The 56,159-nt window shown below is 54.9% G+C and carries 58 protein-coding genes and 1 pseudogene (2 of these 59 only partly in view); 15 read left to right on the top strand and 44 right to left on the bottom strand.

Features of this window, described 5'->3' with window-relative positions:
- From typA to fabY, 5 genes are all read left to right on the top strand, one after another.
- Window positions 1–651, top strand: partial view of a ribosome-dependent GTPase TypA gene (typA, locus tag EKL29_RS16980; RefSeq protein WP_120458137.1) — the 3' end only. It extends 1,170 nt beyond the left edge of the window; the window shows 651 of its 1,821 coding nt (coding positions 1,171–1,821); its start codon lies off the left edge, out of view; it ends in the stop codon at window positions 649–651.
- A 219-nt stretch (window positions 652–870) separates the two neighbouring features.
- Window positions 871–1,467: a glucose-1-phosphatase gene (gene yihX, locus EKL29_RS16975; protein WP_120458136.1), complete on the top strand. Its 597-nt coding sequence runs from the start codon at window positions 871–873 to the stop codon at window positions 1,465–1,467.
- A gap of 3 nt (window positions 1,468–1,470) precedes the next feature.
- Entirely contained in the window at window positions 1,471–2,340 is an 870-nt protein-coding gene (locus EKL29_RS16970; protein WP_120458157.1) for a virulence factor BrkB family protein, read from the top strand.
- On the top strand, window positions 2,337–2,774 hold the full coding sequence (dtd, locus tag EKL29_RS16965) for a D-aminoacyl-tRNA deacylase (RefSeq protein WP_120458135.1): 438 nt from the start codon (window positions 2,337–2,339) through the stop codon (window positions 2,772–2,774). Before EKL29_RS16970 ends, dtd begins: the two co-directional genes overlap by 4 nt.
- 59 nt (window positions 2,775–2,833) lie before the next feature.
- Window positions 2,834–3,781, top strand: coding sequence for a fatty acid biosynthesis protein FabY (fabY, locus tag EKL29_RS16960; protein ID WP_120458134.1), 948 nt, complete (start codon window positions 2,834–2,836; stop codon window positions 3,779–3,781).
- A 70-nt stretch (window positions 3,782–3,851) separates the two neighbouring features.
- On the opposite strand, the gene EKL29_RS16955 is transcribed toward fabY, so the two are convergent.
- The 7 genes from EKL29_RS16955 to gmk all read right to left on the bottom strand — a co-directional run bounded on the left by EKL29_RS16955 (window position 3,852) and on the right by gmk (window position 13,021).
- Complete coding sequence (locus tag EKL29_RS16955) at window positions 3,852–5,531, bottom strand: AsmA family protein (protein WP_126690274.1); 1,680 nt, start codon at window positions 5,529–5,531, stop codon at window positions 3,852–3,854.
- A gap of 120 nt (window positions 5,532–5,651) precedes the next feature.
- Window positions 5,652–7,037, bottom strand: coding sequence for an NCS2 family protein (locus tag EKL29_RS16950; RefSeq protein ID WP_120458133.1), 1,386 nt, complete (start codon window positions 7,035–7,037; stop codon window positions 5,652–5,654).
- A 124-nt stretch (window positions 7,038–7,161) separates the two neighbouring features.
- Window positions 7,162–9,240, bottom strand: a complete 2,079-nt coding sequence (gene recG / locus EKL29_RS16945; RefSeq protein ID WP_126690273.1) for an ATP-dependent DNA helicase RecG — start codon at window positions 9,238–9,240, stop codon at window positions 7,162–7,164.
- The gene (trmH, locus tag EKL29_RS16940) at window positions 9,237–9,935 is read right to left on the bottom strand and encodes a tRNA (guanosine(18)-2'-O)-methyltransferase TrmH (protein WP_126690272.1); all 699 of its coding nucleotides are present in this window, start codon (window positions 9,933–9,935) and stop codon (window positions 9,237–9,239) included. The genes recG and trmH overlap by 4 nt, the downstream gene beginning before the upstream one ends.
- A gap of 3 nt (window positions 9,936–9,938) precedes the next feature.
- The gene (gene spoT / locus EKL29_RS16935) at window positions 9,939–12,047 is read right to left on the bottom strand and encodes a bifunctional GTP diphosphokinase/guanosine-3',5'-bis pyrophosphate 3'-pyrophosphohydrolase (protein ID WP_120458130.1); all 2,109 of its coding nucleotides are present in this window, start codon (window positions 12,045–12,047) and stop codon (window positions 9,939–9,941) included.
- Between the two features lie 20 nt (window positions 12,048–12,067).
- Window positions 12,068–12,343 carry a DNA-directed RNA polymerase subunit omega gene (gene rpoZ, locus EKL29_RS16930; protein ID WP_013511051.1) on the bottom strand — a complete coding sequence of 92 codons (276 nt, stop codon included), beginning with the start codon at window positions 12,341–12,343 and terminating at the stop codon, window positions 12,068–12,070.
- Window positions 12,344–12,397: 54 nt separating this feature from the next.
- Window positions 12,398–13,021 carry a guanylate kinase gene (gene gmk, locus EKL29_RS16925; RefSeq protein WP_120458129.1) on the bottom strand — a complete coding sequence of 208 codons (624 nt, stop codon included), beginning with the start codon at window positions 13,019–13,021 and terminating at the stop codon, window positions 12,398–12,400.
- Window positions 13,022–13,263: 242 nt separating this feature from the next.
- On the opposite strand from gmk, the pseudogene ligB reads away from it, so the two are divergent.
- Window positions 13,264–15,007: pseudogene (gene ligB, locus EKL29_RS16920) on the top strand (NAD-dependent DNA ligase LigB); the annotation flags it as partial.
- Here ligB and EKL29_RS23370 read toward each other — a convergent pair.
- The 16 genes from EKL29_RS23370 to EKL29_RS23570 form a co-directional block, all read right to left on the bottom strand.
- A complete protein-coding gene (locus tag EKL29_RS23370) occupies window positions 14,948–15,565 on the bottom strand; it encodes a trimeric intracellular cation channel family protein (protein ID WP_033754272.1) in 618 nt (205 codons plus the stop codon). The pseudogene ligB and the gene EKL29_RS23370 overlap by 60 nt on opposite strands.
- Window positions 15,566–15,940: 375 nt before the next feature.
- On the bottom strand, window positions 15,941–16,585 hold the full coding sequence (locus EKL29_RS16910) for an oligosaccharide flippase family protein (protein ID WP_126690271.1): 645 nt from the start codon (window positions 16,583–16,585) through the stop codon (window positions 15,941–15,943).
- 71 nt (window positions 16,586–16,656) lie between these two features.
- On the bottom strand, window positions 16,657–16,923 hold the full coding sequence (locus EKL29_RS16905; RefSeq protein ID WP_120458127.1) for a hypothetical protein: 267 nt from the start codon (window positions 16,921–16,923) through the stop codon (window positions 16,657–16,659).
- 434 nt (window positions 16,924–17,357) lie between these two features.
- Window positions 17,358–17,753 (bottom strand): polyketide cyclase, encoded by a 396-nt coding sequence (locus EKL29_RS16900; RefSeq protein WP_126690270.1) that lies wholly within the window; start codon window positions 17,751–17,753, stop codon window positions 17,358–17,360.
- A 131-nt stretch (window positions 17,754–17,884) separates the two neighbouring features.
- On the bottom strand, window positions 17,885–19,021 hold the full coding sequence (locus EKL29_RS16895; protein ID WP_126690269.1) for an alanine racemase: 1,137 nt from the start codon (window positions 19,019–19,021) through the stop codon (window positions 17,885–17,887).
- 110 nt (window positions 19,022–19,131) lie between these two features.
- Window positions 19,132–20,055, bottom strand: a complete 924-nt coding sequence (gene lpxP / locus EKL29_RS16890) for a kdo(2)-lipid IV(A) palmitoleoyltransferase (protein WP_120458123.1) — start codon at window positions 20,053–20,055, stop codon at window positions 19,132–19,134.
- A 733-nt stretch (window positions 20,056–20,788) separates the two neighbouring features.
- Window positions 20,789–22,441, bottom strand: a complete 1,653-nt coding sequence (locus EKL29_RS16885) for an AAA family ATPase (protein WP_126690268.1) — start codon at window positions 22,439–22,441, stop codon at window positions 20,789–20,791.
- Window positions 22,438–23,511 carry a dsDNA nuclease domain-containing protein gene (locus EKL29_RS16880; RefSeq protein WP_126690267.1) on the bottom strand — a complete coding sequence of 358 codons (1,074 nt, stop codon included), beginning with the start codon at window positions 23,509–23,511 and terminating at the stop codon, window positions 22,438–22,440. Before EKL29_RS16880 ends, EKL29_RS16885 begins: the two co-directional genes overlap by 4 nt.
- Before the next feature lie 629 nt (window positions 23,512–24,140).
- Window positions 24,141–24,419, bottom strand: coding sequence for an ogr/Delta-like zinc finger family protein (locus EKL29_RS16875; RefSeq protein ID WP_126690266.1), 279 nt, complete (start codon window positions 24,417–24,419; stop codon window positions 24,141–24,143).
- A complete protein-coding gene (locus EKL29_RS16870; RefSeq protein ID WP_126690265.1) occupies window positions 24,419–24,970 on the bottom strand; it encodes a phage polarity suppression protein in 552 nt (183 codons plus the stop codon). Before EKL29_RS16870 ends, EKL29_RS16875 begins: the two co-directional genes overlap by 1 nt.
- Window positions 24,967–25,695: a septation initiation protein gene (locus EKL29_RS16865; RefSeq protein ID WP_126690264.1), complete on the bottom strand. Its 729-nt coding sequence runs from the start codon at window positions 25,693–25,695 to the stop codon at window positions 24,967–24,969. Before EKL29_RS16865 ends, EKL29_RS16870 begins: the two co-directional genes overlap by 4 nt.
- A 366-nt stretch (window positions 25,696–26,061) precedes the next feature.
- Entirely contained in the window at window positions 26,062–28,734 is a 2,673-nt protein-coding gene (locus EKL29_RS16860; RefSeq protein ID WP_126690263.1) for a TOPRIM and DUF927 domain-containing protein, read from the bottom strand.
- Window positions 28,735–28,743: 9 nt separating this feature from the next.
- Entirely contained in the window at window positions 28,744–29,121 is a 378-nt protein-coding gene (locus EKL29_RS16855; protein ID WP_126690262.1) for a DUF5375 family protein, read from the bottom strand.
- A complete protein-coding gene (locus tag EKL29_RS16850; RefSeq protein ID WP_126690261.1) occupies window positions 29,118–29,399 on the bottom strand; it encodes a hypothetical protein in 282 nt (93 codons plus the stop codon). Before EKL29_RS16850 ends, EKL29_RS16855 begins: the two co-directional genes overlap by 4 nt.
- A gap of 28 nt (window positions 29,400–29,427) precedes the next feature.
- Window positions 29,428–29,784, bottom strand: coding sequence for a hypothetical protein (locus EKL29_RS16845; protein ID WP_126690260.1), 357 nt, complete (start codon window positions 29,782–29,784; stop codon window positions 29,428–29,430).
- Window positions 29,777–29,887: a host cell division inhibitor Icd-like protein gene (locus EKL29_RS23570; protein ID WP_409339862.1), complete on the bottom strand. Its 111-nt coding sequence runs from the start codon at window positions 29,885–29,887 to the stop codon at window positions 29,777–29,779. Before EKL29_RS23570 ends, EKL29_RS16845 begins: the two co-directional genes overlap by 8 nt.
- A gap of 204 nt (window positions 29,888–30,091) precedes the next feature.
- Between EKL29_RS23570 and EKL29_RS16835 the strand changes: the two genes are divergently transcribed.
- Window positions 30,092–30,280: a toxin-antitoxin system HicB family antitoxin gene (locus EKL29_RS16835; protein ID WP_126690258.1), complete on the top strand. Its 189-nt coding sequence runs from the start codon at window positions 30,092–30,094 to the stop codon at window positions 30,278–30,280.
- 30 nt (window positions 30,281–30,310) lie between these two features.
- Here the strand turns inward: EKL29_RS16835 and EKL29_RS16830 are convergent, their stop codons facing one another.
- The 4 genes from EKL29_RS16830 to EKL29_RS16815 all read right to left on the bottom strand — a co-directional run bounded on the left by EKL29_RS16830 (window position 30,311) and on the right by EKL29_RS16815 (window position 33,855).
- Window positions 30,311–30,517 carry an AlpA family transcriptional regulator gene (locus tag EKL29_RS16830; protein ID WP_096072318.1) on the bottom strand — a complete coding sequence of 69 codons (207 nt, stop codon included), beginning with the start codon at window positions 30,515–30,517 and terminating at the stop codon, window positions 30,311–30,313.
- A gap of 372 nt (window positions 30,518–30,889) precedes the next feature.
- Window positions 30,890–31,603: a hypothetical protein gene (locus tag EKL29_RS16825; RefSeq protein WP_060681332.1), complete on the bottom strand. Its 714-nt coding sequence runs from the start codon at window positions 31,601–31,603 to the stop codon at window positions 30,890–30,892.
- Complete coding sequence (locus EKL29_RS16820) at window positions 31,603–32,823, bottom strand: site-specific integrase (protein WP_126690257.1); 1,221 nt, start codon at window positions 32,821–32,823, stop codon at window positions 31,603–31,605. Before EKL29_RS16820 ends, EKL29_RS16825 begins: the two co-directional genes overlap by 1 nt.
- A gap of 168 nt (window positions 32,824–32,991) precedes the next feature.
- Window positions 32,992–33,855: a YicC/YloC family endoribonuclease gene (locus EKL29_RS16815; protein WP_120458121.1), complete on the bottom strand. Its 864-nt coding sequence runs from the start codon at window positions 33,853–33,855 to the stop codon at window positions 32,992–32,994.
- A 159-nt stretch (window positions 33,856–34,014) separates the two neighbouring features.
- Between EKL29_RS16815 and EKL29_RS16810 the strand changes: the two genes are divergently transcribed.
- Window positions 34,015–34,446: a DUF3574 domain-containing protein gene (locus tag EKL29_RS16810; RefSeq protein WP_120458119.1), complete on the top strand. Its 432-nt coding sequence runs from the start codon at window positions 34,015–34,017 to the stop codon at window positions 34,444–34,446.
- A 33-nt stretch (window positions 34,447–34,479) separates the two neighbouring features.
- Here the strand turns inward: EKL29_RS16810 and EKL29_RS16805 are convergent, their stop codons facing one another.
- Window positions 34,480–35,664 carry a NupC/NupG family nucleoside CNT transporter gene (locus EKL29_RS16805; protein WP_126690256.1) on the bottom strand — a complete coding sequence of 395 codons (1,185 nt, stop codon included), beginning with the start codon at window positions 35,662–35,664 and terminating at the stop codon, window positions 34,480–34,482.
- A 145-nt stretch (window positions 35,665–35,809) separates the two neighbouring features.
- Here EKL29_RS16805 and rph point away from each other — a divergent pair, with 145 nt between their 5' ends.
- Together rph and pyrE are read left to right on the top strand one after the other, a co-directional pair.
- Entirely contained in the window at window positions 35,810–36,526 is a 717-nt protein-coding gene (gene rph, locus EKL29_RS16800; protein WP_033754298.1) for a ribonuclease PH, read from the top strand.
- 49 nt (window positions 36,527–36,575) lie between these two features.
- Entirely contained in the window at window positions 36,576–37,217 is a 642-nt protein-coding gene (gene pyrE / locus EKL29_RS16795) for an orotate phosphoribosyltransferase (protein WP_120458115.1), read from the top strand.
- A gap of 69 nt (window positions 37,218–37,286) precedes the next feature.
- On the opposite strand, the gene slmA is transcribed toward pyrE, so the two are convergent.
- The 3 genes from slmA to coaBC all read right to left on the bottom strand — a co-directional run bounded on the left by slmA (window position 37,287) and on the right by coaBC (window position 39,651).
- Window positions 37,287–37,883, bottom strand: a complete 597-nt coding sequence (gene slmA / locus EKL29_RS16790) for a nucleoid occlusion factor SlmA (protein WP_120458113.1) — start codon at window positions 37,881–37,883, stop codon at window positions 37,287–37,289.
- A 111-nt stretch (window positions 37,884–37,994) separates the two neighbouring features.
- Window positions 37,995–38,453 carry a dUTP diphosphatase gene (gene dut, locus EKL29_RS16785; RefSeq protein WP_126690255.1) on the bottom strand — a complete coding sequence of 153 codons (459 nt, stop codon included), beginning with the start codon at window positions 38,451–38,453 and terminating at the stop codon, window positions 37,995–37,997.
- Window positions 38,422–39,651 (bottom strand): bifunctional phosphopantothenoylcysteine decarboxylase/phosphopantothenate--cysteine ligase CoaBC, encoded by a 1,230-nt coding sequence (coaBC, locus tag EKL29_RS16780; protein ID WP_179256443.1) that lies wholly within the window; start codon window positions 39,649–39,651, stop codon window positions 38,422–38,424. Before coaBC ends, dut begins: the two co-directional genes overlap by 32 nt.
- A 184-nt stretch (window positions 39,652–39,835) precedes the next feature.
- Here coaBC and radC point away from each other — a divergent pair, with 184 nt between their 5' ends.
- From radC to mutM, 4 genes are all read left to right on the top strand, one after another.
- Complete coding sequence (gene radC / locus EKL29_RS16775) at window positions 39,836–40,492, top strand: RadC family protein (RefSeq protein WP_120458109.1); 657 nt, start codon at window positions 39,836–39,838, stop codon at window positions 40,490–40,492.
- 243 nt (window positions 40,493–40,735) lie between these two features.
- Complete coding sequence (gene rpmB / locus EKL29_RS16770) at window positions 40,736–40,972, top strand: 50S ribosomal protein L28 (protein ID WP_010616494.1); 237 nt, start codon at window positions 40,736–40,738, stop codon at window positions 40,970–40,972.
- A gap of 11 nt (window positions 40,973–40,983) precedes the next feature.
- The gene (rpmG, locus tag EKL29_RS16765; protein WP_001051798.1) at window positions 40,984–41,151 is read left to right on the top strand and encodes a 50S ribosomal protein L33; all 168 of its coding nucleotides are present in this window, start codon (window positions 40,984–40,986) and stop codon (window positions 41,149–41,151) included.
- Window positions 41,152–41,220: 69 nt separating this feature from the next.
- Window positions 41,221–42,030, top strand: a complete 810-nt coding sequence (gene mutM, locus EKL29_RS16760; protein ID WP_120458107.1) for a bifunctional DNA-formamidopyrimidine glycosylase/DNA-(apurinic or apyrimidinic site) lyase — start codon at window positions 41,221–41,223, stop codon at window positions 42,028–42,030.
- Here the strand turns inward: mutM and coaD are convergent, their stop codons facing one another.
- From coaD to EKL29_RS16720, 8 genes are all read right to left on the bottom strand, one after another.
- The gene (gene coaD, locus EKL29_RS16755) at window positions 42,031–42,510 is read right to left on the bottom strand and encodes a pantetheine-phosphate adenylyltransferase (RefSeq protein ID WP_120458105.1); all 480 of its coding nucleotides are present in this window, start codon (window positions 42,508–42,510) and stop codon (window positions 42,031–42,033) included. It abuts the gene before it with no gap.
- A complete protein-coding gene (locus EKL29_RS16750; RefSeq protein WP_120458104.1) occupies window positions 42,507–43,283 on the bottom strand; it encodes a glycosyltransferase family 2 protein in 777 nt (258 codons plus the stop codon). Before EKL29_RS16750 ends, coaD begins: the two co-directional genes overlap by 4 nt.
- Window positions 43,283–44,557: a lipid IV(A) 3-deoxy-D-manno-octulosonic acid transferase gene (gene waaA / locus EKL29_RS16745; protein ID WP_120458102.1), complete on the bottom strand. Its 1,275-nt coding sequence runs from the start codon at window positions 44,555–44,557 to the stop codon at window positions 43,283–43,285. The genes EKL29_RS16750 and waaA overlap by 1 nt, the downstream gene beginning before the upstream one ends.
- An 85-nt stretch (window positions 44,558–44,642) precedes the next feature.
- Window positions 44,643–45,776, bottom strand: a complete 1,134-nt coding sequence (locus tag EKL29_RS16740) for a glycosyltransferase family 4 protein (RefSeq protein WP_120458100.1) — start codon at window positions 45,774–45,776, stop codon at window positions 44,643–44,645.
- Entirely contained in the window at window positions 45,769–46,845 is a 1,077-nt protein-coding gene (gene rfaQ, locus EKL29_RS16735; protein WP_120458098.1) for a putative lipopolysaccharide heptosyltransferase III, read from the bottom strand. Before rfaQ ends, EKL29_RS16740 begins: the two co-directional genes overlap by 8 nt.
- A gap of 72 nt (window positions 46,846–46,917) precedes the next feature.
- Entirely contained in the window at window positions 46,918–47,916 is a 999-nt protein-coding gene (locus EKL29_RS16730; protein ID WP_126690254.1) for a glycosyltransferase, read from the bottom strand.
- Window positions 47,913–49,022, bottom strand: a complete 1,110-nt coding sequence (locus EKL29_RS16725; protein WP_126690253.1) for a glycosyltransferase family 9 protein — start codon at window positions 49,020–49,022, stop codon at window positions 47,913–47,915. Before EKL29_RS16725 ends, EKL29_RS16730 begins: the two co-directional genes overlap by 4 nt.
- A 42-nt stretch (window positions 49,023–49,064) precedes the next feature.
- On the bottom strand, window positions 49,065–50,189 hold the full coding sequence (locus tag EKL29_RS16720; protein ID WP_126690252.1) for a glycosyltransferase: 1,125 nt from the start codon (window positions 50,187–50,189) through the stop codon (window positions 49,065–49,067).
- A 330-nt stretch (window positions 50,190–50,519) separates the two neighbouring features.
- Between EKL29_RS16720 and EKL29_RS16715 the strand changes: the two genes are divergently transcribed.
- The gene (locus tag EKL29_RS16715; RefSeq protein ID WP_126690251.1) at window positions 50,520–51,497 is read left to right on the top strand and encodes a polysaccharide deacetylase family protein; all 978 of its coding nucleotides are present in this window, start codon (window positions 50,520–50,522) and stop codon (window positions 51,495–51,497) included.
- Here EKL29_RS16715 and EKL29_RS16710 read toward each other — a convergent pair.
- The 5 genes in view from EKL29_RS16710 to rfaF are tightly spaced (at most 1 nt apart) and all read right to left on the bottom strand, a layout consistent with a single transcriptional unit that may run on beyond the window.
- Complete coding sequence (locus EKL29_RS16710) at window positions 51,480–52,487, bottom strand: glycosyltransferase (protein ID WP_126690250.1); 1,008 nt, start codon at window positions 52,485–52,487, stop codon at window positions 51,480–51,482. The genes EKL29_RS16715 and EKL29_RS16710 overlap by 18 nt on opposite strands.
- Complete coding sequence (locus EKL29_RS16705; protein WP_120458086.1) at window positions 52,487–53,743, bottom strand: O-antigen ligase; 1,257 nt, start codon at window positions 53,741–53,743, stop codon at window positions 52,487–52,489. The genes EKL29_RS16710 and EKL29_RS16705 overlap by 1 nt, the downstream gene beginning before the upstream one ends.
- A 1-nt stretch (window position 53,744) precedes the next feature.
- The gene (locus EKL29_RS16700) at window positions 53,745–54,911 is read right to left on the bottom strand and encodes a glycosyltransferase family 4 protein (RefSeq protein ID WP_126690249.1); all 1,167 of its coding nucleotides are present in this window, start codon (window positions 54,909–54,911) and stop codon (window positions 53,745–53,747) included.
- Window positions 54,908–55,876, bottom strand: coding sequence for a lipopolysaccharide heptosyltransferase RfaC (rfaC, locus tag EKL29_RS16695; protein WP_126690248.1), 969 nt, complete (start codon window positions 55,874–55,876; stop codon window positions 54,908–54,910). The genes EKL29_RS16700 and rfaC overlap by 4 nt, the downstream gene beginning before the upstream one ends.
- Window positions 55,864–56,159: the 3' end of an ADP-heptose--LPS heptosyltransferase RfaF gene (gene rfaF, locus EKL29_RS16690; protein ID WP_126690247.1), read on the bottom strand. The gene runs 763 nt beyond the window's last position; only the last 296 of its 1,059 coding nucleotides appear in the window; its start codon lies beyond the right edge, outside the window; the stop codon is at window positions 55,864–55,866. Before rfaF ends, rfaC begins: the two co-directional genes overlap by 13 nt.

The following is a 56,159-nucleotide window of genomic DNA, read 5'->3' as shown; positions in this document are numbered from 1 at the left end:
GAAATCGACGGCCGTAAACAAGAGCCGTTCGAGAACGTTACGCTGGATATCGAAGAGAACAATCAGGGCGCGGTTATGCAAGCCATGGGCGAGCGTAAAGGCGATCTGAAAAACATGGATCCGGATGGTAAAGGTCGCGTGCGTCTTGACTACGTTATCCCGAGCCGTGGTCTCATCGGCTTCCGTAACGAATTCATGACCATGACTTCAGGTACCGGTCTGCTTTACTCCACCTTCAGCCACTACGACGACATTCGTCCGGGCGAAGTGGGCCAGCGTCAGAACGGCGTGCTGATCTCTAACGGTCAGGGTAAAGCGGTAGCCTTCGCCCTGTTCGGTCTGCAGGATCGCGGCAAGCTGTTCCTGGGTCACGGCGCAGAAGTCTATGAAGGCCAGATCATCGGTATTCACAGCCGTTCTAACGACCTGACCGTTAACTGCCTGACCGGTAAGAAGCTGACCAACATGCGTGCTTCCGGTACGGATGAAGCGACTACGCTGGTGCCGCCGGTGAAGATGACCCTTGAGCAGGCCATCGAATTCATCGATGACGACGAGCTGGTAGAAGTGACGCCGCAGTCGGTCCGTATCCGTAAACGTCATCTGACCGAGAACGACCGCAAACGCGCGTCTCGCGGTCCGAAAGAGTAAGACGTTTCGCCTTGATAAAAAGCCCCGTTTACCGGGGCTTTTTTATTCCTGCCCCCATTCTGATACTGTTTACCCTGTTGCATAGCCCAGCCCGTACCCTGCGCGCGTTAAGCCCGCATGCGCCAGCTTCCATAACGGACTTTTCTCCTGCCTGTTACCTGTTCAGTCCCTGTTTTTGCCGCTAGAGTGAATGATCCAGGGAATCAGAGGAGTAACGACATGTTGTACATTTTTGATTTAGGCAATGTGATTGTTGATATCGATTTTAACCGTGTGCTGGGCGTCTGGAGTGACCTTGGCCGCGTACCGCTGGCGCTGTTGCAAAGCCGCTTCCATATGGATGAGGCATTTGAGCAGCACGAGCGCGGTGAAATTAGCGACGAGCATTTCGCCGCAAAGCTCTGTGAACAGCTTGATATCGCGCTGAGCTACGAACAGTTCGTGGCGGGCTGGCAGGCGGTATTTATGGAGGCGCGCGCCGAGACGCTGGCGCTGATGAATCAGCTGCGCGCCGATGGCCACCGCGTGGTGATCCTCTCTAACACCAACAGGCTGCATACGGAGTTCTGGCCGACGCAATATCCTGAGGTGCGAGCGGCGGCGGACGTGGTCTACCTGTCGCAGGAGTTAGGGATGCGCAAGCCTGAAGCGCGCATCTTTGAGCATGTGCTGCAGCAAGAAGGCTACCATGCCGATCAGGCGATCTTCTTTGACGACAATGCGGATAACATTGCGGCTGCCGAGGCGCTGGGCATCAGGAGCGTGCTGGTCACCGATAGCAAAACCGTGCCGACCTGGCTGGCAAGCCATCGCTGAATGATGACGTCACGCCCCTTTATTTCGAACTGCCACGCCCTCTGGCTGTGGCTCAGGCTGCTGTGGAAACGCATCGACGAGGACAATATGACGACGCAGGCCGGGAACCTGGCCTTTGTCTCTTTGCTGGCGCTGGTGCCGCTGATCGCTGTGGTATTTGCGCTTTTCTCCGCGTTTCCGGTCTTTTCTGAAGTCAGCGTTCAGCTGAAAAATTTTATCTTTACCAATTTCGTTCCGGCGGCGGGCAATGTGGTGCAGCGCTATCTGGATCAGTTCGTCGCTAACGTGCATCGCATGACGGCGCTGGGCGCGGTAGGGCTGATTATCACCGCGCTGCTGTTGATGCATTCGGTCGATACGTCGCTCAACACAATCTGGCGCAGCCATAAGAAGCGTCCGTTGGTGTACTCCTTCGCCGTCTACTGGATGATCCTGACGCTGGGGCCGCTGCTGGCTGGCGCCAGCCTGGCGATCAGCTCCTATCTGCTGTCGCTGCGCTGGGTCAGCGCCAGCGGCGTTTATGGCATCATCGATCAGGTGCTGCGGGTTTTCCCGCTGTTGCTCTCCTGGTTCGCGTTCTGGCTGCTTTACAGCATTGTGCCGACGCGCAGCGTGCCGTCGCGCGATGCCCTTATCGGCGCGCTGGTGGCGGGCGCGCTGTTTGAGCTGGGTAAAAAGGGCTTTGCCCTCTATGTTACGATGTTTCCTTCATACCAGTTGATTTATGGCGTGCTGGCGGTTATTCCAATCCTGTTTCTCTGGGTCTACTGGACCTGGTGTATTGTGTTGCTGGGCGCGGAAATCACCGTGACGCTGGGCGATTATCGCCAGTTGAAACAGCAGGAAGGCGAAAAAGAACGAGAGGTTGCATGATTGCGTTGATACAACGAGTACTCAGCGCCAGCGTAAGCGTAGATCGCACGGTGGTCGGCGAAATCGGTCCCGGCCTGCTGGTGCTGTTGGGTGTGGAAAAAGAGGACGATGAGAAGCGCGCCGAAAGGCTGGCGGAAAAGGTGCTGGGCTACCGTATTTTCAGCGACGAGCAGGGGAAAATGAACCTTAACGTCCAGCAGGCGGGCGGCAGCGTACTGGTGGTGTCGCAGTTTACGCTGGCGGCGGATACGCAGAAAGGGATGCGTCCCTCTTTTTCACGCGGCGCGGCGCCCGATGAGGCGAACCGCCTGTATGAATATTTCAGCGACTGCTGTCGTCGCCAGGGCGTGACCACCGCCAACGGACGCTTTGCTGCCGATATGCAGGTCGCGCTGGTCAATGATGGTCCTGTCACCTTCTGGTTACAGGTGTGAGGCTGGCAGCCGAGCAGCACGGGATCGGCCATGCAGGCTCTGAACGAGAGAACCACTTTATGTATCATCTTCGGGTACCGCAAACTGCGGAAGAGCTGGATATGTACTACCAGTTCCGCTGGGAAATGTTACGCAAGCCGCTGCGCCAGCCTCAGGGTTCGGAGCGGGACGGCTGGGACGCGCTGGCGCACCATCAGATGGTGGTGGACGAACATGGCCAGCCGGTGGCCGCCGGGCGGCTCTATATCAATGCCGACAACGAAGCGTCGATTCGCTTCCTCGCCGTACATCCTTCTGTCCAGGGCAAAGGGCTGGGCACGCTGGTGGCGATGACGCTGGAGTCGGTTGCCCGTCAGGAAGGCGTCAAGCGCGTCACCTGCGCCGCGCGTGAAGATGCGGTCGAATTCTTTGCCAAGCTGGGCTACATCAATCAGGGCGAGATCACCGCGCCGCAAACCACGCCGTTGCGCCACTTTCTGATGATCAAACCGGTGGTGACGCTGGACGATATCCTGCATCGCGCCGACTGGTGCGGGCAATTACAGCAGGCCTGGTATGACAATATTCCGCTCAGCGAAAAGATGGGCGTGCGGATTTTGCAGTTTACCGGCCAGAAATTCATTACCACCATGCCGGAAACCGGCAACCAGAATCCGCACCATACGCTTTTTGCAGGCAGTCTCTTCTCGCTGGCGACCCTGACCGGCTGGGGGCTGATCTGGCTGCTGCTGCGCGAACGCCATCTTGGCGGCACCATTATCCTGGCCGATGCCCATATTCGCTACAGCAAACCGATCACCGGACGTCCGGGCGCGACTGCCGATATTGGCTCCATGAGCGGCGATCTCGATCGACTGGCGCGCGGCCGCAAAGCGCGCGTACGCCTTGAAGTCGAGCTGTTCGGCAATGAGGAGCTGGGCGCAGTGTTTGAAGGCGTCTATATCGTGCTGCCCGCCGATCCCGACGAGCCGCTGGAAGAGGGTGGTTCCGGCGCGCGCATCAACTAAATAAAAAGGGCCGAATCATCGGCCCTTTTGACTGGCGGCGCGGCGTCAGCCTGGCCGCTGGCATGATCGTTTATCTTACCTCGCCCGCCTGCATCTGCTGCTGGATCTGCTGGGTATCGGTGCGCAGCGACAGCGAGCCGTTCGCTGAGGATTTCAGCGGCGCGCCCGCCTTTAGCGAGGCGTTCAGCTGAAGCTGGAAATTGCTGGGGCCGCTTGCCGGCAAAGCGGGCCAGCCCCAGTTTTGCAACACGCTGGCGGGAACCGCCTGGCCCTTCAGCGTCAGCGCGACCGGGCGATCCGGCTGCTGACCGACGCTGGCCGAGCCTTCCAGTAATCCGTTGCCGCTAAAGGCGCTCAGCTCCGTCACCTGAATCTGCCGGTCGTCGGCGTTCAGCGACAGCGACGGATGACGCAGGTCGGCGCGGTTAAAGGTCGCTTCCGCCGCGTTGAGGCTCAGCTTGCCTGACCAGATCCCCCACTGATGCTGACGCGCCAGCAGCAGGTTTTCACCGCTGCCGTCCAGCGAGGTCATCTGGAACGGAAACGCCGGATTGATATCGATAATCAGGTTGCGATTGGAGGTGAGGCGTTTGATCTCCAGCGTATCGAGCCATCCTGGCAGCGTCGCCTGCCAGCGATCGCGCCACGTCTCCGGCAGGGTGTACTCCAGCCCGGCGACCGCCAGATTATTCAGCGTCAGACGTTTATCGCTGCGGCTCCAGCTACCGTCGGCGCGGATGACGCCGTTAGCCCAGCGCGAGCTGAACTGGGTAAGCGCGATGCCCTGCGGCGACAGGTTGAGATTAAGAATCGGATCGTTCAGCTCAAAGCGGCCATTAATAAAGTTGCTGGCATTCAGCGACAGCGAACCGTCGTCGCTGCGCCAGTCGTCGCCTTGCCAGGTGACATTTTTCAGTGTCAGGTCAAGGTCAGTGACCGCCCAGTCCGGGCCCTGAAGCCGGGCATCGGTCATATCCAGACGGTTAATGGTGACGGAAGGCAGCGCCTGAATCGGGCGCAGAAAATCGGTCAGGCTTTGGGTAGTTTGCAGACGAATATCGTTAAGGCGGAGCTGGCGGATCAGCCAGTTGCCCTGTGCGTCGCGCTCGGCGCTGCCGGTCATCGAACCGCGCGCCAGATCGGCGCCGACGTTGCTGAACAGCATACGGCCCTGCGTTACGCTGCCCTGAATCAAGATGTTAGCGCCTGAAACGTTATTGAGCGTCATATCGGCAGCGCTCATTTGAAACTGCGCGTCGCTGCCCAGCATACTCTTCGCGGTGGGTTTCCAGGGCATAATGCCGCCGTTCACCTGAAGAGCCGAAAGCGGCAGCGGGGTATCCGGACTGTCAATGCGCATATTATTCAACTGCAGACGTCCGGCCTGGAAGGGCAGATTGTCGCCTGGCGTCAGGTTCGCCAGATTCACAATGCCGTCGCGCAGTTCGATGCTGCCGAAATTCAGCGGGTCGCTGAACTGCAGCAGGGCGAGGCCGAGATCAACGCGTTTTGCCACGACCGCGGCCGGCTGGCCGTCATGGCCGAAGCTGAAGTTGTCGAGAATGATGTGCGAAGGCGAGGAGAAATTATGCTCGATCTTGCTGAGGGAGAGATGCCATGCGGTTTTATCGCTCACGTAACGACTGAACCAGCCCGCGCCCCATTGCGTTTGCAACAGAACGTAGATCACCACCAGGCTTAGCACCAGCAGCAACAGTACCGTAAGAAAAAACTTTCCAAGAAATTTCATTGCATCCATCCCGCCATCTTTCCGGTCAGTGCTTGTTATGCCTGAATTACCGTTGTAGCTCAACAGCCTGGATGTAAATACGAATAAATAGCAAAGGCGGGCCACGACCCGCCGGAGAGATTACTTTTCCTGCGGGAAGATCAGGTTCAGCACGATGGCGGTGATCCCGCCTGCGGCGATGCCAGAAGAGAGCAGCGTCTTCAGCCAGTCTGGTGCAAACTGCAGGATCAGCGGCTGTTGCGATACGCCCAGACCGACCGCCAGCGACAGCGCGATAATCATAATCGCGCGGCGGTTCAGCGGCTCGCGCGATACGATGCGCACGCCAGAGGCGGCGATGGTACCGAACATCACGATGGTCGCGCCGCCCAGTACCGGTTCCGGAATATGCTGCACAAAACCGCTAACCGCCGGGAACAGGCCAAGCAGGATCAGCATCAGCGCCACCACAAAGCCCACGTAGCGACTGGCGACGCCGGTAAGCTGGATAACGCCGTTGTTCTGGCCGAAGCAGGAGTTCGGGAACGTATTGAACAGGGCGGAAACAAAGGAGTTCAGCCCGTTCGCCAGCACGCCGCCTTTCAGACGTTGCATATAGAGGGGGCCGCTTACCGGCTGCTCTGAGACGTCCGAAGTGGCGGTGATATCCCCGATGGTCTCCAGCGACGTCACCATAAATACCAGCATCAGCGGGATCAGCAGGTTCCAGTCAAAGCCCAGGCCGTAGTAGAGCGGCGACGGTACCGAGAGCAGCGGCTGGCTGACCGGCGCGGCGGCCTGCGGCAGCATATCCATCAGCCAGGCGGCGAAATAGCCGACGGCCATGGCGATAACCAGCGACGCGACGCGCAAATAGGGGTTGCGCTGCCGGTTGAGTACGATGATCACCGCCAGCACTACGCCCGCCAGCAGCAGGTTTTTCGGCGCGCCGAAGCTGTGATCGTTCATGGCGGCGAAGCCGCCGCCAATCGAGGTCAGCCCGACCTGAATCAGCGACAGGCCGATAATCATCACAACAATGCCGGAGACCAGCGGAGTAATGATGCGGCGCGCCAGATGCAGCACGCGCGACAGCACCATTTCGGTACAGGACGCGACCATCAGCGTACCGAACAGCGCGGCCATCATGGTCGGCACGTCAGCGCCGCCGTTTTTCAGCGTCATGCCGCCCATAATTAAAGGCGTAACAAAGTTGAAGCTGGTGCCCTGGATCGACAGCAGGCCTGAACCGACCGGACCCCAGGTTTTAATCTGCAGCACGGAAGCCACGCCGGAGGCGAAAAGTGACATGCTGATAATATGTTGCGTATCCTGCGCAGGCAGGCCCAGCGCCTGACAAATAAGCAGAGCGGGGGTGATGACCGCCACGAACATCGCCAGCAGATGCTGACCAGCGGCAAACAGCGTTTGCGGCAGCGGCGGACGATCTTCAAGACGATAAATCAGCTCGCTCTGGCGCGGCGCGGTTGATTTATTCAGGGTGGCGTCTGGTTGCTTAACGGACATAAAGTGGCTTCCCAATCTGTGAAGAGGGGGATTTTAAACCGCTTATGGCTGAAAGCAATCGTTTGCCACTCTTTATCTTAAGCGCGCAGAAAGGAGCGGTTTAGCCGGTGAAAAAGGAGGCGGGTCAGACGTTGGTGTAGCGGGCGGTTTCCGGCAGCCAGCGCTCAATCAGCGCCCTGGCCTGTTCTGGGTAATGCTGGTGGATATGGCGCGCCACGCGCTGCACTTCTGGCACCATCGCCTGATCGCGCAGCAGGTCCGCGACTTTGAACTCGGCGTTGCCGGTCTGGCGTGTACCCAGCAGTTCGCCCGGGCCGCGGATCTCCAGATCGTGCTGGGCAATAACAAAGCCGTCGTTGCTGTCGCGCAGCACCTGCAAACGCCGCTGCGCGGTTTTGCTCAGCGGCGCCTTGTAGAGCAGGACGCAGTGCGAGGCAACCGCGCCGCGCCCGACGCGTCCGCGCAGCTGATGCAGCTGCGCCAGACCCAGGCGTTCCGGGTTTTCGATAATCATCAGGCTGGCGTTGGGGACGTCGACGCCGACCTCAATCACCGTCGTGGCTACCAGCAGCTGCATCTCATTGGCTTTAAAGGCCGCCATTACCGCCTGCTTCTCCGCAGGCTTCATGCGGCCATGCACCAGGCCGATATTCAGATCGGGCAGCGCAGCTTTTAAGGCTTCCCAGCTCGCTTCCGCCGCCTGCGCTTCCAGCAACTCAGACTCTTCGATCAGCGTGCAGACCCAGTAAGCCTGGCGGCCCTCCTGGCAGGCATGCCGCACGCGGGCGATAATGTCGTCGCGGCGGCTGTCAGGGATCGCCACGGTGGTGACCGGCGTACGGCCTGGCGGCAGTTCGTCAATGGTCGACGTATCGAGATCGGCGTAAGCGGTCATCGCCAGGGTACGCGGGATCGGCGTAGCGGTCATAATCAGCTGATGCGGATGGAAGCCCTGCTCTTCGCCCTTCTCCCACAGCGCCAGCCGCTGGTGCACGCCGAAGCGGTGCTGCTCGTCGATTATTACCAGCGCCAGGCCTTTGAACTGCACCTGCTCCTGGAACAGCGCGTGCGTGCCGACCACCATTGCCACCTGGCCGCTGGCGATCGCCTCCTGCTGCGCCTGACGCGCTTTGCCTTTCTGCTTGCCGGCCAGCCAGCCAACTTCAATCCCGAGCGGCGCGAACCAGCTGCGGAAGTTGTTCGCGTGCTGTTCTGCCAGCAGCTCGGTAGGCGCCATCAGTGCCACCTGTTTGCCGTGCGCAATAACATCCAGCGCCGCCAGTGCTGCGACCAGGGTTTTACCGGATCCGACGTCGCCCTGTACCAGGCGCATCATCGGAAAATCATTCTCCAGGTCGCGCTCTATTTCCTGCACCACGCGTTTTTGCGCGTTGGTTGGGGAGAAGGGCAGCGCCGCCAGCAGTTTGTCGCTCAGCGTATGGCGCGGCGTCATCGGCAGCGCGTAATAGCGCTGCGCCCCAGCGCGCACCGCCAGCATACTGAGATTGTGCGCCAGCAGCTCTTCCAGAATCAGACGACGCTGCGCCGGATGACGGCCGTGCTCCAGTTCGCTCAGACGCAGATCGGGCGGTGGGCGATGCAGCGTGCGCAGCGCCTCCGGCAGGCTAATCAATCCCTGCGCCAGCTCCTGCGGCAGCAGCTCGGCGATCGGCACGCTCTCCAGCAGCGTTAACGCCTGATCGGTAAGGCTGCGCAGCGTGGCCTGACGAATGCCTTCGGTGGTGGGATAGACCGGCGTTAAGGTCTCTTCGAGGGTTACCGGGCTCTGTTCGCCCTGTACGCGATATTCGGGGTGAATAATCTCTGGGCCGCGCTGGCCGCGCTTGATTTCGCCATAGGCGGTAACGCGGCGACCCGGCGCAAGGCTGTTCTTCATACCTGCGTTGAAGTTGAAGAAACGCATGGTCAGGACGCCGCTGCCATCGCTGATCTGACATACCAGCATACGGCGTCGGCCAAAAGTGACCTCAGACTGCAATACCTCGCCCTCTACCGTGGCCCAGATGCCGGGCAGCAGATCGTTAATAGCGTAGAGCTGAGTGCGGTCTTCGTAGCGTAGCGGGAGATGAAGCAGCAGATCCTGAATGGTATGCAGGCCGAGCTTAGCCAGTTTCGCCGCCTGGCTGGCGCCGACGCCGGTCAGGGTACTGAGCGGAATGGCATCCAGCAGGCGGCCTTTCATTTCTTTTTCCCCGTAGCCTGCATTCTGGCCCACCACTCAGCGTCAGCTTCTACTTCGCCGCTGGCGTTGATATGGGGATAAGGCAGACCTTTCTGTTTCGCCACGCGCGCCAGCACCGGATAGCCACCTTCGAACAGCAGGCGCTGCTGCTCATCTTCATCCAGCAGGCTGTGCTGACGCTGATAGAGCCCGGCATTCTGCCGCTGGCGTTGCGCTTCATAGAGGATCAGCGCGGACGCCACGGAAACGTTCAGCGACTGCACCATGCCGACCATCGGAATAATGATGTCGCAATCGGCCAGCGCCAGCGCTTCGGCGGTTATGCCGGTTTTCTCCTGACCCATCAAAATGCAGGTCGGGCGGGTATAATCTATTTCGCGAAAATCGACCGCTCTGGCCGACAGGTTGGTCGCCAGCACCTGCATACCGCGATCTTTCAGATGCGTGACCGCCTCAGCAATATGACGGTGGGTTTTTACCTTCACCCAGCTGTTGCTGCCGGCAGAAGCGGAGACCATGGTGCGCATTCGTTCGCTGGGCCAGACGGCGTGCACTTCATGAATGCCCACCGCATCCGCGGTGCGGATCACCGCCGAGACGTTGTGCGGCTTGTGCACCTGTTCCATGCAGACGGTAAGGTCGTGCTGGCGAAGCGCCAGCATCTCCTGAATACGAGCAAAGCGTTGGGCATTCATGCGCTAATTACGGTTACGGTGGACTTTGATCACGTCCGGCATTACACGGATTTTACGCATAATGTTCGCCAGATGGACGCGATCGCGCGCGGTCAGGCGGATAAAGGCGCTATAAACGCGGCCGTCGCGCTCTTCGGTATTGAGGCTCTGGATATTAGAGCCTGCGGTATTGATCGCCGCCGTCAGGTTCGCCAGCGCGCCCTGATGGTTGAACATATCGACCTTGATTTCAGCCACGAATTCCTGATCGGTGACCTTATCCCACTCCACCGGCATAAATTTTTCCGGCTCTTTCTGGTAGCCACGAATATTACGACAGGATTCGTGATGCACCACCAGCCCTTTGCCGGGACTGACGTGCGCCACAATGGGATCGCCAGGAATCGGACGACAGCATTTAGCGAAGGTGATCAAAACGCCGTCAGCGCCTTTGATAGGCAGCTTGCCGCGCTTGCTGCTGCTCGGCGGCGTCGCGCTGGTCGACTGCAGCAGGTTCTTCGCCACCACAACGCTCATGGCGTTGCCGAGGCCGATCTCCGCCAGCAGGTCGTCCAGCGACGTCAGCTTCATACGATCCAGCTCCTGCTTGATGTTCTCAGGCGGGATCTCGGCCAGCTTTCGGCTGCCGCCGAGCGCGTGGCTCAGCAGACGGCGTCCAAGGTTGACGGAGTCTTCGCGCTTGAGATTTTTCAGCAGCTGACGAATTTTGGCGCGTGCTTTGGAGCTGACGACGAAGTTAAGCCAGGCGGCGTTAGGGCGTGCGCCCGGCGCCGTGATAATTTCTACCGTCTGGCCGCTGGTGAGCGGCTGCGACAGCGGATAGGGTTGCCGATCGACGCGCGCGCCGACGCAGGCGTGGCCGATATCGGTATGCACTGCATAGGCGAAATCGACCGGCGTCGCGCCAGCCGGCAGCTCGACGATGCGCCCTTCCGGCGTAAAGACGTAGATCTCGTCAGGAAAGAGATCGGATTTCACGCTCTCAATGAATTCAAACGAACTGCCCGCGCTCTGCTGCAGCTCCAGCAGGCTTTGCAGCCAGCGCTGGGCGCGAATCTGCGCGGTAGTGCCGCTTTCGCCCGCCTGTTTGTATGCCCAGTGCGCGGCGACCCCCATCTCGGCCATCTGATCCATATCTTCGGTACGGATCTGCACCTCGACCGGCACGCCGTGCGGCCCGATCATGGAGGTGTGCAGCGACTGATAGCCGTTGGCCTTGGGGATAGCGATATAATCTTTCATCCTGCCTGGACGCGGTTTGTACAGGCTGTGCATCTGACCGAGCACGCGATAGCAGGTATCCACATCCTTCACGATCACGCGGAAAGCGTAAATATCCATGATGGAGTGAAAACGCTGCTCTTTTAGCGTCATTTTACGGTAGATAGAGTAGAGATGCTTTTCACGACCGCTGACGCGACAGGGGATGCCCGCTTCCTGCAGTCGCCCGTCGATCTCCGCCAGGATCTTCTGAATCATCTCTTTGCGGTTGCCGCGCGCCGCTTTTACTACCTCTTTAATCACGCGATAGCGATTAGGGTAGAGCGCCTCGAAACCCAGCTCTTCCAGCTCGGTTTTCAGGTGATGGATACCCAGGCGATGCGCCAGCGGACTGTAGATCTCCAGGGTTTCCAGCGCGATGCGGCGACGCTTGTCCGGACGCAGCGCGCCCAGCGTGCGCATATTGTGCGTGCGGTCGGCCAGCTTGATGAGAATGACGCGGATATCCTGCACCATCGCCATAATCATCTTGCGGAAGTTCTCTGCCTGCGCCTCTTTCTTGTCGCGGAAGGTCAGCTTATCCAGCTTGGATACGCCTTCTACCAGCTCCGCCACGCTTTTGCCGAACAGTTGCTCCATATCCTGATAGGTGGCCGGCGTGTCTTCGATCACGTCGTGCAGCAGCGCGGCCATCAGCGTTTCATGGTCGAGCTTCATCTCCGCCAGGATACAGGCGACGGCAACAGGATGGGTAATGTAGGGCTCGCCGCTGGAGCGTGTCTGTCCCTCGTGAGCATCACGTGCGACAAGGTACGCTTGCTGGAGGCGCTTGATTTGCTCCTCCGGCAGGTATTTTTCAATCAGCTGATTGAGGCTTTCAAACAGATACAAGGTTGGCCTGCAGGTTGCTGTTAACGACGACCTTCAGCGATAGCGGTAACGGCCTGTAATTCAGCGGCTTCCTGCTCTTGCTGCTCCTGACGATCGCGAACGTCCAGGATCTGGTTAGTGATCAGGCCTTCTTCGATTTCGCGCAGGGCGATAACGGTGGCTTTATCGTTCTCTTCCGGAACCAGCGGATCTTTGCCGCCTACCTGCATCTGACGTGCACGACGTGCAGCGACCAACACCAGGTCAAAACGGTTACCAATTTTTTCTACTGCGTCCTGAACGGTTACGCGTGCCATAGGTGTGCTACTCCACAGATGAAGAAATGACTGGGCATAATACTGAAACTGACTTCAGACTGCCAATAGTTTGCTGATTAAAGCATCATGGCGCGCCTTCTGGCGACCCATGCGCAGGCGTTCAGCGCGGATAATGGTCTTCAGATCCGACAGGGCCAGATCGAAATCATCATTGATAATTAAATAGTCGTATTCAGCGTAGTGGCTCATCTCAGAGACCGCCTGTGCCATGCGGCGGGCAATCACCTCTTCGCTGTCCTGACCGCGGCCGCGCAGGCGGCGGTCCAGCTCGTCCTGCGAGGGCGGCAGAACGAAAATGCTGCGTGCGGCGGGCATTTTTGCGCGGATCTGCTGCGCGCCCTGCCAGTCGATATCCAGGAACACATCGACGCCGGTAGAGAGAACCTGCTCAATCGCTTTACGCGACGTGCCGTAATAGTTGTCGAAGACTTTCGCATGCTCGAGGAAGGCATCTTCCGCGATCATCGCTTCAAATTCTTCTTTCGAGACGAAGTAATAGTGCTCGCCATGGGCTTCGCCGGGACGCATGCCGCGGGTGGTATGAGAAACAGACACCTGCGTATCGTACAGCGGTTGTGTCTTCAGTAGTGCCTGAATCAGGCTGGATTTACCCGCGCCGCTGGGGGCGGAAACAATAAAAAGCGTGCCTTGAGCCATGGTCTTCTTGAATTGAGTAAAGAGCGGAGTCGATTTCCTGCTCAGTATACACGGCTTAGCGCCGTAACGCAGCGTTTGCGCATAACGCTGCGCTAAAACTTTTGCGTCGCAGCGCGCAGAAGTGGCTTTGCCAGGCCGCAAGCGCATTCTTTTCCTGCGCAGCCAGTTCCGTTCTCTCGCTTTGCCTGTCGCCTTGTCGTTTCCTCGCCGCTTCAATAGGCGAAACGTTGAGGAGGCTCGCTATGAAAGAGAAGTTACGCCTGCTGCTGAGTCTGTTACTGCTGGCTGTTGGTTCGGCTAACGCGCTTTGCCCGGTATGGACGCCCGCGCGCGCCGGAGATGAAATTGCCCGCCTGCAGCAGCAGTTGCAACGCTGGGATGATGCCTACTATCGCGACGGAAAGAGTCTGATCAGCGATGCGGATTACGACACGCTGTTGCAGCGCCTGAAAAGCTGGCAGCGCTGCTTCAGACCCGCGCAATCAATTTACACTTCCCGACTGCCAGCCAGCGGCAGAGTCGCGCATCCGGTGGCGCATACCGGCGTAAAAAAGCTGCGCGATAAGCTGGCGCTGGCGTACTGGATGCAGAATCGTCGGGATTTATGGGTACAACCGAAAATCGACGGCGTAGCGGTCACACTGGTCTATGAGGCGGGAAAGCTGACGGCATTAATTAGTCGCGGCGATGGCCTGCGCGGCGAGTCATGGCTGGCAAAAGCGGCTTATATTCCTGCCATCCCGTTACGAATTGAGAGCGATGCGCCGCGAGTGGTACTCCAGGGCGAGCTGTTTCTGAAGATGACCGATCATCGCCAGGCGCGCGACGGCGGTAAAAACGCGCGGGCACAGGTCGCTGGCGCGTTAATGAGCCAGACACCTGGTCCGCTGCTGGCCGATATCGGCTTGTTTATCTGGGGCTGGCCGGATGGTCCCGCTGAGATGGCGGATCGTCTGCAACAGCTTGCTGCCTGGGGACTGGGGCTGGCGCAAACGTGGAGCAAACCTGTTCATGATGAGGAAGAGGTCGCAAGCTGGCGGGATCGCTGGTTCAGCGCACCGCTTCCCTTTGCCACAGACGGCGTGGTGGTACATCAGGCGATGCGGCCAGCCGGAAAAAGCTGGATGCCTGGCGAAGGTGACTGGGCGGTGGCGTGGAAATTCCAGCCGCCGGACGTGAACAGTGAAGTACGGTCGGTTGATTTCAACACTGGCCGTACCGGAAATATCTCTGTAGTGCTTAATCTTCAGCCGGTCGCGCTCGACGACAAAATCGTACGGCGGGTGAACATCGGTTCGCTACGTCGCTGGCGGGAATGGGATGTTATCGCAGGCGATCAGGTCGTTATCAGCCTGGCGGGACAGGGTATTCCACGTCTGGAAAGAGTCATCTGGCGGGTAGGGGAGCGTGACTACCCAGAACCACCCGATCCTGAACAATTCACGCCGCTCAGTTGCCTGAGCATCACGCCTTCCTGCCGCCAGCAGTTGCTGGCGCGGTTAAGCTGGCTGAGTCAGAAATCGGTGCTGGATATCGCTGGCGTGCAGCGCAGCACCTGGCTACGGCTGCTGGAGAGCAGCGCCATGGAGCATCTTTTTTCCTGGCTGACGCTGACGCCGGAACAGATCGCGCAGACGTCAGGCATTAGCCCGACGCGCGCAAAGCAGCTCTGGCACCGGTTCAACCTTACGCGACAGCAGCCTCTGCGTCGCTGGATCGGCGCGCTGGGCATACCGCTGCCGCGGCGAGCGCTTCACGCTTTACCGGACGCGACCTGGGATGAGGTGCAGCAGCGCGACGTGCAACGGTGGCAGGCGTTGCCTGGCGTCGGCGCAACCCTGGCGCAGCGCATTTACGCCATGTTGCAGGATACACGCATGCAAAAACTGATCGCTTTTCTGCGAGAGCACGGCATCCCGAACGGCGTCAGTGCTCCGGATGCGGGTAGTTGAAAACAGGCAGACCGAGCCGGAAGCGCAGCGCCAGCAGGCGCGCCAGAAAGCCGAACAGCAGAGTAATGATCACGACGGCCTCATGCGCCAGCGAGGTTTTCAGCAACAGGATATAGATCCAGCCGGAAGCGAAGGCGATACCGGCATAGAGCTCCTTCTGAAAGACCAGCGGGATACGATTACAGAACATATCGCGCAGCACGCCGCCAAATACGCCGGTAATCACGGCGGCGATGGCGGCGATAATCATCGCATGGCCGCTGTCCAGCGCCACTTGGGCGCCGATAATCGAGAAGACCACCAGGCCCAGCGCATCCAGTACCAGGAAAACTTTGCGCAGGTGCGTCATCAGCGGCGCAAGCCAGGTGGTAAGTACTGCCGCAGCGGCAACGATCATGATGTATTCCGGGTGCTTAACCCAGCCCAGCGGATAGTGACCCAGCAAAATATCTCGCACGGAGCCGCCGCCTATCGCCGTCACTGAGGCGATGATAATGACGCCAAACAGATCCATCTTGCGTCGTCCGGCGGCAAGCGCGCCTGTCATGGCTTCTGCGGTAATACCGATAATATAGAGGACGGTTAATAACATAGCTGGCTCCAGAGGGTGGGCGGCAAGGCTACGGGGTTAGAGGAATATCAGCTACTGAAAAATTCTCAGGCGATCGCTTGGTATCAGTTTAACTTATGCTGGCCTGAGGAAAAACGCTGGCGTTGAGGGAAAACGGCAAGCGCCGCTGCGACAATAAAATAAGAAAAGCGAATCGTAATTTCAGCGACTATTCCAGCGACGCGCTTTTTCAGGGAATTAACAGGAAGAGGTGCGACAGGTACGGCTTTTGCAGGCAGAGCGGTCTTTTTGCGGCAATAAAAATGCAGGGCGGATAAAAAGAAAAGAGCGTGCTGTCGCCAGCACGCGAATGCATCTCTTCAGATGCCCAGAGCCCACCATACAGACTTGTTTTTATTATCCGATTCTTGCACGAATGCGACTGTATTCTTTCAGGTTAAAGCGATATTCCGGCTGAAAACTTTCCCGGCCATAATAGCAGTAGATCAGCATACGTACGGAAGCAATGGCCAGATAACCCCAGATGGCGCACAGTACCGATGGCGTCAGCCAGACGGTGAATAAGGTGACGCCAAGACCAAAAAGCACCGATATAGTTTCAGTAAAGGCAATGCGGGTATATTGCTTTTCACGCTGCATAATAGCGCGGTAATGCTGTCCCTGAGGGATAATAATAAAAACCACGGAGACCATTTCCAGCATAATAGCCAGTTCGGGCTGCTGAAGATAGCTGCTGACAAGATCGCTGCCGATAAACAGTACAGCAAAAATAACCAGGCTCAGCAGCATATTGCCCCAGTAAAGCATTGACTGATCGCGAACCGACAAGCTGCCGCTGCGGATCAGGGCGTTGGAAAAGCCACGATCGGCAAGGGTATCGATGATCAGCAGTCCGACAATAGCAACAGCCAGCAGATTCAGCTCGTTAGCCTGCAGAATTTGCGCCAGTAAAGAGAGCTGGAGCACACCGATGCCGATAACTTTAATTGAAGAGAGAATCGACCACTTTGCACCAGTAAAGCTTCGTTCACGTATCGCCATGATATACTCGTTAGGTACAGGTACCGAATAAAGTGTTATGCGCGAAATAGCTGACTATTTCACCCAAATAATTAATGCCATTCGCCTGAGCGAAGTCCAGACGTAGTACGCCAGGCCTCACCTGTTATTATTGATTCAATGCGATGGATTTCTGATACGTAAATAATTTCCCCATTATTTTTATTGTCCCGGGACAGGGCCGTCTTTTCTGTGCTTAACAGAAAAGCGGCCAGGTCCTGGGTAAATCCTTTTATTGTTTTATATTCTCCTGCCAGCATCCTGCCAGCGATCTCAACAAGTTCTTCTTCTGACAGCAGAGCCGTAGTTGAGCAATCCATTTTTAATTTCCTGATGTTGTTATTTTAAGTGTTGCTGTGTGTGTGGTTAATTTATACCTCGTTTTTTTTAATTTCACACCATCAGAAAACTCCGATAAAGCCGCTGTAGAAATAAATGGATTCATCATTTGCATGAAATATTTTTAACTTCCGTTGTAAAGCTTTATTAATCGTTGTGCAGTAAAAAGGGAAAATGCGCGGAATAAAAAATGTACATACGCAGAGAATGCACGTATTTCAGGCATTACAGCGAAACGGCAGTGCTGGCTGTCCAGGAATTTTCCCGGCTATCTGGCTTTAATGAAACTGTTGTGAGAGGCAGGAACGGCTTATGAAAAAGGTGAAAGTGCTTATGCATTTTCACCGAACTTTTTTCACTTTTCTGAGCCGTAAGGCCCAACAATGACTAAAGAATGACGGCTTTTTGGCCTGATTTACTGAGTAAGCAGGCGATTGAGACGAGCAAGATCGCTTCTTACCCATTCAATATCCTGAGAAAACTTCTCATCAGACATCAGCGGCTGACGGTAAACTACGATAAGCACCTCAGCGCCCTGCTCATTGGCTATTACGCGCATCGGCATATAGATCTCTTTACCAAAGCCGCTATCTATCCAGTGATCCATCACGCCAAACGGATTATGCGGCGTAAAGCGAATCTTCACTGAACCCTCAGGTCCACGGGCGCGCCAGTAACTCCCTTCCTGTTCCAGCGTGCTGCTGCTTAGCCCAGAAGCCCATTTCGCAAAATATTCCGGCTTCCAGATCGTTTCATACAAATCTAACCAGTTACGCGCAATGGTCTGACTGACAACCTGGGACGACAACATGCTACCTCCGGAACGTGGTTAAAAAGGCATTAAAGCATGTTGCGCGCAGAGGGAAAATCGCGCGCGGCGAGAAGTGTGGCGCAGACAGGGTTTCATCAGGCTGGCAGGTCTGGCGGCCTGCCGTAAAAGCGTCAGAGAAAACGTCCGCGCGCATCGATCGGCTGGGTCTCTGCACGACCGTCGGCGTGACGCAGCACATAGCTGTCCGACTGCGCCATCACCGCGCAGCTGTGATTAGGGTAGATACGCAGCAGGGCACCGACGCTCGGCGCGCTATCCTGCCAGGGGATAAACCCGTGCTCCTCCGACAGCTTGCCGACCTCATAGCAAACGCCATTTTCATCAACGGCCACGCCGAACCCGCTGGCATTCGTGCCGTGTGGCCCTTTATCCGAGCTCAGCATTTTGGAACCGGCATCGATAATGATGAAATGGCGATTTACCGCGACGACGCGGGCAATAACGCTGAGCGCCAGTTCCTCAACGCGGCTCAGGCCGAGACGACACGCAGTCAGATCGAGCAGGGCATAGTTTCCCGGGCGGATCTCATCGGTTCCGATTGCCACTGGCGCGGCCAGCGCCGTGGGCGTGGCGCCAACGGAAACAGAACAATCGGCGAAACCCGCTTCTCGCAGCTGGTTTTGCACATGCTGCATCAGCCGCGCTTCTTCCTGAGCGATCGCAGCAATGGCATCACGATTCCCGGCGCCATAGGCGTGCCCGGCGTGCGACACCAGCCCAGCGAAGCGCAGCTGCGCCGCCTGAATAGCCTGCGCCAGGGCGGTCGCGTCGTCCCGATGCGGATCGATGCCGATACGGTGCAGCCCGACATCTACCTTAATCGCTACTGCGATGTCGGCATCCGGTTGCTGGCGTTGCGCTTCAGCGATAGCGGCTACGCCATGCGGCGTATCGACAATCAGCGTCACTTTCGCCTGGTGCTCCGCCGCCCGTTTCAGCAGTGCCGCTATGCTTTCGGCACGGATAACCGGATAAGCCAGCAAGATGTCGCGTTCACCGCCGCGGATAAAGACTTCCCCTTCGCTCGGCTTAGAAACGGTAATGCCGCACGCGCCCAGCGCGCGCTGACGACGAGCGATATAGAGGCTTTTATGCGTTTTGATATGAGGGCGCAGCGTGACGCCTGCGCGGCTGGCTTTCTCCTGCATCGCCTGCAGATTCTTTTCCAGCCTTTCGGCGTCGATCTCAATGTAGGGTGTAAGACGGTCGTCAGGCAGAGGACGTTGCCAGCGTTGATTCATATCCATACGAGGTTCCTGCACAAACAGATGAAACCCCATCATTCAGCAATCGGCGGCCGGATGCCAGCCGCACAATGCTAAAAACCGCACCATGATCGCTCATGATGCGGTGTGGATTAAACGTAGAGCGAGGCTTCGCCTGGCGGGCGGGTTTTGAAGCGACGATGCAGCCACAGATACTGCTCTGGCGCCCGCAGGATCTGGCTTTCGATAACTTTATTCATATAGGCGGCAGCAGCGGCCTCATCAGTATGAGGATAGTTCTCCAGTGCCGGATCAATAATCAGCTGGTAGCCGTAGTTATCTGGATTGCGGATCAGCGCGATGGTTAACATCGCCGGATTTGCGAGGCGCGAAAGAACGAATGTGCCATTCGTGGTCGCTGCTTTCTCAACGGCAAACAGTGGGGCGAATACGCTGCCTTTCGGGCCATAATCCTGGTCCGGCGCAAACCATACCGACTCGCCTTTCTTCAGCGCATGAACCATACCGCGCAGATCGCGCCGATCGATCATCGCCTTATTGGATCGCATACGGCCTTTCGTCTGCGCCCACTCCATCGCCCGGTTGTTATGCGGACGGTACATCGCCATCATCGGCTGGCACAAACCACTGATACGACCGCCCAGCTCCAGCGACATAAAGTGCACGCCGATCACCATCACGCCGCGCTTCTGCTCCATGGCGGACTGCAAATGCTGCAGGCCTGACACTTCAAACAGTTTTCTTACCGCGCGATCGGACCAGAACCAGGCGATGCCGGTTTCTGCCAGCGCCATACCCAGCGAAGCGAAGTTACCTGCAATCATGCGCTCAATATCATTCTCAGCAATGCCGGGAAAGCAGAGTTCGATATTGCGTCGCGTAATGCGCTCACGACGTTTTAGAAAATGACGAGAAAGCGTACCGGCATTAGCGCCAAGACGCATTAAAAGAGGATAAGGAAGCTGAACCAGCAGCCACAGAATGCCCAGACCTAGCCAGGTAACCCAGTAGCGTGGATGCAGCATGGAACGGCAAAAAGCTCCGGTCTTTTTCATAGCGCACCTTTATGTGATGAAATGTATGTATCGCATAAAGAAGCACTTCCATAAGTTCCCCAGGCGCTACAGCTTGTAGTCAATCGGACCGGCACATTAGCAAAAAGTGCCGCTAAAGAAAGCGAAACAACAGAATCATATGGAGATGGATGTTTCATCGAATGAGGCATTAAAGCGGGAAGAGATGACAGGGATAATAAAATCCTTTTTTGAAACAGTAGGTTAAAAAACGACTAAAGTGATAGCAGGCAACAAACGCACTAAATTTTAGAGCGGTCCGGAAATGAATGCTTATGGTTATTTACGCAGAATTTACGCAGGACAGCATGGAAAAGTGGTGAAAAGCTCGCGCGAGGCGAGCCGTTTGCATTTACTGCGTCGTTACTCGATGTTCTGAATCTATATTCAGTTATTTAGTTATCTATATGATTTATATGGATTTAAATTATTTTTGTTTTAAATGGTACATAAATTGGTACGTGGGCTTTTGGCGGTGCTTAAGTGTGACGCTTTGAATATACTAGCCAAAAAAGTCAATTTATTGATTTTGCTATAAAATTCATAATGGAGTCCCATTAAATTTCTTGAAGGCCGTGATTGCAGGTTTAATGCAAATTTTTGATGGTCAGCCATTTAGTGAGAAGTAACATTACTTCCTTAGTACCGAAGGCTCTCACTAAAATGGCCGTAATTATGGTTTAAGAAGATTATTTATTCTTTATCAACATAGACATCAATCAAAGGCAACTGCATTGAAAGTAGGGATTATTTCATCATAAATATCTTGATATTTATCACTATTTAAAAGACTAAATTTTTCATTAAGATTAATTGAGTGGTAGCCAACCATGTTTCGCTCTGGTTTAACTGCACCTATGATAACCTGCGATATCGCTGCTAGATCGTCCAAACAGAACTGGATAACTTTTTCTGTGTACTCATCATCTAAATCTTGTTGCTTTGGTGAATCTATAACTATTGGTAAAATTGGTAAACTTGAAAATTCATTGATAGTCATCAACAAAGCATAATGATAGGCAAAAATTGCACGAGGACTTCTACTGCCTGTTTTTCCTGTAGTTAACGACTTGTAACCAATAACAGTTGCTTTGCTTGATACCGGAAGTTGTAGTTTTGACTGTGCTTTATTAAGCATTAGTAAAAAGAACCCGTTGATTTCTTTAGTTCTTTTCAAATTATTGAATTTCTTTATATCTCCTTCTACAGAGGATTTTTCAAACAGAAGCTTATCAATGTCTTTTTTTAATTCTAATAACTGTTTATCAAAAGCTTGGGCGGCAGTTTTATATGCCTCGGAATCAATTATTTCTTTAATTGAAAAGTCGTCATGAACATCACTTAACATAGAGTTTATTTTTTGGCTTAAATTGCTATTCTCCAATAACTTATTTTTTATGTTTGCGATTTTTTCATCTAATTTTATTTTCTCTTCGTACAGTTTTGCTTTTTGACTAAACAAAGAGATTTTACTATTGTTGATTTCATATTTTTTTATAGCGTATGAAACATCATCAAGATCATCAATAAAGATGTTATTGTGTTCATTCTCAATATTAAATAACGCATCAGAAATAGAATTCCTTTTGCTATATGAATCTAAAGCTTTAAGTCTGAAACTTCTTTCCTCTGCTTCTAGTTCTTCACACTTTTGTACGAAATAGTCTATTTTAGTAATGTAGTATTCTAGATCTATATCGAAGCTTACGTTGTTAAGATGCCGTTCAAATCGAGATTTTGTTTTTTTAATTAAACTTTCTTCTTTTTCTAACTCCGCAATTTTGGCAGCCAATACTTTCTGCTCACCATTCAAGGAGTAATATTCTTTTGGTTTAATACCAGAATGATATTGAAGTGCGTTTTTTTGCCAATCAACATACATCTTAAGGCCATTAAAAGACTCAAGAACATGGCTCCAGCCTTCGTCTTGGTCAATATAAAATGGGAAGTAATATGTGGCTGGATTTGCTAAAACTGTTTCTCTATTACTCTTAATTGTAAGCAATAAATTGAATCCGAAAATACCTTGTATTTCAGCAGCCAGCTCGGAAGTTTTATTGAACTTTTTTTCAGTTTTCACCAAGCCATCTTCAATTATTGAGACAATAAAGAACGAAGCTTTTCTTAAGAAGTTGATGGTTTTCCCATCATGGAGCAACGTTACCTTAGTAATCGTCTCTTGAGACTTCCAGCCATCATCAAGCCTTACATCACCGCCAAGGCAATAATAAAGACTTTTAATCAGACTAGATTTTCCTGTGTCGTTTGTACCATGAATAAAATTTAATCCTTCTGAAAAATCAAAAGAGAAGGCTTTCCGCTCCGTAAGGGATAATATGGCTATTCTTTTGAATAAAACCTTTTTCATTTTTTTGCCTCGTCCTCTGAAAATTTTCCAATCATGGCACAACAAGCTATTATATATTTAAAGTCATCATCAAGCAATTGCTTGAAGTCATCATCTTCATTTTCTAGAGAGGTGATAGTGTCTTCAATTACTTTAGAAATTACTTGAATTCCAGAGGGTTTTTCTGTGGTTCTTTCTCTAAATTTGTTATAAAACTCACGCTCAATAGAATTAATGTTCTTAAGGTTAATAATCAATACGTCATATTTTATTTTATATATGAGTTTCTCAAAGTCATTTTTACTTAAAGAGGATAATAATAGAGACACAGTTTCCCATTCCGGGATATTGGATTTGTGATTTTTTATTTTGTCAATGATTTTATCAATTAGCTCGTTGCTAATCCCTTTTTTATCAATCAGTTCATCGAATGATCTTATCTCCCTTGAGGAAACTCTTGTTTTTTTCTCAAATAAATCAACAAGCGTTTTTTTTAAAACAGGAGCGCTAACTAAATCAGCGATATCTGTGTCCTCTAAATACTCGAATATCTTTCCTATTAAGTGTGAGTCGTAGTCTAATAGACTCAATTTTGATGTTTTAAAATTAAGCACAGATAAATCGGTTATTTTTTTACCAGTCAATTGTTGATGCACTGCTGCTAATAATTTATCTTTATCCTTTTTTTCTAATTCTTCACCAGAAAATTCGTACTTATCAAAGAATTTAAATAGTGCATTTGTAACAAAAGAGAGTTCTGTGTCGTAATTTTCAAAATCAAATTTATGCTTAAAAAGTTTACTTATAAAAGAAAGTTTCCCTTGTTTTTCTGCTTTAAGTAAGGGAGTTATAGTCCAGTGGCTATCTCTGGTTTTGACTTGGGCAAAAATAGCTTTTTTAGGAAGAGTGGTTGAATCAAGAATAAGGATGTCATCATGATATTCGGGAATGAATACGTATGACTCATTTTTCTTATGCTTGCTTAGTAGCTCATCAATTGCCCAGCATCGCTGATACTCAAAGCCCCGGATTGCAATCTCACCCCCACGCTCGTCTTGAGGCGTATTGACTAATGCATCTGCTAAGTTCACGACAAGTCCTTATCTTATTGAAATTTCGATTTATTACTGATGGCATCACTTTCAAAATGTGTCATAAGTCCCTGCGCGCAATTCTATTCCCGACATACCTGTCCGTCTTCTGGAACGTTTTTTATACAGGCACTAGACTGTGCTTGGGCCGTGACAGTTTGGCTGCTGTAAGCCTATCTGTTTGCTAAAATTTGCATGCAAATTCATAAGTCCTGCACATGCATACCTATTTATACTCGCCCCTGTTCAGAAAATCTTTAGAGTCGTATCAAAAAATTGTCGCGCATACGCCTGCTTAGAAGGATATTTTTTGAAGCCATCATTGTTTCTTCCTGATCATCCGCGCAAACCATATTTTAAGTAGCTGTAACCGCTTGGCTTTAAACTTCAGCTCGTAGCGCGCGCTCGTACCCCCGCCACGCCTGCCCGCTTCATTGAGTGGTTTTCATGCACATGCATGAAGGGGCTTATGCCGCGCCACGGCTGGGATGATATGACGTTCCTGAGTGCCTGAGACTCATGCGTTTTCATGCAGCATAGACATGCAGTCCTAAGCAGGACAGCCAGCTAGGAAAAAGGCGCGTAAAAAAACCGGCGCAATGGCCGGTTCAGACTTCAGCAGGCAGATTTCAGGTGGGTGGCTGTTGCCGGTTAGACAGTGTACTGGCAGAACCGTAGCGTCCCAGCGTCTGCGGCTGACGCGCCGCGTTCAGCTTTTCCGCTGCGGGTTCTGACTCCGCAGGCTTCTGCGGCTTCATGATGATTTTCTCGACGCTCTCCAGCGCGGTGAACGTGCAGGAGCAGTCGAGGTTCTGGCACTGATACCAGGTGCGCTTTACGGTCGCTGACTCGTAGGCGCTGGTGCGGGTGTGGGCGGTGGTGCCACACTCCGGGCATTTGAGAGCCATCACGCACCTCCCTGCGGAAGCCGGTTCAGGCGCTGCGTAAAGCGCAGATGCTCTGCGGGGGTGTAGCTGCCCTGGCAGTCGCGCAGCATATCGGCTTGCGGTGCAAGGCCCGTTTCGACCAGCGCGTCCTGATAGGCTGCTGCCACCGCCGGGCGCGCCCGCTGCACCTCGCGGGCCACGGCGCTGCGCAGCAGCCGGGCGGCCACCTCCAGCCCGCCGGGGCCATTGAGGAACGGGGCCAGCGCGGAGGTGAGCGCCGGGCCGTGTTCGTTCATAAAACCGCTGAGCGCATCCTCCGTGCAGGCCTCCAGCACTATCCGCTGTGCATAAACGCCCTCGCGTGCGGCGCAGTTAATCTGCCAGCCCAGCACCGCGATGCGCTCGCGCAGTTGCGGCACCCGCTCACTGTAATCAGCTGTATTTTCGCCAGCCGTGAGCAGGGTATTCAGCGCCGTTTCAGCCTCCTGACGCTTACTCAGGTGCGTCTGCCACTGGCTGCGGGCGGCACGGAACTGCTCCAGCGCCTGTGCGGGTGTGGTTGCAACGGTCATTGTGCCTGCTCCTTCTGCACCATTTCGCGACGGCGCAGCATTTTACTGCGTGCTGCCGGAGACGGGCTTTTGCTGAGGTCATCCTGGGCGCCGCGCGTAGGAAAGATGCCCGCCAGTTTAAACACCGCGTCCTCTTCCGGCAGCGCGTCACATGCCAGTGCGGGGTCAGTGATGCTACGGGTGACGAAATTCTTCAGCACTGTAACTGGGTCATTAACGGAGTGCACTGTGCCCACACCGATGCTGGTCTGACGACCCAGGGTAATTTTGAGAAGACTCAGCGTCTGAATCAGCTGCTGGCCGTGCGCGTGCATGAACTCCTCCCAGAGTTGCATGGCGCGCAGCTGCACCAAATCATTGTGCGCGCTGATATATTCATGCGCGCGGTCTGCAGTTTTCCACGGCAGGAACTCACTTTCCTGAGACTGGATTGCCAGCATGGCATCAAATTCTTCCAGCGACTCGCGTCCGAGCGCGACTTCAGCGCGCAGCTTTTTCATTTCTGGCGTCATGACGCCGCTGTTTTCCCGAAACAGCCTGCGCCACTCGTCGTTCTGTGCGTTCGCAGTGGCTTCGGTTTCCGCACGGCGCTGGCGGATGGTTTCGGCATTTTCAGCGGCAGCGGCCTGTACGCGGCGGGCCTCAATCCATGCCGCCTTTGCGGTGCTGACCTTATCAAGCGCGGCCTGCGTGGCGGCGGGAAGGGATAAAGCGGTGTCGGTCATGTCGGCTTCCTGTGTGGTCGTTTACAGTAAGTCAATTGTGCCGGGGCTGGCACAGGTGAGCCATGTGCGGGCCGTGTGCCGTGCCTGACACAACGCCTGCCAGAAAAGGGCGGCTGGCTGACTTACCTTCTTTTTGCGGTGTAACACGGGTAACAGGTGTTACAGCGATGAATTAAAAGCACTTTTTCTTATTCTTCCGGTGTAACATGACGGGTAACACGGTGTAACAGCGCTGACGAGTGCGTTACACCTGTTACACCTCACCCGAGAAAGAGGTGTAACAGGCTGACGCCTTACTGAACGCGGCTGTTACACCCGTTACACCTGTTACCCTTTAAAAATAAGACTCACGCAAAGGCATCTGTATCAGCCCGGCACCTCGCTGTTGAAGACGTACAGCCTGCGTACGTTCATCTCTGGCGGGCGGATACTGGTCTGTAGCTTGCCGTCGGCGGAGGCAATCAGGTAGCCCCGGTCGGCGCAGAGTCGCGCCACCTTGCGCGGGTCAAATCCCCTGCAGATTTCCTTCCACCCGGATGGCATGACGTAAAATGTCGTGACCGCCTCGGTTCCCTGCGCGGGACTGCCTTTCTCTACCCTGCGCCAGCCCACCATGTTGCCGGGTCGGTTGCGCTCGTCGTGCCAGTCGGCAAAGCGGCTGTACTGGTTCGCGGTAAAGAAGCTGCGCACCTGCTCCAGCGCGGCAATATCTTCCTGGTTGGCCGTATGCCCGCGGTCTTTCAGCCAGGCATTCAGGCACACGCGGGTAGCCCGCAGCGCTTCCCCCTCCTGCCAGCCGGTAATACCCAGCCGGGTCGCCAGCTCTCCGGCCATTGCCACCAGGGCGAAACGGTTGACCGCGCGGCCCACCTGATTGCCCGCGTCCTGCGGGGTCAGGGCGGCGGTGTACTCCTTCAGCAGCGTTTTTGCCTGCGCCGTCAGCCCGTTCAGGTCTGCGGTCAGCGCCTTCAGCCACTCGCGGAACGGCGCGCCGTAGTAGCTGGCCGTGGCCCATTCCAGATGCTCGGCCAGCGCCTTGCCGCTCTCAAAGCCGTGCAGCTCCTCAAACACGCCAAACTTCCCGGAATCGCTGGGTATCTGGATCATCCTCACCTCCATCCCGGCAAACGTGCGCTCACCGGCCTTCGCGGCGTGCTCGGTCAGCGACAGCTCGCCGGTGGAGAAGAACAGCAGCCGCCACTGTTTCCGGGTGCGCAGCTCGCCGTCCGTCCCGGCACGGCCCTTGCCCTGGCCGTTTGCCAGCATGTAGGCGATGTTGCCCGCCTCGCGGCCGTCCACCTCGCGGATTTCGTCGAGCATCATGGCTGCGTCGTTGCGGCGGCTGGCGCAGCCCTCCAGCGCGTTGCCGGTGGCGCGCCACGTCTGCCAGTAGTCCGGCCCGCCGCACACCGAGGTGGCCGCCTTCATGGTGGTGGTCTTGCCGTCCGTGGATTCCCCCTTGAGGTGATAGCCGCCGCCGTCCATCCCGACCAGCCGCAGTAGCGGGGCGGCAAAGGCCAGGCTGACCGCAAACGCCACGCGGGAATTGCCGGTGCAGAAGCGCGACACGTGCTCGCGCCACTCCTCCACGGTGCCGGACACGCGGAAGTCGCGGCCCTGCACGGAGGTGGTCTGAAGAATGACGCCGTCTGCGCCGTCGCCGCTCACCTCGTCCTGAAGAACGTAAACCTGCCCGTGCCAACCGGTGCGGCTCACGCAGGTTACCCGGCGCTCCGGCTTGCACAGCGAGATGTACTCCATCAGGCGCGCGCGGGCCTCGCCGGTGGTGCTGATGTACGACAGGCCGTTTACCAGCAGCACGCGCCGCAGCTCCTCACCGCTGCCGCTCAGCATCTCCATCGGCATCGCCCAGCGACGGCGCTCGCCCCAGGTGTCCTCCCACTCCAGCAGGCGGCCAAAGTTGCCGCCGTCGGCGTCGCAGGTGATGGCCGTGACGCGCAGCGGGTTGCAGATTTTGACGTTCTGGATTTCCGTTTCGCCGTTGCGCTGCACCTGCTTTTCATACCAGAGATACTCCTGCGTCAGCCGGAATCCGTGCGGCAGCTGCGTGCGGCCTTCACCGCACAGCACCAGACCGTTACGGAAGGCTTCGCGGGCGCGGGTCACGCCGTGCTCCCGGTGAAAGTCGTTCCAGTCGGCTTTGATTTCGCCCGGCGGCAGGCTCACCCAGCCACTGACGGCTTTTGCTGCCTTCTCCGCAAACGCTCTGCCGGGGTTCTCACCCGCATCCTGTAAATCGTTGTCACCGGCGATGATGATTTTCACCTCCGGCCAGCGCACCCGCAGCGCCTGCGCCACATTCGGCAGGTTGCCCGCCGAGATGGCAGCCACCACGCACCCGGCGGTCAGCTGGCTTACCGTGAGCGCCGTGGCGTAGCCTTCAGTGATGACCACCTGCACCGGCGGTTCATGCGGCAGCGGGCTGAGCGCCACAAACGCAGCCTTCATGGTGCTGCCGGGCAGCAGGCTTTTCTCCCCCGCGGGGGCAATCAGCTGCGCGCCGGTCACCGCGCCGTCTGCCGTGGTCAGCGGCAGCAGCAGGGAACCTGCCGGAAAGGCCATGCCGCCGATGCGCTGTGCGCTGCCGGTCAGGCAGGCCGGATAACCAGCAAAGCCTTTGCCTGCGAGGTAGGCACTTTCACCGCTGTGGCTGGCCTTCACCAGCGCACCGACGGTGGCGGCCATGTCGCGCTTCGGGGCTTTTTCTCTGGCAGGCTTAACCGGCAGAGCCTGCACGTCACGCACATCCAGCACCTCTGCCACCGTCTGCGCAGCCTGCTTTACGCCTTTGCCCGTCACCAGCTTCACCAGGTCAAGACCGTCGCCGTGGCCGCAGTGGCTGCAAATCCACGTCCCCCTACCTTCAAGGTCATCCATGCGGAAACGGTCTTTGCCTTCACACTTAGGGCAGGGACCGTGCCTGCCGCCGCCGGGCACGTTCACGCCGAGCAGCTGAAGAATGACCGGCCAGCGGCCACGCGCGGCGGCAGTGATGTGTGATACAGACTGTACTGTCATAACGCCCCCTTAATGCCGGTACAGCGACGCGCCGGTGTCGCAGAAGGATTCAAACGCCGCCGGAAGCGTGGCGTAAAGCCCTTCCATCACCTCATACCCGCGCACCGTCAGAGCGGGCGGGGCGGTCAGGAGCGTCGGCACCACCATGTCGGTAAGCAGGGCCAGCGCCGCCGCAGCGCCGTGCGCTTCGCCATACTCGTTAACCATTGCGCTCTCTATGTGCAGGGCGATGGCCATTTCGATGCGCTCCACCGTCATGCGGTGCGGGCCGCGCATTTCGCTGCCGGTGTCGGCCAGATGCTTAGCCCGCCATGCGGAAGCGATGGCGCGACGGTACAGTGCCGTTGTCAGCTCGAGCGGGAACACGGATACCTGTGGCTTCTTCATTCGCGGGCCTCCTCAATCAGTGCACAGCAGCGCGTAACGTCGGTCAGGTCGGCGCGCAGGTAATCCATCAGTGCGGCTACGCCGGGCAAGCTATGCGTGGTTAATGAACCCGGACAGGAATGCTCGGAAAACAGGAGCTGGAGCAGGTCGCAGGCTTCCTTTGCACGGGTCAGCTTCTCAAAAGCGTCTTCCGGCAGGCCGTAGGTAAAGGCGGCAAATGCACCGCTTTCAGGCAAGGGGATGCCCTGAGCACTGTTGTGCCCGATTGAAACTGTCATGATTTACTCCGTTAAAGCTGGCTGTGTGTCAGAGGAATTTTGAGTAGTGGCCGTCGTCAGGCTCCGCAGGCTGCTGTGCAGCCCGCTCTCGCCAGCGCTCATACTTCACCGTGGGATGCAGATTAAACGGGCTGAACCCGCCGCTGCCTCTGGTCGGGACGGTGAGACGATGCGGCGCACCGGCAAGCCGGGTATAGTTTTCCTGAAACCACGCCAGTGGGGAGGAGGTCACCTGACCGTCGCTGTCGTAGCGATACAGAACCTCGTGACTGAACTCAGGGTTAACGGATGCGACTGACGCAGGTGCATCGGTAAATCGCAGTATCGTCACCGTCCAGTGCTGTGAATGCTGCCAGCGTTCGCCGCTCTGAGGATATTCACGCATGGCAGCCTCCGCGGCAGGGTAGGCGGCCCGTAAATAGCAGGATATAATCAGCCGCCATTCGGCTGCGGACGCTGCGCTCGTCAATGGCAGTAATACGCAGCATGACGGGGCGGCAGGACAATTGAGAGCGGTTGATTGCCGCGAAGATCCAGGTAGACTTTGATGCAGCCATAGGGGTACTCCCAAGTTCATTTATGGTCAGGCTTTGCGAGGTATTGCGAGTACCTTGCAGAGCCGCTTGTTTTCAAATGCTTTGTTATATAAGGTACGTACCTTACCGTTCTTATTAAAGTTAAAGGTACGTACAATGTCAAGAGTTAAAGATCGCACTCCTAAAACCGGTGGCAAATCGCCCACCTTCCAGATCCGCATCAATCCAGAGCTAAGAGAGCAACTCGATCTTGAAGCTGCCAAAGACCAAACCACACTCGGCAACTGGTTCAAGGAGGTTGCAAGAGAAGAACTTAGGCGTCGTGGCATTGAACCTAAAGGATGATTTTTGCGGTGACTCGCCGCCACATATTTATCAATGTGCACGCTGCTGCCCTATCCATTCTTTTACCTCCTCAGCGCGCCAGGCAGTAATACGAGCGGAAATTTTTACTGGCTTCGGAAATGATCCAGATGCAACCCGTCGCCATAGCGTTGCTGACGAAAACGGCAGGCAATGCATCAACTGTTTTTGTCTGATAAATCCGGTTTCAGGGATGATTCCGTAAGGTGTGTGCTTCAAATTAGGATCTCCTATCTCAATGAGTACAAGTGGTGTGGGATGAGATTAATGGAGACACATTGATGAATTCCACTGAAAGTGGAATTCCATAAAGAAGATGAAAATTCCATCAAAAAAAATGAATTCCATCGATTCATCACTGTTGGAGAGGTAAGGTGAGGGCTTTTAAACTTATGATTTATAAGTGACTTATTTTAAAGAGATTTGTATTGCACTTCATTGCACCTCATTGCCCTTTATAAACACTTAGGTTCGACACTATTGGCCAATATTGGCAACTAAAGGGCAATCGAAGGTAATGCCTAGGCATTGTTTGGCACATTTCGATACCGGAAGAGATATCAATGCATCCTAAGTGCAGGCAACAAAACGTCACTCCTCATCATAAAGTGAGTTAAGAGATGCTCTCAGCTTGTCGTAAAAAGAAGATTTACCCATCCCTTTTTGGCTTATGCCATTAGATTTCGCATAATCGCTCAACAATCTGTGCAAAGGTTCGATGCTTGGGGAACCAGCATTGTTAATCCACTTTGTCGATCCACTGGCTGATTTTTCCATAGCGAGATTGATCGCGAGCAAACCTATAATTTTATGAAGAGATGCATTCTCCTCGTTTTTCTTGTGGGCACCACGCTTGTCCTGAACATTTTCTTTAGCGATTAAAACTGCCTTTTCGCCGCCACACTGAAAAATGAGTGATTCACCATACTTTTTATATGTTTGACTCAAGGCTTGAGTGCATCTTTCAATCAAAAAATCGGGAGTTACATCTTTTTCAAGAAGAATGAAACAAGATGAGAAAAGGATGTTTGCCTCTATGGGGCTATTGGTCGCGATTGCTTTAGGATAAAGTATATCCAGTTCATTTTGCTTTCCTTGTGATTTAAGGATAGCGTGTAAATTCCTGTTAACTCTAATTAGATATACACAATAATCACTGATAATACTGTTTTTATCTTTCGGTAACTCATCGTTTCTAAGGTTAGGATCAACATTGGCTAATGCCCTAGCCAATTCCTTTATTTCAATTTGGGGGTAGTGGGTTAGCCTTTCAATGGAGCTACCTTTTGAGAAACTAAAATCCATTATAACTTCGCCTCTATTTCTGCTAGAAAGTCAGCCAGTTTATTAAGCGCTAATTTTCTTTCATTAAAGTAATTATGTCTATTGTAGATACCTTCAACACCTTTAATGCGATGATTAAGGCAACGCTCTGCTACCACTGGATCGATATTTAAAAATGCCAAGTGAGTTCTGGCAGTTCGTCTGAAGTCGTGGATAGTAAAGCCTTCAACTCCTTCCATATGCGGTTTAAGCTTTGCCAGCGCAACTGGAAGTGTACTTTCGGCAATATGAGGTATCATCCTGTTCTGCATTTTTCTGGCTGGCAGAACCCATTCACTGCCTAAAGAAAGTTGCTTTAACTCATTCAGCCAAATTAAAGATAATTTAGGAAGAGGGATATCTAGGTTATCGCCATTTTTAGTGTTTTTTAAATACCAGATACCTTCCTCAAGATCAAAGTCTTCCCATTTAGCTGAGCACAGTTCCATTTTCCTACAGCAAAGAAGTAAAAGTAGCTTAAAAGTTATTTCATTCTGTCGGCTAAATCCTTTAGCTATTTTCATCGCGCGAAAAAGTAACGTAATTTCCTCTTCTGAAAGAAAACGATCTCTGGATTTTTCCTGTCCACCTGCATCATTGTTATCAAAGGCTGCCGCTGGGTTAACACTCAGGTAGTGACGTTTTATACCATAGTTGAATATGCGCTTTATCCAACGTAATACATCATTAGCGATAGTTGGCGCGCCGCGTTGAACAATGCTTTGCAACATTTTATCAATATCACCAGGCTTAACGTCTTCAACCTTTATGTTGCCTATGTGAGGATTGATATCTTTTTCAATGCGCCTGCGAAGAATATCAGGGTGTTTCCAGCGTCCAACAATTTGTTTCTCGTAGTACTCAATCGCAAGGTCAGAAACACTACGAGCATTCTTCTCTTTCTCGATTTTGGCAAGCGTAGAGGCTTTACGCTCCTGCTTCTCTCCGGCGACGTCATAGCCTAAAGCTACTCTTGCCGATAGCTCTCTGGCCCGTTCGCGCGCTTTTGCTAAGGATAGATCCCCGTACGAACCGATCCACATCGCACGGGCTTTGCCTCCGTAGCTGTAGCGAAAGCGCCATTTGGGTATCGAGAACTCTTTGCGGTAACAAAGGTACAATCCGTTCCCGTCAGAGCGTCCTTCAAACCGATCCTGAGACTTGAGCCAGGCTTTTATCTGTATGTCTGTTAGCTTTCCCATTCTGCCTGCTTGTACCAAACCGATAACGGTAAAAAGATAATTGGTACATCAGATGGTACAGTAAAAGCGCGAGGTTTTGCGAGAAGTGATGATTCTTAATGAGACAATAAAACCCGTAATTCACGGGTTTTATTGTTGTTATGACATCATGTGAAAGTAAGTGAGAACTTACTCGATATTCTGAATCTGCTCGCGCATTTGCTCAATAAGCACCTTCAGTTCAATCGCCGATGCGGTGACGTCCGCATTAATTGACTTCGAACCCAGCGTGTTCGACTCGCGGTTGAACTCCTGCATCATAAAGTCGAGGCGGCGACCGACAGCCTCTTTTTTACCCAGGATGTTATAGGTCTCTTTAACATGGGCTTCAAGGCGATCCAGCTCTTCCGCGACGTCGATACGCTGCGCCATCATCACCAGTTCCTGCTCGAGACGGTTGTTTTCCAGCTGTACTTCCGCTTCTTCCAGCTTCGCGACCAGACGTTCACGCTGCCATTTCAGGATCTCAGGCATCTGGGTACGCACTTTCGCCACTTCCTGCTTCACGCCGTCGAGACGCTGTTCGATCATCGCCTTCAGCGCGGCGCCTTCGCTTTCGCGCGCCACGATAAAGTCATCCAGCGCGCCGTCCAGCGCACTCAGCAGCTGGGCATTAATCGCATCCAGATCCTGTTCCTGTGCAGACATCACACCAGGCCAGCGCAAAATTTCCATCGGATTGATGGCGCCTTCGTCACTCTGCATCTTCACCCAGTTAGCGGCCTGCACCAGCTGCTTCGCCAGGGTTTCGTTCAGCATCAGCTCGCCCTGGGCGCCGGGATCGGCGTCAAAGCGCAGGTTGCACTCGATTTTGCCGCGCGTCAGGCGTTGGCGAATACGTTCGCGAATAACCGGCTCCAGACTGCGAAACTGCTCCGGCAGACGGATATAAGTTTCAAGATAACGCTGGTTAACGGAGCGGAGTTCCCAGGCGGCGCTGCCCCAGGTGCCTTTGGCTTCGCGGCGGGCGTAAGCGGTCATACTGCGGATCATAATCGGCTACTCTTTGTCAGAAATTATGCAGCAAGTATAGCGATACCCGCCGCGCGCTAACAGGCATAAGCGCAAGTGCATGCGAATAACGAAACATTTCCGCTTTTGCGGACAGACACTTATGATGGCCGCTGATCGTTTTGATTAAGGATAACGCCAATGTTCCGCTCTGTTGCCCTTTCCATGGCGCTGGCCGCGTTGCTGGCCGGTTGCCAGGCGCCGCGCCCGCCTGCGCCGCCGACTAAACCTGTTGCCGTATGCGCAGGCGGCGAGATGATGATGCAGACTACGCTGTGGTTCGGCCTCAGCAAACCGCAGGGCGGTATGGTGAGCCGCTCCGACTGGCAGCTTTTTCTGGATAAAGAGGTGACGCCGCGCTTCAAAGCAGGCCTGAGCGTTTACGACGCCAGCGGCCAATGGCTGGAGAAAAGCGGAAAGCTGGCGCGCGAGCCGAGCAAGGCGCTACTGCTTATTCATGGGGCGGAAAACGGCGTGAACAGCGATATCGAAGCGCTGCGCACGATTTACAAGCAGCGCTTCGGTCAGGAGTCGGTGATGCGCGTTGATGCGCCAGTATGCGTTGGGTTCTGAGCAAAAACGGCGGCGGTAAGGCCGCCGCAGAGATCAGATAAACAGGCCGGCAAACGCTGCCGACAGCAGACTCACCAGCGTTGAGCCATAAACCAGCTTCCAGCCGAAACGGGACACTACATTGCCCTGTTGTTCATTCAGTCCTTTGATCGCCCCGGCCACGATGCCGATAGAGGCGACGTTGGCGAACGACACCAAAAACACGGAAAGAATGCCCAGACCGCGCGGCGTCATGCCTGCCGCTACCTTTTGCAGCTCAATCATCGCCACGAACTCATTCGCGACCAGCTTGGTCGCCATAATGCTGGCCGCCTGCAGCGCATCCACGGCAGGAATGCCGATCAGCCAGGCAAAAGGATAGAAGACATAGCCAAGGACCTGCTGAAAACTGTAGCCGAACAGCGCGCTGAAGAGCGCATTAACCGCGGCTATCAGCGCGATAAAGCCGATCAGCATCGCCAGAATAATCATCGCAACCTTGAAACCCGCCAGAATGTACTCGCCGAGCATCTCAAAAAAACTTTGCTCTTCATGCAGCTTGTCGAGCTGGATCGCCTGTTCATCCTGCACTTTGCCGGGGTTGATAATGGAGAGAATAATAAAGGTGCTGAACATATTGAGCAGCAGCGCGGCGACCACATATTTAGGCGCGATCATCGTCATATAGGCGCCGACAATAGAGAGCGACACGGTGGACATCGCTGTGGCGGCCATGGTGTAGAGGCGCTTCGGCGGGATATCGCCCAGAATGCCCTTATAGGCGATAAAGTTCTCTGACTGGCCGAGGATCAGGGTACTGACCGCATTGAATGACTCAAGCTTACCCATGCCGTTTACTTTCGACAGCAGCGTGCCCACCAGCCGAATCAGCAGCGGCAGAATGCGCCAGTGCTGCAGGATGCCGATCAGTGCCGAGATAAATATGATAGGGCAGAGCACGCCGAGGAAGATAAAGGCCAGCCCTTGCTTGCTCATATTGCCAAACACGAAGTCGGTGCCCTGCGCGGCAAAGGTCAGCAGCTTCTCAAAAAAGCCGCTGAAGGCGCTGACTGCCCCCTGTCCACTGGCGGAGTGCAGGAAAAACCAGCCCAGTGCGGCTTCTACTACGATCAGCTGCACGATATAACGCAGGCGTATCTGTTTGCGGTCATGACTGACCAGCAGCGCAAGGGCAAAAATCACCGCCAGCGCCAGCAGGAAATGAAGAATTGAGGTCATACTTTTTATTTTCAGTGAGTGAGGAAGGCGCATTTAGCCACAGACCGTGCGGAAATTCATCTGCCGCTGTGAAATCCCGTCAGCAAGACAGGCGACGAGGAAGTCCGTATAATGCGCAGCCAATTCATTTCAGCCGGAGATTACCATGCGTCCAGCAGGCCGAAGCGCACAACAGGTGCGTCCCGTCACCCTGACCCGAAACTATACCAAACATGCCGAGGGCTCAGTTTTGGTGGAGTTCGGCGAAACCAAAGTGCTTTGCACTGCTACCGTGGAAGAGAGTGTCCCGCGTTTCCTGAAAGGACAGGGGCAGGGCTGGGTTACCGCTGAATATGGCATGCTGCCGCGTTCCACGCATAGCCGTATGGCGCGTGAGGCGGCAAAAGGCAAACAGGGCGGACGTACGCTGGAGATCCAGCGCCTGATTGCCCGCTCGCTGCGCGCGGCGGTCGATCTCAAAGCGCTGGGCGAATTTACCATCACGCTCGATTGCGACGTGATCCAGGCTGACGGCGGCACGCGTACCGCATCGATTACCGGTGCCTGCGTGGCACTGGCCGATGCGCTGAATAAGCTGGTGGCGGACGGCAAGCTGAAAGCCAACCCGATGAAAGGCATGGTGGCGGCGATCTCCGTCGGCATCGTCGAGGGCGAAGCACGCTGCGATCTGGAGTATGTGGAAGATTCCGCCGCCGAAACCGACATGAACGTCGTGATGCTGGAAGATGGCCGCATGATTGAAGTACAGGGCACGGCGGAAGGCGAGCCGTTCAGCCATGAGGAGCTGCTGTCGCTGCTCGCGCTGGCGCGCGGCGGCATTGAGGAACTGATTCAGGCGCAGAAAGCGGCGCTGAACAACTGATTTAACAGGCGACCAGAGAGTCGCCTTTTTTTTGTGAGAGGAGTGAGAGATGAAAGCCTGGCAGCGTCAGTTTATTGAATTCGCCCTGAACAAGCAGGTGCTGAAGTTCGGCGAGTTTACCCTGAAGTCTGGCCGTAAAAGCCCCTATTTTTTCAATGCTGGCCTGTTTAACAGCGGTCGCGATCTGGCGCTGCTGGGCCGTTTCTACGCGCAGGCGTTAGTCGATGGCGGCGTCGATTTCGATCTGCTGTTCGGCCCCGCCTATAAAGGTATCCCCATCGCCACGACAACCGCTGTGGCGCTGGCCGACCACCATGATCGCGACGTGCCTTACTGCTTCAACCGCAAAGAGGCGAAAGATCATGGCGAAGGCGGCCTGCTGGTAGGCAGTCCTCTGGCGGGGCGCGTCATGCTGGTGGATGACGTAATCACCGCCGGCACTGCGATCCGTGAATCGATGGATATTATCAACGCGCATAACGCTACGCTGGCGGGCGTGCTGATTTCTCTCGATCGGCAGGAGCGCGGGCGCGGTGATATTTCAGCGATTCAGGAGGTTGAGCGCGACTACAAATGTCAGGTCACCGCCATCATCACCCTGGCAGATCTGATTAGCTATCTGGAAGAGAGGCCGGAAATGGCCGATCATCTGGCGAAGGTGCGCGCCTACCAGAAAGAGTACGGCATTTAACGCTGTGACATTCCCTTTCCCCCGATCGGGAAAGGGAACCCAGCCCGGCTAATGCGAGCAGCAGGCGAACTACACCAGCTGTGCGGCCAGCAGCGGCCAGCGAATATCAAAATCGGCGGTAGGGCGAAAACGGAATTCAGAGCGTACATAACGCGACAGTATGCCTTCGCAAAAAGCCAGTAGCTGGCTCGCCAGCAGCGCCTCATCCGTTTCAAACCCTTCGCCTTCACGCATTCTGCGCTCGCGCATCACCTGACGCAGCTGCGCTTCAATACGCTCAAACAGCTGGTTGATACGCCCCTGCAGGCGATCCTGCTCAAACATCAGCGCGTGGCCAGTCAGAATACGGGTCAGCCCCGGATTACGCTCACCAAAGCCAAGAATCAATTGCACGATAAGACGCAGACGCGCCATCGTCTCTTTTTCATCTTTCAGGATCAGATTGATGCGGGTAATCAGACTGTCTTCAATAAACTCAATCAGGCTGTCGAACATGCGCGTTTTGCTGGGAAAGTGGCGATAGAGCGCCGCTTCAGAAACGCCGACGTTTGCCGCCAGCTTGGCGGTGGTGATGCGCTGGCTACCGTCACTGGACTCCAGCATTTGCGCCAACGCCTGCAAAATTTCTTCGCGACGGTTCCGTTTGGCGAGTTTTTTTTCTGCCATGACCTTAAAAACCCCTGAAATTCACCTTAAGCAGGCACACCTTCCTGTCAGCCCTAAGCGCGAAACTTAAGGCTGATAAGAAATAAACAGATGGTTAAGAAAAAATGGGCGTTACTGGCGACCTGAATGGCCGAAACCGCCGTCCCCGCGGGCGCTGGCGTCAAAATCCTCCACCAGGTTGAACTCCGCCTGCACCACCGGTACAAAGACCAGTTGCGCAAGGCGATCCCCTGGCTGCAGCGTAAAGCTCTGCTGGCCGCGGTTCCACACCGATACCATCAGCTGGCCCTGATAGTCGGAGTCGATCAGGCCGACCAGATTGCCCAGCACGATGCCGTGCTTATGGCCAAGACCGGAGCGCGGCAGGATAACCGCCGCCAGGCTGGGATCGCCGATGTGGATCGCGAGGCCAGTCGGCACCAGCGTAGTCATGCCGGGTGCGATTTCCAGCGCGCTGTCCAGACAGGCGCGTAAATCAAGCCCGGCCGAGCCGGAGGTGGCATACGTAGGCAGTGGAAACTCTGCGCCCACGCGCGCATCAAGAATCTTTACGTCGATTTTTTTCATCATAAAGGCGGACAATCTCGTCTAATAAATGTTGGCCAAGGAGCGTCTTATCGCTGAGCGGCAAGCGTTTTTCTCCCTCCTGCCAAAAAAGGTGGAGCGCGTTAGTATCGCTGTTAAATCCCTGTCCGGCTTTCGCCACGTCATTGGCGCAGATCAGGTCCAGATTTTTTCTTACCCGCTTTTGTCGTGCGTATTCTTCCACATTCTGGGTTTCAGCGGCAAATCCAACCACATAAGGTCGGCCCTGCTGCATCGCGGCGACGCCCGCCACGATATCCGGGTTTTTCACCAGCTGGAGCGTGACGGTATCGTCTTCGCCGCCCTGTTTTTTCATCTTTTCCGCCGCAATGGTCGCGGCGCGGTAATCCGCTACGGCGGCGCTGGCGATAAAAATCTGCTGTTGCGCCGCTTCAGCCATCACAGCAGCTTCCATTTCCAGTGCCGACGTGACGTCAATGCGCTTTACCGCAGGCGGCGTCGGCAGGGTTACCGGACCGGTCACCAGCGTCACGCTGGCGCCACGACTGGCGGCGGCGGCGGCGATGGCGAAACCCATCTTGCCGGAGCTGTGGTTGCTGATGTAGCGCACCGGGTCGAGCGCTTCGCGCGTCGGACCGGCGGTAATCATAATGTTGAGATGTTGCAGATCGTTGACTGACGACGCCCATTGCGCCGCGTAGTCGACAATGGCCAGCGGATCGAGCATGCGTCCTGGCCCTACATCGCCGCACGCCTGGCTGCCGCTGTCGGGTCCCCAAATCAGCAGGCCGCGCGCTTCAAGCTGCTGCAGGTTATGCTGGGTGACGGCGGCGCGATACATCTGCTGGTTCATCGCCGGCACCACGGCAACGGGGGCGGCGGTGGCGAGACAAGCGGTCGTCACCAGGTCGTTAGCCATGCCCGCGTTCAGACGAGCGATAAGGTCGGCTGACGCTGGCGCCAGCACCACCAGATCCGCCCATTTCGCCAGTTCGATATGGCCCATCGCCGCTTCGGCAGCAGGATCGAGCAGGTCTTCGAATACCGCATGGCCGGAAACGGCCTGCAGGCTGAGCGGCGTAATAAAGGCTTTGGCGGCGGGCGTCATCATCACGCGCACCTCAGCGCCGCGATCGCGCAGGCGGCGCACCAGCTCGGGCGTTTTATACGCGGCGATGCCGCCGCTTACGCCAAGCAGAATTTTTTTTCCGGCTAATCCCATCATGCTGTAGGCCTCGTTTCGCTGGAAGCCGCGTCAGGCGCGGCTGGGTGGCAGGACTGTATCATAAAACCGACCCCGCACCTTTTCACCTCCTGCGTTTGCGAGCCGCCTCGTAAATTCGGTAGAAGTTACTGGTTAAGTATACAGTATTTAACCATGATGTCGTCAACGGCAGGAGGCATTTATGGACAATATGACACCACGGGAAAAGTTGCGGTTGATGGGTGCAGAGGCGTTAAGCGACGTCGAACTGCTGGCGATCTTTCTTCGCACAGGGACAGTCGGCGCGAATGTCATGACGCTGGCGCAGCAGATGTTGCAGCGGTTCGGTTCGCTTTATCACATTATGACCGCCGGGCCGGCGGAGTTTGACGAGATAAAAGGCGTCGGCGCTGCGAAGCTGGCGCAGCTGCATGCTATCGCTGAACTGGCGCGGCGCTTTTTCGCCAGCCAGATGGCGCGGGAGGATGTGATGGCGAACCCGCAGGTGACGCGACACTATCTGCAGGGCGTGCTGGCGCATCAGGAGCGGGAGATTTTTATGGCGCTGTTTCTTGATAATCAGCACCGTGTCTTGCAGGCGCAGAAAATATTTATGGGATCCATTAACAGCGTCGAGGTGCATCCGCGTGAAATCGTGCGCGAGGCGCTGAAGCTTAACGCGGCGGCGATTATTCTGGCGCATAATCATCCCTCCGGAATGGCGGAACCCAGCCGCGCCGATCGCCATATTACGCACAAAGTAAGCGCGGCCTGCGCCCTGCTTAATATACGTCTGCTCGATCATCTGGTGATTGGTCACGGCGAATATGTCTCTTTTGCGGAGCGCGGCTGGCTGTAAAAAGCCTCCCTTGCCAGGTGCAGATGGCGGGTTTTTGCACGAGCTTCAGGGATCTTTATCTGTTCGGGACTTGAGCACTTGCGCTGAGCGGCGTATACTACGCCACCTTTGAGAATCTCGGGTTTGGCGTTTGGGCCAGCTTAGCGGGTTCACATGGAACTCGCCTGGCGGGCTATGAGCCTGACGAGGCGGCCAAGACCTAGTTTTTAAAGCTCGAGCTGATTTGATTTTTGGAGAATAGACATGTCACGAGTCTGCCAGGTAACTGGAAAGCGTCCGGTGACCGGTAACAACCGTTCCCACGCAATGAACGCGACGAAACGCCGTTTCCTTCCGAACCTGCACTCACACCGTTTCTGGGTTGAGAGCGAGAAGCGCTTCGTTACTCTGCGTGTATCTGCTAAAGGTATGCGTGTTATTGATAAAAAGGGCATCGATACGGTTCTGGCCGAAATCCGCGCCCGTGGTGAGAAGTACTAAGGAACTGAATCATGGCTAAAGGTATTCGTGAGAAGATCAAGCTGGTTTCCTCTGCTGGTACAGGTCACTTCTATACCACCACGAAGAACAAACGTACTAAACCTGAGAAGCTGGAACTGAAAAAGTTCGATCCGGTTGTACGTCAGCACGTGATCTACAAAGAAGCCAAAATTAAATAATTTTGGTGTTCTGTGAAAAACCCGGCTTCGGCCGGGTTTTTTGTTTTTGCCGCTTTTTGAGGAGAGAACATGCCGGAATTACCCGAGGTCGAAACCAGCCGACGCGGCATAGAACCGCATCTGGTGGGCGAAAAAATTCTACATGCGGTGGTGCGTAATTCGCGTCTGCGCTGGCCGGTGTCGCAGGAGATCCATGCGCTCAGCGACCAGCCTGTGCTGAGCGTGCAGCGCCGCGCCAAATATTTGCTGCTGGAGCTGCCCCACGGCTGGATCATCATCCATCTTGGCATGTCCGGCAGTTTGCGCGTGCTGCCGGAAGAGCAGCCCGCCGCGAAGCATGACCATGTCGATTTAGTGATGAGCAACGGCAAAGTGCTGCGCTACACCGATCCGCGCCGCTTTGGCGCCTGGCTGTGGAGCACCGATCCCGAAGGGAGCAACGTGCTGGCGCATCTGGGGCCTGAACCACTCAGCGACGCCTTTAGCGGCGACTATCTCTATCAAAAGTCGCGCGGCAAGCGCACGGCGGTAAAGCAGTGGCTAATGGATAATAAAGTGGTCGTCGGCGTCGGCAATATCTACGCCAGCGAATCGCTATTCACTGCCGGGATCCTGCCCGATCGTCCGGCAATGAGCCTGAGCGATGAAGAGGCGCAGCGTCTGGCCGCGACCATTAAGGCCGTACTGCTGCGTTCCATAGAGCAGGGCGGTACGACGCTGCGCGACTTCTTACAGAGCGACGGCAAGCCAGGGTATTTTGCTCAGGAGCTGCAGGTTTATGGACGCGCTGGCGAACCCTGCCGCGCCTGCGGTACGCCGATTGTCAGCGGTAAGCACGGGCAGCGCAGCACCTTCTGGTGCCCCAACTGCCAGCGTTAATCAGGCCAGCTTCGCCAGCAGCGCCTGGAGCACATGCGGCGGCAGAAAGGCGCTCACGTCGCCACCGTGGCGCGCTACCTCTTTTACCAGTGAAGAAGAGATAAAAGAGAAGCCTTCGGTCGGCATCAGGAACACGCTCTCCAGCGTCGGCAGCAAATGGCGATTCATATGGGCGAGCTGCATCTCATATTCAAAGTCGGACACCGCACGCAGGCCGCGCACCAGTACGTTGGCCTGCTGCGTCCGGGCGAAGTTCGCCATCAGATCGCTAAATCCCACTACCTCGACGTTTGGCAGATGCGCCACCATGCTGCGTGCCAGATCGACGCGCTCTTCCAGAGTAAACATCGGCTTCTTGCTCGGACTGGCGGCGACTGCCATAACTACCTGATTAAACATCTGCGCGGCGCGCGTCACGATATCAAGATGGCCGAGCGTGACGGGGTCGAAGGTTCCGGGATAAATCGCTTTAGTGCTCATAGACGGCCTTTATCTGCGGCATGATTCAGCGCCCACAGCGCGGAATATTTGTTGAAAGTGTACTGCGCGTTGACCACGGCCAGAATCCATCCCTGTTTGCCGTCGAGAAAGCCTGCGCGCAGCAGCAGCGTCTTCATAAAAGCGCCTAGCGTATGGGTAAATATCGAGAAGAGGCCGCAGCGCTTGCCGCGCTGGTGACGCTCCTGTGCCCAGGCTGCGGCGTAGGCCAGCTGCTTTTGCTGGAAAATAATAAGGTCACGACAGGTCAGATGCTGCAGATCGCCCTGCAGCCGGACGACCGGCGCACCCTGCGTTTCCAGCGATTCATGCACCAGGTTGTCGTTATAGTTCAGCGCGCGCGGATAGAGGCGCATCACGCGATCCGGATACCAGCCGCTGTGGCGCATAAAGCGGCCGAGAAAAAGGTTGCTGCGGTTCAGGCTGTAGACGGTCGCCGAGGGTGGCTGCGTTAGCACCGCCTCAATACTGGCGCGCAGTGTCGGCGTAACGCGCTCGTCGGCATCGATCATCAGAATCATATCGCCGCTGGCGTAGCGCTGCGCGCGCTGGCGCTGTTTGCCGAAACCGGCCCACGCCTCGGCATGATAGACCTTTGCGCCAGCCTGGCGGGCAATCTCGGCGGTCTCATCGCTGCTGCCGGAGTCCAGCAGGATAATTTCATCCGCCCAGCTGACCGAGGCGAGACAGTCGGGCAGTAGCGCCGCTTCATTTTTGGCGATCATTACCACAGAAAGACGTTGGCGAGCGGTCATCAGTGAGCCCGTGGCGGTAAATGAGGTTCGAGTAACTGTAGCAGACGCTGCAATGCGCCCTGGTTCTGGTGCAGCACCTCGACCGCGTGACGACCGTAGTAGAGTCGGTAATCCTCATCCTGAAGCAGATTGGTCACCTCTTTCTCCAGCGACACAACGTCGGTCACGGTAATCAGGCCCTGCGCCTGCTGCAGCTTGCTGCAGATATCTTTGAAGTTCCAGGTATGCGGCCCCATCAGCACCGGAATGGCGTGCGCGGCAGGCTCCAGCGGATTGTGTCCGCCGCGCTCTACCAGGCTGCCGCCGACAAAGGCGAGATCGGCGATGCCGTAGAGCAGCATCAGTTCGCCCATGGTGTCGCCGATAACAACCTGCGTCGAGCCAGAGGGGATTTCGCCGCTGCTGCGCAGGATAAAGCTGAAGTTGCGTTTTTGCGTCAAATCGCGCGCGTCGCTGAAGCGCTCCGGATGGCGAGGCACCAGAATTAGCAGCAGGTCGGGAAAAGTCTGCAGCAGACGACGATGCGCATCGAGCACAATCGCCTCTTCCCCTTCATGGGTGCTGGTGGCGATCCAGACCGGACGGCGCGGCGCCCACTGACGACGCAGCGTAATTGCTCTGGCGGCCAGCTCAGGCGTGACGGAAATATCGAATTTCAGGCTGCCGGTGACCGCCAGCTGCGAGCGTTTCAGGCCCAGCGCCAGAAAGCGATCGCCATCTTCCGCATTCTGTGCGGCGATAAGGGTGATGCGCTGCAACAGGTCGCGCATAAAGCCGCCCAGCTTGCGATAACCTTTAGAAGAACGTTCCGACAGCCGGGCATTGGCGATCACCAGCGGAATCTGACGCTGATGCAGAATGCGGATAATGTTGGGCCACAGCTCGGTTTCCATAATGATCACCAGACGCGGATTGACCGTGTCGAGGAAACGATTAATGGCGCCCGGCAGATCGTAAGGCAGATAAACGTGATGCACATCTTTGCCAAACGCCGACTGCGCCCGTTCAGAGCCGGTCGGCGTCATGGTGGTCACGGTAATCGGCAGGGTGGGATAGCGATGGCGTAGCGCGCGCACTAACGGAATCGCCGCCAGGGTTTCACCGACGGAAACCGAGTGCAGCACAATGCCGTCCGGCTCCACTTTTCCCGTGCAGTAGCCGTAGCGCTCTGCCCAGCGTTTACGGTACGCCGGCGCTTTACGGCCGCGCAGCCAGAGGCGCAGCCAGATGAGCGGCTGAATAAGGTAGAGCAGAACGGTATAGAGGGTTGTCATAGTTATCGTTTCGACAGCCTGGCAGAAAAAATTTCACATAAATCAATCTATGTTATCAGAAAGCCTAAATACGCTCATCACTTTGTCAGCGACGCGACAGAACCTGCTGATAAAGCGAAGTCAGCGACTGCGCAAGACGCTGAGGTCCGTAGGGCTCAATTCTGCGCCTTGCAGCTTCGCCCAGACGCGAATCAGCCGAAAGGGCTGGTATCGCCATAATAGCCTGATTCAACGCGTTGATATCTAACGCATCGCAAACGAAGCCTTCCTGACCAGCGGTAATAAATTCCGCGCCGCCGCAGCCGGTGCTGGTGATCACCGGCAGGCCGCAGGCCATCGCCTCCAGCACGACATTGGGGAAAGGATCGTAGAGCGTCGGCAACAACAGCCCGTCGGCGGCGTGGTAAAAAGGCTGCACATCCTGCTGCACGCCGACAAAGCGCAGTCGGTCGAGACAGTTCAGCTGATTCGCCAGCTGCTGATAGCGCGACAGCTGCTTGTCCTGTCCGACTACGATCAGGTAGCGGTCGCTGTTCGCCAGCGCCTCAATCGCCGCCTTCAACCCTTTACGCTCGAAGCCGGAGCCGACGTAGATCAGTACAGTGGCGCTGTCTGGCAGCTGCAGCTGCTGACGTGTGGCATGACGGCTCGCCTCGCTGGCGGGCTGGAAGCGTTGGGCATCAATGGCGTTATGGATAACATGGATTTTCTCCGCGCTCAGCGAAAAGCAGCGCAGGATGTCGCGCTTGACCATCTCGGAGTTGCAGATCACCGCTTTCAGAGAGGAAGCGTTAAACATTTCCGCTTCCGCGCGTAGCACATAGCGATGATAGGGGCTGAGCGCGGTGCTCATACGCTGCCACGGCGAGACGATGCGCGCCCGCTGCTCCAGCCAGACGCGATGCACGCCGTCGCCGGCGCGAAAAATATCGCAGCCCGCGATGCGCTCGTGGCTCTGAACGATATCGAACCGCTCTTTTTCCCAGCAGGCGCGCGCTGCGCGCGCAAAGCCGCGCTCACGCGAAATACGGCCCAGCTTGGGCGGATTGCAGATATGCAGATGCCAGTCGGGATTGGGCGTGCCCTGCCAGCTGCGCGTGATGATATTGAGATCCAGCTGCTCGCTGCCGAGCGCTTCGAGCGCGCGTGAGATAAAACGTTCGGCGCCGCCGTCGGGACGGTATTTTTGCCGGACGATCGCCAGGCGTAATTTAGTCATGTAGGTACGTCCTTGCCGCCTCGACCACATCGTCGACCGGAATGGCGCTGAGATAACGCTGGCGGGTATTAGTATCGATGGCGTCGGGATCGGGCAGCGGGCCGTAATCGCCCGCCCAGATGACGTGGTTATGCTCGCCCCAGGGCCGCCAGAACTGAAGCTTGGTCGGGCCGAACAGCGCGATGCAGGGCGTGTCGAGCGCGGCGGCCATATGCATCGGCGCGGAGTCCACGCCGATAAAAAGCCGGGCGCGGTCAATCAGCGCCGCCAGCTGCGGCAGCGTGAGCTGGCCCGCCAGGGATACCAGATTCGGCGTCGTGCAGAGCGCCTGGATGCGCGCGATCATCTCCATTTCATGCTTGTCGGGCGCGGCGGTCAGCACCACTTTGCAGTTCGCCTGCGCCAGCTGGTCGATAGTCGCGGCGACCTTCTCCTCTTCCCAGCACTTAAAATTCCAGCGCGAGGTGGGCTGTACGACGATAAAAGCGGCATCAACGCCCTGTTCAGTCAGCAGCGCTTCGACTTTTTGTCCATCGACGGCGCTGTAATGCATAGAGACGCGCGCGCCTTGCGGTGAAATGCCGAGCGGCGTCAGCGCCGTCATATTCTGCTCAACCGTATGAAGCTGATTATGGTTGCGGGTCGGCACCAGAGCGTTGTGACAGAGCCGCCAGAATGCGTTGTTGCGCTTATTGAAGGCAAAGCCGATACGCAGCGGCGCGCCGCTGAACAGGGTAATCAGCGCGCTGCGCCATTGATCGGCGAGATTGATGACGACGTCATAATGGCTGGCGCGAACGGCGGCAAGCAGATCGCGCTCGTGGCGCAGTTTGCGCCAGCTTCCTTCCTGCTTCCACTTGCGGTCGATAACGTGCAGCTGGCGAATCGCCGGATGCGCTTCCAGCATCGGACGTGTCTCTTTGTAGAGCAGCACGTCGATATTGGCCTGGGGATAACGCTGGCGCAGCGCGTTGATAACCGGCGTAGTAAGCAGCATATCGCCGTGGTGGCGCAGCTTGATTAGCAAAATATTGTGTGGGGTAACGTCTGCGTGAGTCGGGTTTGCCATACACAAATGCTCTTAATTTTCAGTGAGGCGATTGTAGGGCAAACCCTTAAGAGGTGAAACCTGCGGCGGCGGTTATTTGTCTCGCCAGCGCCAGAGGCGACTCAGCCACAGCAGCAGTTGATACCACTGCTTGATGCCGCGCGCATTACGCAGCATACGCAGATGCGTTTTGCTGGTGAATATATCGTTGATTATCGCCTGCTTCGCTGCCGGATCGGGCTCGCGGCGCACGCAGTGGCAGACGCTGAGCGCTTCGTGGGTGATTTGTGCATGAAAAGCCGGATAAATCGTCACGCTCTCTTTATAGCGCGCGTTGATCTCCTCCAGCATGCGGGCGATCTTCAGATAGTGGCGCTGATACTCCACGTTGCGCTGACCGGTACGTTTGCGGTTGCTGATTGAAGCGTCGTGCAGATAGTAGCGATAAAATACCTGATCGGTATAGCGGACGCGCCGTGCGTTGAACATAAACTCGGTGGTCCAGGGAATATCCTGATGATGCAAACCCGGCTCAAACCAGAGCTGCTTCTGCTCGATCAATGATCGGCGATAGATGCCCAGCCAGACCACATGCAGGTAGCGCCGCGTTTTCAGCGCGGTATTGAGCCACTCCGCGCCGCTCAGCACCGGCGTGCTGCGCAGGCGATCCAGCGGAATTATCGGCCTGGTGCGCTGGTCGCGCTGGAAAAACCACTCGGCATTGCACTGCGCGGCGTCGAGATCGTCCTCTTCCGCCATTGCCACCAGGGTTTTATACATCTCTGGCTGCATGGTGTCGTCCGAGTCCGGGAAGGTGACATATTTGCCGCGCGCGACGCGCAGTCCGGCGTTGCGCGCGCGCGACACGCCGCCGTTTTCCTGGTGAATAACAGTGATATGGGGATATTGAGCCGCATACGCATCGGCGCGCGCGCCGGAATCGTCAGTAGAACCGTCATTGACGATAATGATTTCCAGCGAGGTCAGCGTCTGCGCCAGTAGCGACTGCATAAAGGCATCGAACATCTCGCCCGCGTTGTACATGGGGGAAATGATGCTGAGCAAAGGAGAATAATCAGGCTTTCCTGTCATATTGTCTGTTTGTTTTTCCGTCGCGCCAGCTGCTTGTCCAGCCTGGCGGAAATAAAATCGTGAATATCGTTAAGCTTGCGCTGGTCCAGTTTATACAACTGTTCAGCTGGTTGATGGAACTGATAAAGCGCATCAAACACAAAGGAAGAGGGGGCAATGTGGTCAGGGCCAATCAATAAGACATCGCCAAGCGGGCGTTGCTCCTCTACGCTGCAGGGGCCGTATATCAAAATAACAGGCACCTGCTGCGCGTCGGCGATATAGACATTTCCGGAGTCTGAAGCGACATAAAAATCCATTTCGCGGATGGCGGCCGGCAGGCTTTCCAGCGGCACTTTTCCCACCAGATTGACAATATTTTCTCGCTCGCCGGTCACCTTAAAAAGCTCCTGCATACGAGTCTGCTCATTGGGCGCGCCAAACGCATAAAAAGTACAGGGCAGATCATCCAGACTGTCGAAAAGGGTTTTCCAGATGGATGGGGGAATAGTTTTGGCCTGATTGCCGGCGGTAATGCTGAAGCCAATCTTTGCCCCCTGACCAGAAAAAATCTCTTCCGGCAGGTCGTCAGGTTGCCAGAGAGGGCGGGTGGCGTGTCTGGGATAGCTCTCTTTGGTAAAAGAGCGGTCAGCCAGTTTTAAATAATTCTCTACCGTCAGCGTGTTTTTTTCATGACTGACGACACCGCTGGCGGTCAGGTAGAACAGGTTTTGATAAGCTTTGCGTTTATAAGTGGTTAAAAACTGCTTATTGCTGGCGTTGCAGCAGGAGGCAATAAATAAATTCAGATTGTTGGGATGCAGAAGGTAAATGTTGTCGTAACGGTTGAGAAGCAGCCATACCAGCCTGAATTTCTTGAGCAGGCTCCTTTTGTAATCCTCAATATACCAGAGGCTTTCCAGCGTATCGTCACGCTCCGCCAGTGGCGCAACGCTGCGGCTTAACAGCGCATCGCTTTTTTGCAGATGTGCCAGCAGCGGCGTGATGTTAACGAAGTCGCCGATTTTCGCTGTCTGAATCACCAGGTTTCTACCCTTTCGCGGATGCAGCAGCTTCATCACCCACTTTATTGGCAAAAAAAGCAGAAAAAGTATTACGTAATTCAAAATGTTTTCCCTTTATCCGGTCACGCCGAAAGGGAGACCTTCTTAGCTCATTAGTTGCGGAGCGGCGGATAATTCCTTATGTGGCGGCTGCGCAAGCTGCAGGTACTGTTCACAAATAACGGAGAGACTATAAATGCTTAGGTCGAGATGATGCAACTCAGGTGGGTAATGATAAATTTCAAGCATTTTTTTCGCCAGAGAGGCGGCGTTCAAATCAGCGAGACCACGCGACAAGTCATTAGTCAGAATCGTTGCTGGTCCGCCCGGGCAGCGGGTGCTGACGACCGGCGTCCGACAGATCAGCGCTTCCACCAAAACATTGCCGAATCCTTCGCTGTCAGAGCTGACAACCAGCAGCCGGGCATGGCGTATCCAGGGATAAGGGTTTGCCTGAAACCCCTGAAAAATAACGCGCTCTGCAATACCCAGTTTTTCCGCCTGCTGACGCAGCTGCGCCTCGCGCTCAGGACGACCCTGGCCCAACAGCACAAGCGGAGCTGCAATGCCGCTTTGCGCATAAGCCTCAAGAAGCCGGTCATGACGTTTGGTTTCGTGGAAGCGGCCCACATGCAGGATAAAATCGGTGCCTGCAAGCGGGCAGGGTTTTGCCGCAAGCTGTTTTATTAGCTCAAAATCAAACGGGTTGGCGATAACGCGCGTGCGGCTGGGCCTGACGCCAATATTCTCAATTAAATCTTCAAGCACATAAGGCGAGACGGCAATAAGCTGACGATTTTGATAAACATGACGTATTTTTAATCGCTTCAGCCAGAGTGAAAAACCTGATTTCCTGGCCAGATAGGATGCGGAAAAGACGCCATGCAGGCAGTGCCATGTTTTTGTCTGATCAAGCACGCGTGAATGTTTAACGATGCGATCGGTCTTGTGGAGGTGTGAAAACACCAGATCGAAATCGCCTTTTGTACTCTGTGACTGTTCAACTGCCTGATCAAGGAGCTGCGCACGGCGATGCGTTTCAGTAAGCTTACGCCAGGGAAGTTTACAGCGATCCTTAACGACCTGATAATCAACGCCATCCGGGATAGGGTAGTCGCATACGCTGCGCAAAGAGAAAAGGGAGACGCGATGTCCCTGTTTAACCAGACCTTCCGCCAGTGTCAGTACGACTTTCTCAGCGCCTCCGCCGGGTAAGCCATCAATGATCATCAGTATGCGTTTCGACAAAATACCTACCTCAAATTGCCAGCCTTTACAGAGTTAAATACAAGGCTGCTTCGACCTGGCAGAAAAAAGTGTATAAACACTAATCTTGTAATGGACCCAATCTTAAAGGAGCCATGCTGGGATATCCTACCCTTGTTTTATAAAACGTTAACGTAACAAGGTGAAAGAACTTACAGCTTAAATTATTTTAGTTTAACCAAACATGCTCTGCTGCAAATCAGAGTAAGAACTCTGCCATTAAATTTTTTGCCACTTGCGTCCTGCCTGCGTAACATAACAGCTTACTGCGGCACCTCGTTTTACGGATAAGCAATGGAAAAACCAGCTTTTTTAATTACGCTCGATACTGAAGGCGATAACCTCTGGCGCAACCGTAGCGGCCAGGTTACAACGCATAATGTTCGTTTTTTGCCGCGATTTCAGGCGTTATGCGAAAAGTATGGTTTTAAACCCACCTGGCTGACCAATTACGAGATGGCGAGCGATCCCGCCTATGTCGATTTCGCCCGCGATGTGCTGGCGCGTGGTCAGGGCGAAGTAGGAATGCACCTGCACGCCTGGCATAGCCCGCCAGCTCATGCTCTTACCGATGATGACTGGCGCTACCAGCCCTACCTGATTGAATATCCAGAGCAGGTTTTGCGCGACAAAGTCGCCTTTATGACCGATCTGCTGGAAAATACTTTTCAGACGAAGATGTGCAGCCATCGCGCTGGGCGCTGGGCATTCAACGAAATATATGCGCAGGCGCTGGTGGATAACGGCTATCTCGTCGATTGTTCTGTCACACCGCGCGTTAACTGGCGCGGTTCCGCCGGAGCGCCGCAAGGAAATGGTGGTACTGATTATAGTCGTTTCCCCGATCGCGCCTACTTCCTTAACCAGAACGATATATCGCAGCCTGGACTGTCAGGCTTATTAGAAGTGCCCATGAGCATCCAGTATCGGCACGGCCCCCTTGCTACCCGACTGAAATCCGCCTGGGACAGCCTGCGAGGCAAGCGGCGCGGTCCTTCCGTAAACTGGCTCAGGCCCGTAGGCGGCAACCTTGCACAGATGAAGCAGGTAGCAGAACAGTCACTGGCTCAGGGCTGCGATTATGTGGAGTTTATGCTCCATTCGTCTGAATTCATGCCCGACGGCAGCCCGACTTTTAAAAACGAAGCGGATATTGAACGATTGTATGACGATCTTGAACAGCTCTTCAGCTGGTTGCAAAGTCGTACCCAGGGCATGACGCTGACAGAATTCGCCATTCAGAAAAAAGAGCAGTTACTGGCGTCGGTGTAAAGCCGACGCTGGCTTTTTTTTGCCGATGCGGCGCATGGCTGAAAAGAAGGTGTCCAGGCCCGGATAGCGCATCTGCCAGTATTTTTTCGGCTTGCAGTAGCCTCGGCAAATTAAGGCGGCGGCTTTTAGCGCTTTCCTGGTCTCAGGGGAGTAGTAGTAATAGCCATAGAGCGCCTTTGACATGCTTTTTACTTCGCTAAAGCAGTTCAACATCATGTCCGCCGCCAGCCTGCGGAAATCGGGTTCATCGCGCCGCGCTTCAGCCAGGGTTCGCATTTTTTCCAGTGCAAAAAGCATGTCACTGATATCGCTCGGGCGAATATTGCGTGTTATGCCGCCGCGGTTGTCACGATAGTAGTAAAGCGTATTATCCAGATGGCAAATATGGCGGGTTTTGAAGTATTGAAAGGGCGTAAAAATCACATCCTCATAGCGACGGCCGTCTTCGAAGCGCTCGCTTTCCAGCAGGGTACGCCGGTAGATACGGTTCCACAAATGCCACATTGCACGTTTAAACAGCGGGTGTAAACAGGCGAGACCCTGCTCCGGAATATCATAAACCTTCCGCTGCGCCGTTTCGCTTTGCGGCGCTACAGGCGGCGTCTCGTCAAAGCGGGCATAATCGAAATCGATAAGATCGTCGCTACCTTCAAGCAGTACTGGCTTAATGACAGAATAATAGTTACTGCTTATGAGATCATCGCCGTCCAGGAAAGTAATAAACTCGCCGCTTGCGTGACGTAACCCGACATTACGTGTTGTCGCAATGCCCTGATTTTCCTGCTGGATAAAAGTAATATGCTGGTGAGGGTAGCGCGCTAATAGCGTGGCAACCTGTTGCGCCGAATTATCGGTCGAACCATCATCGATGATAATAACCTGCATATCGTCATCAGCCTGAGTCAACAGTGAGGTCAGGCAGGAAACAATAAAAGCCTCATCATTGTGAAAGGGAACGATGACGCTCAGCAGATACGCCTGTTCTGTCATTAGCGCCTGTCCTCAGAGGGATTATTTTGTTTCATTATCATCACGCTAAAGATAATTGCCAGGCAATACAGTAAGGTTGCTTCCGTACTAAAGAAAATCACATCGCTCAAGCCATAAACAATGAGCGATATGGATATGGAAAGCAGGGCTGAGTTGCGCATGGGCCTGAACGAGCAGTAGATCAAACTCAGATACAGGCCGATTAAAGAAAGAACGCCGAAAAGACCTTTTATAGAGAAGTTTTCCAGTAGTTCATTATGCATATGCACGGTCAGATAAATCTGTGCGCCATAGAGGCTGGGGTCTTGTTTAATTAACGCTTCAGCTCTCTGCCCGCGCTCCTCCGCGGATTGCCCGGCCAGGGCGCTGGAGCCGGTGTGGAAGGCAACAGTCTGCATACTGATACGAGAGATTAACGAGTTTTCTCCCTGCGTTTCATGCATCATGGCAATGTTTTCTTTTAAGTCATGAATGCGCGACTGAATTTTACTCTGGAAAACCAGCGCACTAATCACCAGCAATACCGGAAGGGCGGTAAAGAGAATGATTTTATGCTTACGCTGTATGACATCCTTAGTAAACAAGACCTGGATCAGCACCAGTATGGGGTAAGCCAGCATGGCTGCCCGCGTTCCGGTCAGGATGACAGTGGCGTAAGTCACTATAAATAACAGGGCGAACAGCCATATTTTGTGACGCGTCCTGAATAGCAGGGCTGATTTAATAAAAACGAGGTTTACGGCCGTGATGATATAAGCAGCAACGGTTGCCCGGTCATAATTGAGCTCTACCCGGTCAATATGGAGATGAATACCCTGATAAAGCGCATAGCTGTTTACGGCCAGGCCTGTAATAACGGCGGCACTGATTGCGGCGCGCTGGCGTATACGCCTTTCGTTTAGCGTCACCAGCAGCAAAAATGAGGCTGCAATTTGTAGCCTTCCGGTCGACTGATATTGTCGGTAAAGTGTAATGTAATCCCCGGGTTGTTTATAGATCGTGGTCCAGATAATACTTACTAACCCGACAAGCAAAAGAGCGCCGGGCAAAATCAGGTTTTTTTTCTCTTGCAGATAATATCTGGAATGAACAATAAATCCTGCCAGCGCCAGATAGCTAGTGATATAAAAAACGTTTCTGCCGAATGATCCACCGAACGGGGCCGTCAGAAAAGCGAGGGCGCATCCGGAGAAAATGAGCAGGCTAAAAAATAAATGCGGCGTATCCTGTCGAAAAAGAGTCGGCTTAATTTTCATATCAGCTACCAGTTATAGCGCTCAACGCACCGTTGAATTCGATCCTGAAAACGGCGTAATCAAAATGTTCTTTTGTCCAGCGTTTCGCCTCTGCGCTAAAGCGCTGATAGGTTGGCGGATTTAATAACGTTTCTATAGCGTCCGCGCAGGCGGTATGGGAAAGCAGTAGCGGGCGAGTCATGATATTTTTTACGGGATCGTAGACGTCGTAAGGAAAATCTACCCGTATGCCCGTCAGCTTTTCATGCTCCTCAATAGTAACGGAAGGCGTCAGCCCAATACCACACACCCCATTTTTTATAACTTCGGGCTGCCCATCGATCAGAGGATAAATAACAGGTACGCCGAAATAGAGAGACTCCATGCATGACAGGCCGAAAGGTTCAGTAACCGGCGTGCTCATATAGATATCGATACGATTAAAAAACGGCGCTATGTCCTGCTGGAAGCCGCTGAAAGTGACGTTTTCCTCAATCTCCAGCTTTCTGGCCAGAGCGGCAAACGCATCACGGTCAGGCCCTTTTCCCGCGATTTCAAGCGTAACGTTATGGCCTCGCTGCAATAATTCTTTCAGCGTCAACAGGGTGACGCTAATCCCTTTCAGGCTGACCTGACGCGAAGCCGTGCCGATTTTAACTGGCGACGTCAGGACGCGAGGTTCTGTCCGGATACCGGGCGGTGTCATGATGCGGTTAATCACCACATGATGGGGGCAGGGCAGATTAAACCGATGCTTCATTACCTGAGAAGAGGCTGAAGATGCAGAGATAACGCCATCCAACATGCGCATAAAACTCAGAGTTTTATGGTTCTTTGGGTAGCGCCAGGAGCAGCCATGATCGTAATAGACCAGCTTTGCTCGTTTCGGTTTTGCTGTCAGCCGGGGCACTAAATCCCAGACCACAATGACCTGCGCATCGCTGGCCTCAACCCGTTTCTGCAAGAGATATTTTCTGAGTGACTGGGGAGCTTTTAATTTAAAGCCGTTAAACAAACGACTCGCGAAGGTAATCTTTTGCTGCGGCATCTGCCGACGAATGTCTTCATCGATCTCATTGCTGATGCAGATAACCTCATCCTTTCCCTCAGAAAAGTCGTTGATGTACTGCAGAAAAAGGCGCTCAACGCCGCCCATTTTACCCAGATTGATAATGTGGAGCTTTTTCATCCTAAAGCTTTCTCCAGCCTTTCTTTGACTGCTTCCGCGCTAATATCGGACATGTTGTTGCCCTGAGGCGGACAGAGAGCCTGCTGATTCTGCCCATAACCCCCAATCAGGCCCGGATCCGTTGGCCCGTAGAGCGTGATATTGGGACGATCCAGCGCCGCGGTCAGATGGCTCAGCCCGGTATCCACTGACACGACCGCTCTGGCGCCCGCCAGTTCGCGCGCTATCGCCTCCAGCGTCAGCTTCGGCAGCACCTCGACGTAATCAAAGCCTTCCGCCAGGCGCTGGGCGCGCTGATGTTCGTGCTCGGCGCCCCAGGGCAGCTTGATACGCAGTCCGGCTGGCTGCAGCAGGCCGATCAGCTCGCGCCAGTGGCTTTCCGGCCAGTGTTTGTTGTCGCGCGTCGTCGCATGGAGGAATACCAGATAAGGGGCGATATCCTGCGGCTCGTCGCGCAGAAAGTGCGCGGCGATGGCGTAATCGCCCTGGGTCTGCGGCTTCTCATAGCCGAGGCTTTTGGCGAACAGCTCGCGCGTCCGTTCTACCGCATGCTGCTTCTTGTCAATTTCATGGCGTTGGTCGTACCACCAGCTGGCGAAAGGTTCGCGCGCGCTGCGGCTGTCCTGGCCATGCTTAACGCCTCTGGCCAGACGGGTCACCAGTGCGGCGCTCTTGATTAGCCCCTGCGCATCGATCACGACATCATACTGGCGCGACTGCAAATCGCGCTTAAAGCGCACGCGCTCTTCGCGCTGCTGGCTGCCGAACCAGTGTTTGCGCCAGCGGCGAATCGCTACCGGCAAAACTTTATCCACCGCGGGATGCCAGGAGGGGATCTGGGCGAAATTTTCTTCCACTACCCAGTCAAATCGGATACCGGGGATCGCCTGCATGGCATCGGTTAAGGCGGGAAGCGTATGAAGCACATCGCCCATCGACGAGGTTTTGACGATCAGGACGTGCATGCCGTCTCCTGCGGGTGAGCCAGCAGTTCGCTCAGCTCCTGATGAACGCGCGTCGGCTGAATATCGATCAGGCTCTGATGATAGCCCTCTCCGGCATCGCCTTTGCGCACCTTATGGTAGCCAGTGATCAGGCGGATAATGCGCACCTGTCTGGAAAGCGGCGGCGTAAAGTCGGGACTGCTTGGCCCGTAAAGCGCCACCAGCGGGCGATTGAGCGCGGCGGCGATATGCATCAGGCCAGAGTCATTGCTGACAACGGCGTCGCAGCGCGCAATCAAAATTA

It is taken from the genome of Pantoea sp. YU22 (assembly GCF_003970755.1).
GTDB classification, from domain to species: Bacteria; Pseudomonadota; Gammaproteobacteria; order Enterobacterales; family Enterobacteriaceae; genus Pantoea; species Pantoea piersonii.
This window is presented reverse-complemented; position numbering and strand designations above follow the sequence as displayed.

Coding starts and splice junctions, on each gene's coding strand:
- EKL29_RS16820 (WP_126690257.1), bottom strand. CDS start 32,823: ATGGGAAAGCTAACAGACATACAGATAAAAGCCTGGCTCAAGTCTCAG.
- EKL29_RS16700 (WP_126690249.1), bottom strand. CDS start 54,911: ATGAAAAAGCTCCACATTATCAATCTGGGTAAAATGGGCGGCGTTGAG.
- rfaQ (WP_120458098.1), bottom strand. CDS start 46,845: ATGGCAAACCCGACTCACGCAGACGTTACCCCACACAATATTTTGCTA.
- EKL29_RS23570 (WP_409339862.1), bottom strand. CDS start 29,887: ATGCTGCGTATTACTGCCATTGACGAGCGCAGCGTCCGCAGCCGAATG.
- gmk (WP_120458129.1), bottom strand. CDS start 13,021: ATGGCTCAAGGCACGCTTTTTATTGTTTCCGCCCCCAGCGGCGCGGGT.
- EKL29_RS16805 (WP_126690256.1), bottom strand. CDS start 35,664: ATGACCTCAATTCTTCATTTCCTGCTGGCGCTGGCGGTGATTTTTGCC.
- fabY (WP_120458134.1), top strand. CDS start 2,834: ATGTATCATCTTCGGGTACCGCAAACTGCGGAAGAGCTGGATATGTAC.
- EKL29_RS16810 (WP_120458119.1), top strand. CDS start 34,015: ATGTTCCGCTCTGTTGCCCTTTCCATGGCGCTGGCCGCGTTGCTGGCC.
- EKL29_RS16855 (WP_126690262.1), bottom strand. CDS start 29,121: ATGAAGAAGCCACAGGTATCCGTGTTCCCGCTCGAGCTGACAACGGCA.
- rph (WP_033754298.1), top strand. CDS start 35,810: ATGCGTCCAGCAGGCCGAAGCGCACAACAGGTGCGTCCCGTCACCCTG.
- EKL29_RS16750 (WP_120458104.1), bottom strand. CDS start 43,283: ATGACCGCTCGCCAACGTCTTTCTGTGGTAATGATCGCCAAAAATGAA.
- EKL29_RS16825 (WP_060681332.1), bottom strand. CDS start 31,603: ATGGATTTTAGTTTCTCAAAAGGTAGCTCCATTGAAAGGCTAACCCAC.
- pyrE (WP_120458115.1), top strand. CDS start 36,576: ATGAAAGCCTGGCAGCGTCAGTTTATTGAATTCGCCCTGAACAAGCAG.
- EKL29_RS16910 (WP_126690271.1), bottom strand. CDS start 16,585: ATGGCGATACGTGAACGAAGCTTTACTGGTGCAAAGTGGTCGATTCTC.
- EKL29_RS16705 (WP_120458086.1), bottom strand. CDS start 53,743: ATGAAAATTAAGCCGACTCTTTTTCGACAGGATACGCCGCATTTATTT.
- EKL29_RS16865 (WP_126690264.1), bottom strand. CDS start 25,695: ATGACCGACACCGCTTTATCCCTTCCCGCCGCCACGCAGGCCGCGCTT.
- EKL29_RS16710 (WP_126690250.1), bottom strand. CDS start 52,487: ATGACAGAACAGGCGTATCTGCTGAGCGTCATCGTTCCCTTTCACAAT.
- rpoZ (WP_013511051.1), bottom strand. CDS start 12,343: ATGGCACGCGTAACCGTTCAGGACGCAGTAGAAAAAATTGGTAACCGT.
- lpxP (WP_120458123.1), bottom strand. CDS start 20,055: ATGAAAAAGACCGGAGCTTTTTGCCGTTCCATGCTGCATCCACGCTAC.
- radC (WP_120458109.1), top strand. CDS start 39,836: ATGGACAATATGACACCACGGGAAAAGTTGCGGTTGATGGGTGCAGAG.
- rfaC (WP_126690248.1), bottom strand. CDS start 55,876: ATGCACGTCCTGATCGTCAAAACCTCGTCGATGGGCGATGTGCTTCAT.
- EKL29_RS16870 (WP_126690265.1), bottom strand. CDS start 24,970: ATGACCGTTGCAACCACACCCGCACAGGCGCTGGAGCAGTTCCGTGCC.
- EKL29_RS16875 (WP_126690266.1), bottom strand. CDS start 24,419: ATGGCTCTCAAATGCCCGGAGTGTGGCACCACCGCCCACACCCGCACC.
- EKL29_RS16850 (WP_126690261.1), bottom strand. CDS start 29,399: ATGACAGTTTCAATCGGGCACAACAGTGCTCAGGGCATCCCCTTGCCT.
- EKL29_RS16905 (WP_120458127.1), bottom strand. CDS start 16,923: ATGGATTGCTCAACTACGGCTCTGCTGTCAGAAGAAGAACTTGTTGAG.
- EKL29_RS16715 (WP_126690251.1), top strand. CDS start 50,520: ATGGAAAAACCAGCTTTTTTAATTACGCTCGATACTGAAGGCGATAAC.
- coaBC (WP_179256443.1), bottom strand. CDS start 39,651: ATGGGATTAGCCGGAAAAAAAATTCTGCTTGGCGTAAGCGGCGGCATC.
- EKL29_RS16740 (WP_120458100.1), bottom strand. CDS start 45,776: ATGACTAAATTACGCCTGGCGATCGTCCGGCAAAAATACCGTCCCGAC.
- EKL29_RS16955 (WP_126690274.1), bottom strand. CDS start 5,531: ATGAAATTTCTTGGAAAGTTTTTTCTTACGGTACTGTTGCTGCTGGTG.
- yihX (WP_120458136.1), top strand. CDS start 871: ATGTTGTACATTTTTGATTTAGGCAATGTGATTGTTGATATCGATTTT.
- EKL29_RS16845 (WP_126690260.1), bottom strand. CDS start 29,784: ATGCGTGAATATCCTCAGAGCGGCGAACGCTGGCAGCATTCACAGCAC.
- rpmB (WP_010616494.1), top strand. CDS start 40,736: ATGTCACGAGTCTGCCAGGTAACTGGAAAGCGTCCGGTGACCGGTAAC.
- trmH (WP_126690272.1), bottom strand. CDS start 9,935: ATGAATGCCCAACGCTTTGCTCGTATTCAGGAGATGCTGGCGCTTCGC.
- EKL29_RS16950 (WP_120458133.1), bottom strand. CDS start 7,037: ATGTCCGTTAAGCAACCAGACGCCACCCTGAATAAATCAACCGCGCCG.
- slmA (WP_120458113.1), bottom strand. CDS start 37,883: ATGGCAGAAAAAAAACTCGCCAAACGGAACCGTCGCGAAGAAATTTTG.
- EKL29_RS16895 (WP_126690269.1), bottom strand. CDS start 19,021: ATGGATATGAATCAACGCTGGCAACGTCCTCTGCCTGACGACCGTCTT.
- EKL29_RS16815 (WP_120458121.1), bottom strand. CDS start 33,855: ATGATCCGCAGTATGACCGCTTACGCCCGCCGCGAAGCCAAAGGCACC.
- dtd (WP_120458135.1), top strand. CDS start 2,337: ATGATTGCGTTGATACAACGAGTACTCAGCGCCAGCGTAAGCGTAGAT.
- EKL29_RS16970 (WP_120458157.1), top strand. CDS start 1,471: ATGACGTCACGCCCCTTTATTTCGAACTGCCACGCCCTCTGGCTGTGG.
- EKL29_RS16720 (WP_126690252.1), bottom strand. CDS start 50,189: ATGATCATTGATGGCTTACCCGGCGGAGGCGCTGAGAAAGTCGTACTG.
- waaA (WP_120458102.1), bottom strand. CDS start 44,557: ATGACAACCCTCTATACCGTTCTGCTCTACCTTATTCAGCCGCTCATC.
- EKL29_RS16885 (WP_126690268.1), bottom strand. CDS start 22,441: ATGAAAAAGGTTTTATTCAAAAGAATAGCCATATTATCCCTTACGGAG.
- rpmG (WP_001051798.1), top strand. CDS start 40,984: ATGGCTAAAGGTATTCGTGAGAAGATCAAGCTGGTTTCCTCTGCTGGT.
- EKL29_RS23370 (WP_033754272.1), bottom strand. CDS start 15,565: ATGTTATTAACCGTCCTCTATATTATCGGTATTACCGCAGAAGCCATG.
- EKL29_RS16860 (WP_126690263.1), bottom strand. CDS start 28,734: ATGACAGTACAGTCTGTATCACACATCACTGCCGCCGCGCGTGGCCGC.
- recG (WP_126690273.1), bottom strand. CDS start 9,240: ATGAAAGGCCGCCTGCTGGATGCCATTCCGCTCAGTACCCTGACCGGC.
- EKL29_RS16900 (WP_126690270.1), bottom strand. CDS start 17,753: ATGTTGTCGTCCCAGGTTGTCAGTCAGACCATTGCGCGTAACTGGTTA.
- mutM (WP_120458107.1), top strand. CDS start 41,221: ATGCCGGAATTACCCGAGGTCGAAACCAGCCGACGCGGCATAGAACCG.
- coaD (WP_120458105.1), bottom strand. CDS start 42,510: ATGAGCACTAAAGCGATTTATCCCGGAACCTTCGACCCCGTCACGCTC.
- EKL29_RS16730 (WP_126690254.1), bottom strand. CDS start 47,916: ATGACAGGAAAGCCTGATTATTCTCCTTTGCTCAGCATCATTTCCCCC.
- dut (WP_126690255.1), bottom strand. CDS start 38,453: ATGATGAAAAAAATCGACGTAAAGATTCTTGATGCGCGCGTGGGCGCA.
- EKL29_RS16835 (WP_126690258.1), top strand. CDS start 30,092: ATGTCAAGAGTTAAAGATCGCACTCCTAAAACCGGTGGCAAATCGCCC.